The following is a 45,995-nucleotide window of genomic DNA, read 5'->3' as shown; positions in this document are numbered from 1 at the left end:
TCGGGCTAGGTCAGAGGACGGCGGGAGGCAGCTTGGGCTCCTACTCGTGCGACCAACACCGCGGACCTGCAGCTTGCCTCCCGTCGCTCTCACCTTCGAGCTTATCGAGCTTTGCAGACACAAGCGGACTCCGTCCGCGATGTGTCAGCCTCAAGCCTTGTTTCCCGCGTCGCTTCGGCGTGCGCGCGGGCTTCTTGTTTCGCCCCCTCGGGCGACCTTCTTTGGCAAACGCCCCAAAGAAGGCAAAGGTCTTGCCCCAATCATCCGGTTTTTCGCTTAGGCGAAAAATTCCCTCGTTGAACCGAAGTTTCAGGGGCACGCGTCGAAGGGCCATCCCTGGCCCATCGCCGCTCTCGCGACATCCATGTCGCTCAACCCCTGAAACTCCGCTTCAACGAGGCCTCCTGAACGGGGCATTCGGCGCGTGCGGATATTTCTCTGGAAGCCTTTTGGGAGTCAGAGCCGAAGCCGGGGTTGGAGCGATAGGGCTGTTCGTAGGAGCGAGCTTGCTCGCGAACCGTCCAGCGCTGGAACTGCCGGTGAATCCGTTCGCGAGCAAGCTCGCTCCTACAGATGAAACCGGTGCGCCTCAGGCGACTTCCATCAACCCCGCATAAACCTTCAGGTGATGATCATCGTCACCCAACTGGTGGCTGAGCATCACCAGGCGCTTGGCGTGGTGCGCCAGGACGTATTCCCAGGTCATGCCGATGCCGCCGTGCAGCTGGATCGCCTGCTCGGCCACGAAGCGCGCTGCGCGGGTGACGATGAACTTGGCCGCCGCCAGGGTACGGCTGCGCTCGGCGCTGTCGGGCTGGTCGGCGACGCAGGCGGCGAGGATCGCCATGCTGGTGGCCTGTTCCAGCTCGCTGCGCATGTCCACCATGCGGTGCTGCAGGACCTGGAACTTGCCGATCGGGATGCCGAACTGCTTGCGCGTCTTCAGGTAGTCCAGAGTCAGTGCGCTGGCTTCCTGCAGGCTGCCGAGGGCTTCGGCGCACTGGGCGGCGATGGCCCGGCCCTGTTGATAACGCAGCGCCGGCAGCGCCTCGCCGGGCGTGCCGATGGCTTCGCCAATGGCGTCGTCGAGGAATAGCTCGCAGGCGCGCTGGCCGTCCACCGTCGGATAGTCGCGGCGGCTCACGCCGGCCTGCTGCGGATCGACGAGGAACAGGCCGATGCCCGCTTCGTCCCGCGCAGTGCCGGAGACCCGTGCCGAGACCAGGATGGCCGCGGCGCTCTGCCCGCCGATGACCACCGCCTTGCGCCCGCTCAGCTTCCAGCCGTTGCCGACCTGCTCTGCACGGGTCTGCACGTCGTGCAACTGGTAGTGGCTCTGCGGCTCTTCCAGCGCGACCGCCAGCTGTGCTTCGCCGCTGGCGATGCGCGGCAGCCAATGGTCTTGCTGCGCGTCGCTGCCCAGCTGGGCGATCAGCCCGCCGCCATGTACCACCGATTGCAGGTACGGCTCCAGGCACAGGCCACGGCCCAGTTCGGTGAGTACCAGCATGCTTTCCACGCCGCCACCGAAGCCGCCATGGCTTTCCGGCAGCGACACCGAGGTCAGCCCCAGCTCGCCTAGCTTGCGCCAGAAGTCGGCGCTGTAGCCCAGCGAGCTTTTGCTGAAGCCTTCGCGCTTGTCGAACGGGTATGCGTCGCGGACCAGGCGGGCCGCGGTGTCCTGCAGCATCTGCTGCTCTTCGCTCAGTTTGAAGTCCATGGTCCTGGCCTCACAGCTCGAGAATCATCTTGGAGACGATGTTCTTCTGGATTTCGTTGGAGCCGCCGAAGATCGACAGCTTGCGCAGGTTGAAGTACTGGCTGGCCGGCGCGGCCGAGTAGTCCGCGTGCAATGCCTCGCTGCCCAGCTCGAACTCGTCCTCGATGAAGGGCAGCGCGTAGGGACCGATCACCTTGCGCAGCAGGTGGCTGATCGCCTGGCGGATCTCGGTGCCCTTCACTTTCAGGATCGAGCTTTCCGCGCCCGGCACGCCGCCTTCGCGGGCGGCGGCGAGGATGCGCAGGGTGCTCATCTCGATGGCCATCAGCTGCATCTCCACCTCCGCCACCTGGGCGCGGAACAGCGGGTCTTCGAGCATCGGCCTGCCGTCGCACAGCTCGCGGCTGGCGACCTGCTTCAGGTGCGCGAGCACCGCCTTCGACGCGCCGATGCCGGCCAGCCCGGTGCGCTCGTAGGTCAGCAGGTACTTGGCGCAGGTCCAGCCTTCATTCTCGCGGCCCACCAGGTTTTCCACCGGCACGCGCACGTTGTCGAAGAACACCTCGTTGACCTCGTGCTCGCCGTCCAGGGTAATGATCGGGCGCACGGTGATGCCGGGGGTCTGCATGTCGATCAGCAGGAAGCTGATGCCGCGCTGCTGCTGCGCCTCGGGGTCGGTGCGCACCAGGCAGAAGATCCAGTCGGCGTGCTGGCCGAGGGTGGTCCAGGTCTTCTGGCCGTTCACCACGTAATAGTCGCCGTCGCGCACGGCGCGGGTCTTCAGCGACGCGAGGTCGGAGCCGGCGCCCGGCTCGGAGTAGCCCTGGCACCACCAGTCGGTGCCGTCGAGGATGCGCGGCAGGTAGTGCGCCTGCTGCTCGGGCGTGCCGAACTTGATGATCACCGGGGCGACCATGTTGACGCCGAAGGGGATGGTGCGCGGCGCGCCGAAGGCGGCGCATTCCTCTTCGAAGATGTGCTTCTGCACGGCGTTCCAGCCGGTGCCGCCGAACTCCTGCGGCCAGTGCGTGGCGTACCAGCCCTGCTCGGCGAGCACGCGCTGCCAGCGCTGGTGGTCGCCCTTGTTCAGGTGTTTGCCCAGGCGCACCTTGGTGGCGATGTCCTGGGGCAGTTTGGTTTGCAGGAAGTGGCGGACTTCATCGCGGAACGCCAGTTCGTCGGGGGTGAAATGGATGTCCATGGCAGGTCCTCTACAGATCGGCGAAGCGGCGGCCTTCGGCCGCCAGGCGTTCGAGCAGCGGAGCGGGCTGCCACCAGGCGCCGAGGCGCTGGTGGAACTCGCGGATTCGTTCGAGCACTTGCGCAAGGCCCACGCTGTCGGCGTAGAACAGCGGGCCGCCGCGCCAGGCAGGGAAGCCGTAGCCGTTGAGGAAGATCACATCGACGTCGCTGGCGCGCTGGGCGATGCCTTCGTCGAGGATGTTGGCGGCCTCGTTGATCAGCGCGTAGAGGCAGCGCTCGACGATTTCTTCATCAGCGACCGGCGCGCGGGTGATGCCGCGCTCGGCGGCGGCCTGCTCCAGCATGGCCGGCAGTGCCGGGTTGTCTTGCGCGGCGCGACCGCCCTCGCTGTACTGGTAGAAGCCGGTGCCGGTCTTCTGCCCAAGCATGCCGGCGGCGATCAGGTGATCGAGCACCGTGGGCAGGGTCTGGCCGGGCTTGAGGTTCGGCCGCTGGCGCGAGCGAATCGCGTGGCTGATGTCGAGGCCGGAGAGGTCGCGCACCGCCAGCGGCCCCATGGCCATGCCGAAAGTGCGCAGCGCGCGGTCTACCTGCGCGGGTGCGGCGCCCTCCTCCAGGAGGAATTCGGCTTGGCGGCCGTATTGGAAAATCATGCGGTTGCCGACGAAACCGTCGCACGCGCCGACCACTACCGAGACCTTCTTCAGGCGCTTGCCCAGTTGCATGGCGGTGGCCAGCACGGCATCCGAGGTAGCCTTGCCGCGTACCACTTCGAGCAGGCGCATGACGTTGGCCGGGCTGAAGAAGTGCAGGCCGACGACGTCCTGCGGACGCTGGGTGAAGGCGGCGATTTCGTCGAGGTCCAGCGACGAGGTGTTGCTGGCGAGAATCGCGCCGGGTTTGCAGACCGCGTCCAATCGTCCGAAGACCTGGCGCTTCACCTCCAGGCTCTCGAACACGGCTTCGACGACCACGTCGGCATCGCCCAGCGCGGCGTAGTCGAGCACGCCGCTGATCATGCCCAGGCGCAGCTCCATCTCTTCAGCGCTCAGGCTGCCGCGCGCCACGCTGGCGGCGTACAGGCCGCGGGCGCGGTCGAGGCCGCGTTGCAGAGCTTCTTCATTCACTTCCAGCAGTTGCACCGGAATGCCGGCGTTGGCGAAGCACAGCACGATGCCGACACCCATGGTGCCGCCACCGATGACCGCGGCGCGGCGGATGTCCCGTGGCTGCACGTCGGCGGCCAGTCCGTCGACCCGCGCCGCTTCGCGCTCGGCGAAGAAGGCGTGGATCAGCGCGGCGCGCTGCGGCGATTCCATGCATTGCATGAACAGCTCGCGCTCGCGCAGCAGGCCTTCACGCAGCGGCAATTGCGTCGCCGCTTCCACCGCGTCGATGCAGCGCAGCGGGGAGAACTGGCCGGGCAGGCGCTTCTGCACTTCGCCGCGCTTGTGGGCGATCAGCTCGGCGAGGCCGCTTTCCTGCACGCGCTCGTTGCGCTCGCCGGTGCGGCGCGGGCCCTTGCCGTCCGCCAGCAGCCGTTGGGCGAAGGCGAGGCCGGCTTCGATCAGGTCGCCGTCGAACAGGTCGTCGACGATGTTGAATTCGAGGGCCTGCGGCGCGCGGACCGGCGCGCCGGAGACGATCATGTCCAGGGCTTTTTCCACACCCGCGAGACGCGGCAGGCGCTGGGTGCCGCCGGCGCCTGGCAGCAGCCCGAGCTTCACTTCCGGCAGGCCGACCTGGGCATCGCGGCGGGCGATGCGGTAGTGGCACGCCAGGGCGACTTCCAGCCCGCCGCCCAGGGCGGTGCCGTGGATCACGGCGACGCTGGGCTTGCTGGCGCCCTCTAGGATTTCGACCACTTCGGGCAGGGACGGCGCCTGCGGCGGCTTGCCGAACTCGCGGATATCAGCGCCGGCCATGAAGGTGCGCCCAGCGCAGACCAGTACCACCGCACGCACCTGCGGATCGGCCTCGGTCTGCTGGAAGGCGGCGAGCAGCCCGGTGCGGACGGAGTGTCCGAGGGCGTTCACAGGTGGGTTGTCGACCGTCACCAAGGCTATCTCGCCCCGGCGTTCGAGCTTTACCGCTTCTGACATGCTGAACTCCGTTCTTAGCGTTGTTTTAACGGAATGATGTTTCGCTGTGCAGAATACGATGTCGATTTTGTTCTGTCGAGTCGGTGCGGGATGGCGCTCTTTGTAGGGCGATTACCTGGCGGGTGGTTGCGTGCTGCCGGCGACCAGCAGGTCGCCGTGCAGCTCGCAGTAGCATTCGTCGTTCCAGCCGTAGTGCGGGTCGCGGCAGATTGTGTGGCGCACCGGGCCGGTGTCGCCCGGCTTGCGCGTTTTCAGGCTGTCGCGCAGGGCCGCGTAGATCGAGCCGGGCTGCGGCCAGTCGGTGCACACGGGGCCTTCGCCGAGCTGGTTGCCGGCGCGCAGTTCGGCCTGCAGGATGGCGTCGAGTTCCGGGCAGAGCCGGGCAGTGGGCGGGTGCTTCATGGGGTTCCTTCCTTGATGTTGCAGCGGATGCGCTGGGATTATCAATGCGTTTGCCTTCGACGCTTCACTCTGCGGACAGGTCGTTTCATTCGCCCGGTGAATAGCGTTCGGACTGCCCGCCGGGCTTGGCATAGTGGAGACCGTTACTTGCGAGGGCGCGCCCATGAACGAGTTCGGTCACCAGCTGCTGGCGGTCAACGACATCCAGCTCAGCCTCTACAGTGCCGGGCCGGCGGACGGCAGGCCGGTGTGGCTGCTGCACGGCTTCCCCGAGTGCTGGCATTCCTGGCAGCACCAGATGCGCGCCCTCGCCGCTTCCGGCTATCGCGTGTTCGTCCCGGAGATGCGCGGCTACGGCCAGACCAGCGCACCGCAGGCGGCGGACGCCTACGACGTATTGACGCTCTGCGGGGATATCCAGGGGGCCATGGATGCGCTGGGGCACGACCGCGTGGCGATGGTCGGGCATGACTGGGGCGCACCGGTGGCGTGGCACCTGGCGCTGCTGGAGCCTGAGCGCGTGGCGGTGTTGGCGACGCTCTCGGTGCCCTTTGCCGGCCGCGCGAAACGTCCGCCGGTGGAAATCATGCGCGAGGTGTTCGCCGGGAAGTTCTTCTACATCCTCTACTTCCAGCAGCCCGGTCGCGCCGAGGCGGAGCTGGATGCGGACATCGCGCTGAGCCTGCGCCACTTCCTCGGTGACAACGTGCGCCTGGCGCCGGATCAGTCTCCCGACGGCCGCCTGTTCGACGGCCTGCCACCGCCGCCGGCGCGCCCGGTCTGGTGCAGCGAAGAGGACTTCCAGTGGTATGTGCGCACCTTCGAAGGCCGTGGCTTCCACGGCGCGCTGAACTGGTACCGCAACTTCGAGCGTAGCTGGCAGCGTACCGAGCCGCTGGCCGGGCGTAAGGTCGAGCAGCCGACGCTGTTCCTGATCGGCGACCGCGATCCGGTCGGGCGCTTCGAGGCTTACACCGTGCAGCGCATGCCCGAGCACGTGCCCAACCTCGAACAGCATGTGCTGGAGAACTGCGGCCACTGGATCCAGAGCCAACAGTCGGAGCGGGTGAACGCGCTGCTCGGAGACTTCTTCGGCCGGCATTACCCGGCCTGAGTCAGGCCTCGCGGCGCATGCCGATGTGCGGGATGTCGTCCTCCAGGTAGACCTCGGTCACCGCCGAGAACCCATAACGACCGTAGTAGCCCTGCAGGTGCGCCTGGGCCGAGAGGTACACCGGCAGCCCCGGCCAGCGCTGGGCGATGGCCAGCAGTGCCTGCTCCATGAGCTGGTGGCCCAGGCCAGTGCCGCGGCCCTGCGGGGCGATCACTACGCGACCGATCACCACGTCGCCGTCGTGGTGTTGCGGGTCGAGCAGGCGCAGGTAGCCGAGCAGCTTGCCCTCCTCTTCCACCATCAGGTGGCAGGTGTCGCCAACCAGGTCCAGACCATCGACCTCCTGGTAGGGGCATTTCTGTTCCACCACGAAGACTTCGGTGCGCAGCTGCAGGATGGCGTAGAGCTTTTCCTTGGTGAGGTCGCGGTGGTGCTTGCAGGTCCAGTTCAGGGCCATGTGGTGTTCACTCCAATCATCGAGGCGGCGTCTTCAGAGCGGCATGGTAGCGCGCCTCAGACCGGCGCGTGGAAGCGCAGCGTGGTCGAGCCGCCCAGGTGTCGGCGCAACGCTTCGATGGCGACCTTCACCTTGGCCGGCTGGGCATCGCGACGCGGCGTCACGGCGTAGATGCCGAACGGCGGCAGCGACCACTCCGGCAGCAGCCGCACCAGCCTGCCCTCCTCCAGCGCCTCGCGGACTTCCGGCTCCGGCTGGGCGGAAACGCCGAGGCCGTCGAGGGTGAACTGGCGCAGGGCGATCATGCTGTTGGCTGCCACGCGCGCTTCGAGCCGCAACTTGCAGGACTCCCCGCCCGGCCCGCTGAAGTTCAGGTAGGCCTGGTGCGCCACAGTGTTCAGCGAGAGCCAGTCAATGCCCTGCAGTTGCTGCGGATGGTCGATGGCCGGCATGCGTCGCAGGTAGGCAGGAGCGGCGCAGATAACGTTGTTCCACTCCGCCAGGTGCCTTGCCACCAGGCTGGAATCGGAAAGGCTGCCCACGCGGATCGCGAGGTCGATGCGCTGCTCGATCAGGTCGATCTGCTCGTCGTGGAAGAACAGCTGCAGACGCAGTTGGCGATGATTCTCCAGCAGCGGGCGCAGCGCCTCGGTGATCAGCTTGCCGGAGAAGCCCACCGGCGCGGCCAGACGCAGTTCGCCCACCGGCGCCTCGCGCCATTCGCCCAGGCGCTGCTCGGCCTCCTCGGCGATGGCGAGCATCTGCGCGCAACTTCGGTAGAAGGCTTCGCCGGCCTCGGTCAGCGTCAGCTTGCGGGTGGTGCGGTGCAGCAGCGTGACCTGGGCGTGGGCTTCGAGCTTGCGGATCTGCTGGCTGACCGCCGAAGGCGTCATGCCCAGCGCTTCGGCCGCAGCCGCCATGGAGCCGCGGGCGACCACGGTGGCGAATACCGCCATGCCGCGAAGATTGTCCATTGTGAAGCTCCGCTAAAGAGTGAAAGGCAAAATAGCGGGTTTTTCCCTTGATTGCCGACGCCTAGGATGTCATCTCCCAAAATGGAGAAGAGAAAAGATGCCTTCGAGCCGTGCCACCGTCCCTACCCCCGATGCCGCGCGCTATCTCAAGCGCCTGTGCAACCACTTCGCCCACAAGCTGCCGGTCGAATTGACCGACGACCGTGGCGTGCTGCCCTTCGATTTCGGCACCTGCCGCCTGCACGCGACCCCGGAAGCGCTGCTGATGGACGCCGAGTCCGCTGATGCGGAAGGCCTCGAGCGCCTGCAGAACGTGGTGGTCAGCCACCTCGACCGTTTCGCCTGGAAAGAAGGCCAGCTGCCGGTGAACTGGCAAGCCGCCTGATAGCGCTGGCGAAAAAGCGAAAAAGCGCAAAAACGAAAAAACCCGGCCAAGGCCGGGTTTTTTGTTGCCTGGAAAAAGCCAGGCGTCGCTGAGATTCCGTGACCATTGTTGCGCCATCTGGTCACTGAAAATCCATGAATTTCAGAATGGTCGATAAAGAGACCAGCTTCCCGAGAAGTGTGCATTTGATTGCTTTTTAACCAGATTAAAAAGTCAATACTCTGAAATATCTTGTAACCGTGTGGCCACTTTTACCCCGAGTTATCCACACGGTCGATGCGCAAAATCTGCACAGAACGGCCCTTTACTCGGAAAGCGGCCTGGTACGGCCAGCGCTCGACCAACAATTCGCGCACGCCGGGCACCTCGCTGGGCACACCGCTGCTGCTTTGCTCCAGGTTCGCCAGCGGGCTGACCTGCTCGACGATGTCCTGGATGGCCCGCAGCGCCTTCTCCGGGCCGATCAGCACGACGTAATGGTCGTAGATGGCGTCCAGATCGGCGGCGGCCTTATGCGTCCACTGCAGGCTCATGCCAGGCCCCACTTGGCTTCGATGGTCGCGTGCTCCAACAGGTGGCCGGCATCGGCGTCCGCCACCCCTTCATCGATGGCCGCCACGTGCCAACTCTGGCGTTCCAGGTACTGCGCCAGCGCCTGGCGCAGGTGGTAGGGCCGGTCCCGGTGGGTGGCGCGGGCCAGTTGGTCCAGCGCCGCCACAAGGGCGTCATCGGCGCGGAACGAGACAACGGTGGTCACTTTTTGAACAGCTCCGTTTACGCTGTATACAGTGTTTACAACGATAACATACGTATACGAATCAAGCACTTGAGGAGGGAGAAGTTTTTTGCTTCGAGCGCCCGGGAGGGCGTCTGAAGGCCTGTGGATGCGGGCTGGAGCAGCACTTTCGTGGCGGCGAAAGTTGGCTTCCGGCTTCGGGGATTTGTTGGCGGGGCGAGGGGCATCAGGCTGGCGGGGCGAAGGCCTGATTCCCACACAACAACAACAGGAGCCCCCCGCCATGCTGCTCGATTACCTGATCATGCTGGTCTACGCCCTGGGCATGCTTGCCCTGGGCTGGTACGGAATGCGCAAGGCGCGCAACCAGAACGACTTCCTCGTCGCCGGGCGTCGCCTCGGCCCAGGGCTCTACCTGGGCACCATGGCTGCGGTGGTGCTCGGTGGCGCGTCCACCATCGGCACGGTGAAGCTGGGCTACCTCTACGGGCTGTCCGGCCTGTGGCTGGTGTTCATGCTCGGCCTGGGGATCATCGTCCTCAGCCTGGTGTTCTCGCGGCAGATCGCGAGGCTGAAGGTCTACACCGTCACGCAGATCCTCGAGCAGCGCTACCAGGCGTCCTCGCGGCTGATCGGCGGCATCGTGATGGTCGCCTACGACCTGATGGTGGCGGTTACCGCGACCATTGCCATCGGCTCGGTGACCGAGGTGGTCTTCGAGATCCCGCGCATCCCGGCGATCCTCTGCGGCGGTGGCATCGTCATCGTTTATTCGGTGATTGGCGGCATGTGGTCGCTGACCCTCACCGACATCATCCAGTTCGTGATCAAGACCCTCGGCATCTTCGCCGTGCTGCTGCCGCTGTCAATTCACGAGGCGGGCGGCCTGTCGCGCATGCAGGAAGTGCTGCCGGCGGGCTTCTTCGATCTCGGCCACATCGGCCTGGACACCATCCTCACCTACTTCCTGCTGTACTTCTTCGGCGCGCTCATTGGCCAGGACATCTGGCAGCGCGTGTTCACCGCGCGCAGCGAGAAAGTGGTGCGCTACGCCGGCCTCGGCGCGGGCGTCTACTGCATGCTCTATGGCCTGGCCTGTGCACTGATCGGCGCCGCCGCCCACGTTCTGCTGCCCAACCTGGCAGTGCCGGAAAACGCTTACGCCGAAGTCACCCGCCAGGTGCTCCAGCCAGGCCTGCGCGGGCTGGTGGTCGCGGCGGCGCTGTCGGCCATCATGTCCACCGCCTCGGGCTGCCTGCTGGCGGCCGCCACGGTGTTCCAGGAGGACATCTATGCACGCTTCCTGCGCCCTGGCGCGCCCAACGGCCTGCGTGAGAGCCGCCTGTTCACCTTGATGATGGGCGTGGTGATGCTGGCCCTGGCATGCCTGGTGAACGACGTCATCGGTGCCCTGAGCATCGCCTACAACCTGCTGGTCGGCGGCCTGCTCGTGCCCATCCTCGGCGCCCTGCTGTGGCGTCGTGCCTCCGCACGCGGAGCCATGGCCAGCATCGTGGTCGGCTGCCTGGTGGTGGTCGCCTTCATGGCCATCGATGGCGTGCTCGCCAATACCCCCATCGCCTACGGCCTGCTCGCCAGCCTAATCACCTTCGTGGTGGTCAGCCTCGCCGGCGCACCCGCCGCCAGCCTGCAGGCGCAGGCCGACTGAACCTCAATCCGACAGGAGACGCCCCATGCCCCATGATTTCCCGCAGCCCCTGGACGCCGCCCAGATTCCGCGTTTCGCCGGCATCCCCAGCTTCATGCGCCTGCCGATCTTCGAGGACCCGGCGCAGGTGGATATCGCCCTGCTCGGCGTGCCCTGGGACGGCGGCACCACCAACCGCGCCGGCGCCCGTCACGGGCCGCGCGAGGTGCGCAACCAGTCGAGCCTGATGCGCAAGGTGCACCACGTCAGCCATATCGCACCCTATGACCTGCTGCGCATCGGCGACATCGGCGACGCTCCGGTGAACCCCATCGACCTGCTCGATTCGCTCAAGCAGATCGAGGGCTTCTACCGGCGCATCCACGCCGCCGGCACCGTTCCGCTGTCGGTCGGCGGCGACCACCTGGTGACCCTGCCGATCTTCCGCGCGCTGGCCGCCGAGCGACCCATTGGCATGGTGCATTTCGACGCCCACTCCGACACCAACGACCGCTACTTCGGCGACAACCCCTATACCCACGGCACGCCGTTCCGTCGCGCCATCGAGGAAGGGCTGCTGGACCCGAAACGCACGGTGCAGATCGGCATTCGCGGCTCGATCTACGACGCCGACGACGAAGCCTTCGCCCTTGAGCAAGGCATCCGGGTGATCCACATGGAAGAGTTCGCCGACCTGGGCGTCGCCGCCACGCTGGCCGAAGTGCGTCGGGTGGTGGGGCAGGGCCCGACCTACGTGACCTTCGATGTCGACGTGCTCGACCCGGCCTACGCGCCCGGCACCGGAACGCCGGAGATCGGTGGCATGACGACCCTGGAGGCGCAGCACATGATCCGCGGACTGCAGGGGTTGAACCTGATCGGCGCCGATGTGGTGGAGGTTTCGCCGCCGTTCGACCAGGGCGGGGCGACCGCGCTGGTGGGCGCCACCATGATGTTCGAGCTGCTCTGCGTGCTCGCTGATTCGGTCGCCGCACGCCGTTGACCACCCTGGGGGTTCACGGGGCGGCGCGCTCGGCGCTATAACGAAAGGCCTGCGCCCGCCGCCACGAGAACTCCCATGCTGGGCAATCTTTCCGATATCGACCTGCGCCTGCTGCGCACCTTCTGCACCATCGTCGAGGCGGGCGGCTTCACCGCCGCCCAGGTACGCCTGAACACCAGCCTGTCGCGGCTGAGCGTGCTGGTGCGCGATCTCGAACTGCGCCTGGGCTATTCGCTATGCCGGCGCGGCAGCAGCGGTTTCCAGCTCACCGAGGAAGGGCAGCAGCTTTACGAGGCGGCGCTCGGGTTGTTCGTCGACATCGAGCGCTTCCGCGAGCAGGTGACCGGCCTCGGCGGCCGCGATCGGGAAGTGCTGCACCTGGGCTGCGTCGACGGTGTGCTCGGCCAGCACTGCTGGCCGCTGCCGCTGGCGCTCCGGCTGTTCCGCGCGGGTAACCCGAGGGTGCGCCTGAACCTGCACACCCAGCGCCCGGACGAGCTGGAAAACGCCGTGCTGGAGGAACGCCTGCAACTGGCCATCGGCGCCTTCCATCATCGCTTGTCGGGGCTGCGCTACCAACTGCTGTTCCGCGAAGAGCAGAACCTCTACTGCGCCCAGGGGCACCCGTTCTTCGAGCGTGCGCAGGACGAGCCTTCCCTGGAGCAGATCTGCGCGGCCGAATACGTCGGCCGCGGCTACATGACCGAAAGCCGCCGGCCCCACGGGCTGGTCTTCAGTCGCGCCACCAATGCCTACAGCATGGAGGCCATCGCCAACCTGGTGTTCAGCGGCACCTTCATCGGCTACCTGCCCACGCACTACGCGACGGAATGGGTCGCACAGGATCGCTTGCGGGCGATCCGCCCTGCGCAGCTGGCCTATGTTTCGGAGTTCCATTGCGTAACGCGCCAGGGTGCCGAGCCGGGCGAGGTGCTGGGCGCCTTCCTCGACGCCCTTGAGCGCGCCCAGGCTGAACTGGGTAGCGGGGAGCCGGCATGAGCGACGGCCTGCAGGCATTGCGCGAGGAAGGCTTCGTCCTGCTGCGCGGCCTGCTGGACGCCAAGCAGGTGGCCCAGGTGCGTACGCTGATCGACGACCTGCGCCCGCTGCACTGGGACTACGAAGGGCTGGTGGATCACTACAAGTGCGTGTTCAACCGCTCGCCGAGCTGGCTGCCCTTTCTCGATCCACCGGGGTTGATCGAGCTTGCGGAAGCCGCGCTGGGCGCGGACTGCCATGTGATCGGCCAGACCGCCTGGCGCTGCCATCCCGGCTTCATCGGCGCGGACATGCACCAGGACTACCTGCCCGTTGCGCTTCCGGGAGCGGACCTGGAACTGCCAATGTTCATCTGCACCGCGCAGGTCTATCTCGATGACATCAATGAGCAGCTGTGTCCGACTTGGGTGATTCCCGGCAGCCATCGCGCAGGCCGCGCGCCGGCACCGGACGAGCGCGAATGGGCGGGCAGGACGGCCGAGCCGGTGCTCTGCCGCGCGGGCGATTGCCTGCTGTTTCGCAGCGACCTGTGGCACGCCGGCAGTCGTAACCTGAGCGAGCGCACGCGCTACCTGCTGCAGGTGCACTATGGACGCCGGATGGTCGCGCAGAAGTTCTCGCCCTATCTGAACTGGACCTTCAACCCCGAGGTGCTCGCTGCCTGTACGGCGCGCCAACGCCGCTTGCTGGGCGACCACGAGGCGGCTGAATACGACTGAACGGAGGTTCTGATGAGCGATGTACATGCCGGCGGCTGCCATTGCGGCCAGCTGCGTTACGAATGCGATGCACCGTTGACCGACGTCGCCCATTGCCATTGCTCCGTCTGCCGGCGCACCACTGGCGGCATTGTCACTACCTGGGTGACGGTGCCCATCGGCAGCTTCCGCTGGACCCAGGGCAAGCCGGCCGAGTATCGCTCCTCGGCCACCTGCCTGCGCTACTTCTGCGGCAGCTGCGGCGCGCAACTGGCGCTGTTCACCGACCATGCGCCCGAGACGCTGGACCTGACCACGGCGACGCTGGACGAAGTGGCGACCGTAGTGCCGGACCGGCATATCTGGGTGAAGAGCCGGCTGCCCTGGATTCACCTGGATGAGCAGCTTGAGGAGGAGTGGGAGGAGAAGCTCTAGCGTCCGCTGTTGCGCTTTGGTTCGCGAGCAAGCTCGCTCCTACGAAGAGCTGCACCGTAGCGCTCTTGTAGGAGCGAGCTTGCTCGCGAACAGGGCTGTCCGGAGGCTGTCAGGGCAGCTCCAGCCCGCCTGACGCCTTGTGCAGCTCGCGCAGGTGCGCGCCGATCTGCTTGGTGTTGGCTTCCAGCGCGGCCAACTCGTCACGGCGCTCCGGAGTGAGCAGGGCGCGTACTTCGCGGTCGAGGTTGTCGCTGAGCTGGCGCAGACGCTGCTGGCGTTGCTGCGTCTGCTTCTCCAGGGTCGCTGTGTCCGACACCTGGGGCAGGCCGTAACCGCCGTCGAGCAGCTCGGCCGGGCGGCTGAGGAAGCCGCTGTCGTCGAGGATCTGCTGCAGTGTCTTGCCGGCCGCTGCAAGGTCCGGCTTGCTGTTCATGGCGTCCGGGTTGCTCAGGTACAGGCGCTTGAGTTCGTCCTGGGCCAACAGCAGTTGGCGGCGCAGCGAGGCCTGTTCGAGCAGCAGCAGGGCGGCGCTGGAGCGCAGGTCGGCTTTGTCGAACCAGGGGCGGCGGTCGACGGCGGGGAGGGCGAGCCAGTCCTCGACCTTGTCCTGCGGGACGTTCATGCGCTGCTTCAGCACGTCGAACATGGCCTGGTAGCGGTCGCGGAAGGAGTCGAAGCGGTAGCCCAGGCGCAGGGCTTCCTTGGGGTTGTCCAGCACGCTGGCGTCGGCGATGCCCTTGTTCTCCAGCAGGCCGAGTACGCCGTAGGGCGTGATGCTGTCCATGGTCTGCAGGCTTTGGCGCTGGATGCCGCTGCGCAGCAGCTTGAGCGTCTCCACCGCGCAGTTGTTGGACAGGAAGTAGTAATTGCCGTCGTAGCTCCAGTGGCTCTGTGCGGCGCGCTCCACCAGGCTGGCGACTTCGTCACGGCTGAGCTTGAGCGGAATGGACGCGAGGCTGCGCAGCTCGACCTTGGTGTATTCCTCGATCACCTGGGACAGCGGCAGCACGAACAGGCGCGAGGGGTAGGCGCCGGTCAGGCCGTCCCAGCTGGAGAGCTGCAGGTCGCCGACGAAGGCGCGGTAGGACAGCACCAGATGCTGGTCCAGGTCCAGGCGGCAGGCGGGGCCGCGCGGTCGACCCGGCGCGCAGACCACCAGGCGGAGCATGGTGTGGCCCCAGCGACTGGCGATCTCGGTGTTGGCCTCGGCGATCAGATAGTCGACCTCGTAGACGCGCTCCGGGTCGAGGTAGCCCAGTGGCTGGCGGCCGAAGTCGCGGCCGGCGTTGAGGTAGGCGTACCGGGTCGAGCATTCGTCGTGCGGGCGCTCGCCGAAGCGTTCCGCGTAGTAGCGGTACAGAGCCGGGCGGCGGCAGGCGAAGCTGCGGTCGAGGAGGAAGTACTCCATGTTCACCGCGACGTACTCGCGCGGGTTGGTCAGCTCGTAGCGGTCCGGGCTGCGCAGCAGGAAACGGTTGTGCTGTTCGCGCTCGCCATGTTTGCCGGCGTATTGCGGCCAGCCGGCAAGGTCGAGCAGGCGAGGGTCGTCCGAGAGACTGAAGCGGCGGCCGGTCTGGCCGTGGCAATCGTCCGGTGCGCCGACGCGACCCAGGCTCTTGTCGCGCATCGTGCAGCGACGGATCACCCGGCCTTCGTCGGTATCCCAGAGGCGCGCGCGGTCGTAGAGGTGGGTCAGCTCATGGAGCAGGGTGGCCAGCAGTTCGCGGCGCAGGGTGCCGTGGGTGCGGCCGGTCTGCTCGGTGGCGGCGCTGCCGTCGGTGAGCGGGCCGAGATAGCGGGTATTCAGGGCGATGGCGCCGGGGCGCAGGGTGCGGCCCATGCCATTGCTGGGCAGGTCGTCGCGCCACTGCACCTGGACGCTGCGGTCCAGGTGCTGCACGAAGCTGTCCGGCAGGGTGTGGAGGGCTTCGTCCAGCAGTTGCTGGCTGGCCTGGCGCTGGGCGGCGTTCAGGCCGTCGGCTTCCAGTTCCAGGCGGAGCGCGGCGTGGCTGCTGGCGGCGACAAGCAGTGCCAGGGCCGCCAGCCAGCGGCCAGCCCGGAGTCTCACAGAGCGAGGATGGCTTCGGCCAGGTCCTGGTCGGAGGCTTCGCGAGCCTGCGGCACCTGCTCGCGCAGTACCTTGAACGCGGCTTCCAGTTGCGCACCACGGATCGCGCCGTCGCTGCCAACGTAGCTGGCGGCATCGTCACGGGCTTCGCGGACGACTTTCATGTCACGCACGGAGGTGGTGGTGTCCGAGGTGAAGTCGATGCTGCGGGCGAAGGCGTTGGTGGTGATGTTGAACACGCGGATCACCGATTGGGCCTGGGCGGTGGAGGCGCAGGCGGCAAGGAGGAGGCCGAGGATCAGGGGGCTCTTGGAAAGCGAGCTGAGGCGCATGGATGTCTCCGAAAGGGCAGCGGGAGCTGCTCACGACTTATTTGGCAAGAATTGCTTCGGCCAGTTCCCGATCGTTCGCCGCCAGCTCCGGATGCCGCTGGCGCAGCCAGTGCAGCGCTGCCTCCAGGCGGGCACCGCGCAGGGCTCCATCGGTGGCAACGAACTGCGCCGCGTCGTCGCGGGCGCCGCGCAGCAGTTTGTTGTCGAAGGGCGCGCTGGTGACCTGGCTGGTGGCGTAGCTGGTCGCGACCGGAAACTGGGTGGTCTGGTCGAATGCCCAGGCGGGCAGCGAACAGGTCAGCAGCGGCAGCAGGAACAGCAGGGTACGCATGGGCTTGGACAATCGAGAAAGCACGGCCGCCAAGGCTAACGGAATGCGCGGGCGAGAGCCAGCGCAGAGCGCCGGGCGGAGCGCCCGGCGCGGAGGGTTCAGCCGATCAGATGGTCAGGATGGCCTGGGCCAGCTGCTGGTCATTGGCGGCCAGGGTCGGCAGCTTGCTGCGGATGTGGGCGAGGGCGGCTTCCAGGTGCGCGCCGCGGATCTGGCCCTGGCTGGCAACGAAGGTGGCCGCGTCGTCACGGGCTTCGAGAACGATCTTGTCGTCCTTGAAGGAGTTGCTCAGGTCCGAGGTGCCGTCGGAAGTGGCGCCGGTGGCGCGCACCGACAGGTCGGTGGTGTAGACGAAGCTGGTGGCATAGGCGCCAGTGGCGCAGCCGATCAAGGCGGCGGCAGCGATCAGGCGAAGGCTGTTCTTCATGGAGTGGCTCCGGATAAGACCAAGCAAAGGTGGCCGGGGCGGCCACTCTAACTGTGCTCAGACTAGCCAAGACTGACCGGCGTCACCAGCATTCAGCGCCAGAATGGTTTCGAGATTTCCCGTATACGTTCGCTGGGGCTGATGCCGATGTCGGCCAGTTGCTGGCTGGTGAGTTCGGCGAGCTGACGGCGGGTGCGGGCATTGCGCAGCCATTCGCCAAGCAAGGCTGGTAGACGACGTAGCAGGGCGGGGGCCGGAGTGGGCAGATCGGATGACAGTGCGCGTTCCATGACGGGCCTCCTCGTGACCGTGGTGGACTGTCGGTACAGGCTCGCATTCGTCGAGCCGGCGCATTAGAGGCAGCGAAGGGTAATTGCGGGAGTACAGCGAAGCGAAATTCAGAACTGTACCGCCGTGGTTGCAGCTGGCTGTTCTGTGATCAGCGAGGGAGACGGTACAAAAAAGCGGGTTTCCAGAATGCCAAGGGCCGCTCCAGGTGAGCGGCCTCAGGCAATCTACCAGTACAGTTAGGGCGAGCCTGGAAGGTGCGGCTCAGTTGTACTGTTGGATCAGCGCCAGAACGGCTTGTTCAGTTCGGCGTAACGCTGGGCTTCGCTGATGCCGGCGTCGGCCAGCAGGCGGGAGTCCAGGCGAGCCAGCTGACGGCGGCTTTCCATGCGGCGCTGCCACAGGCGAACAGTGCCGACGAGGCCACGGTGGGCGCTGGAGGTGCTACGGGTGGTGCTGAGGGCTGCGGAACCGAGGGTACGTTCCATGGTGGTCATCCTTCTCGCTTGTGGCGAGTAGTCAGTTGCTGAATGGATTGAGCATATGATCTGACTTTTTGGTCAAGGATGACAGGTACAGTTGCACTGTATTGCGGCTGGTCAGGCGATTGTAATTTTGAACTGTAATGGTCTTTTTCGGGGCGAACTGTACCGTTGCGCTCCATTCTGGTGCGCAATTGGTAGGTGTCTGAGGTTTTTCGAGGCTGCCGGCCAAGATGGCCGCGGGGGAAGCTGAACAGTTGGAGCGGGATAAAAATCTGTTCAGGAGTGTTTTTACGTGGTTTTTTTCCGGCTGTAAACCCTTGCGGGCCATTCATTGCTGAATGACCCGCAAAGCGTCTGGAATCAGCTCGCCGCCAGCATGTGGCCGCGTTCTTCCAGGTTGATATGCCACTCCAGGGCCTCGCGCAGGATGTGCGGGGTATGGCCGCCGCGCTCGCAGGCGGCATCGAAGTAACTGTTCAGGGCGTCGCGGTAGGACGGGTGCACACAGTTGTCGATGATCACCCGGGCGCGCTCGCGCGGTGCCAGGCCACGCAGGTCCGCCAGGCCGACTTCGGTGACGAGGATGTCCACGTCGTGCTCGGTGTGGTCGACGTGGCTGACCATCGGCACCACGCTGGAGATGTTGCCGCCCTTGGCGATGGACTTGGTGACGAAGATGGCCAGGTGCGCGTTGCGGGCGAAGTCGCCCGAGCCGCCGATGCCGTTCATCATCTTGGTGCCGCCCACGTGGGTGGAGTTCACGTTGCCGTAGATGTCAAATTCCAGAGCGGTGTTGATGCCGATGATGCCTAAGCGACGGACCACTTCGGGGTGGTTGGAGATTTCCTGCGGGCGCAGTACCAGCTTGTCCTTGTAGCGCTCCAGGTTGCCGAACACGTCGGCGTTGCGGCGCGTCGACAGAGTGATGGAGCTGCCAGAGGCGAAGCGCAGCTTGCCGGCGTCGATCAGGTCGAAGGTCGAGTCCTGCAGTACTTCGGAGTACATGGTCAGGTTCTCGAAGGGCGACTCGATCAGGCCGCACATCACCGCGTTGGCGATGCTGCCGATGCCGGCCTGCAGCGGGCCGAGGCTGTTGCTCATGCGGCCGGCGTCCACTTCACGCTTGAAGAAGTCGATCAGGTGGTTGGCGATGCCCTGGGTTTCGTCGTCCGGCGGCAGCACGGTGGACGGGGAGTCCGCCTGGTCGTTGACGACGATGGCGACGATCTTTTCCGCCGGGATCGGGATGGCGGTACTGCCGATGCGGTCGTCGACCTTGGTCAGCGGGATCGGCGTGCGGGTCGGGCGGTAGGTCGGGATGTAGATGTCGTGCAGGCCTTCCAGGTTGGTGTTGTGCGCGACGTTGATCTCGACGATCACCTGCTTGGCGAAGATCGCGAAGCTGGCCGAGTTGCCCACCGAAGTGGTCGGCACGATGTGGCCTTCTTCGGTGATGGCGACGGCTTCGATGACGGCGATGTCCGGCAGCTTGAGCTGGTGGTTGCGCAGTTGCTCGACGGTCTCGGAGAGGTGCTGGTCGATGAACATCACTTCGCCGGCGTTGATCGCCTTGCGCAGGGTGCTGTCGACCTGGAAGGGCATGCGACGGGCCAGGACGCCGGCTTCGGTGAGCTGCTTGTCGAGGTCGTTGCCCAGGCTGGCGCCGGTCATCAGGCTGATGCGCAGCGGCTCCTGCTTGGCGCGCTCGGCGAGGGCCTTGGGTACGGCTTTGGCTTCGCCGGCACGGGTGAAACCGCTCATGCCGACGGTCATGCCGTCCTTGATAAGGGCCGCGGCCTGGTCGGCAGTCATCACCTTGTCCAACAGGGAGGACATACGCACGCGATCACGGAACATGGGAAAACCTCGGGCAGTAGGAAGTGCGAGGCGGCCAGTCTAGGGATTCGGCGATTTTTGGCTCTTATACCAAGGTCGCAAAATCACCCGGCTGGTTGCCTTCTTACTACCAAAGTTCATGCGGGTTGCCTGAAGTCAATGGCCGCTCCGTCAGCGGCCAGGGGCCGATGAGCGGAGTTCTGGAGAGATTCGAACTCCAGTACCGGCGGGAAGCTGACGGCCTTCAGCGGGTATTGACGATCTTTGCGTTCGTAGACAGTTACCCAGTGTGCCAGTCGATAGCGCGGCACGTAGTTGTCGAGTAGCCACTGGCTGTTGGACAGGTGGTAGGTGAGCGTCAGCGGGTTGCGCGTGACGAAGCCGTGGATCAGCACCACGTCCGGGTTCTTGTCGTAGACATATTGCATTGCGCCCTCCAGGCCTATGTCGTGATCAGCGTTGGAACGCAGGCCGATCAGCGGGTCGGCCACGAGCTTGTAAAGCTGCTTGGCGCTGTTGTTGGCGGCGTTGAGGTTGAAGTAGTACAGCGACACCGGGGGCGAGGCGAGGCCGAGCAGGTCGACGAACTGCTGCTGAATGCCGGCCAGGTAGGCGGTTTGTCCCATCTGGTCGTAGACGATGCACAGGCCGTCGGGGTAGTTCTCCCGCAGGAAGTGGCCGATGGCGGCCTGGTAGTTGCCGTCGAGGCTCTGTGCAGCCAGCATCGGCGAGCGCTGTGCCAGCGCGTCGTCGAGCGGTACGTGGCTTTGCGGGTCGCGCAGCTTGTCGCGGTACGACGCCAACGCGCCAGCCGGATCCTCCACCACTAGGCGACCCATCAGCAGCAGCGCGTTGGGTCTGCGGCCAGCAAACAACTCGATGCGCGGAATCCAAATAACGGCGATCACCGCGCAGAAGGCGTACAGCGCGACTACGGCGCGAGCCGGGCGCCAGGAAAGCTGGCTGAGCGCGTAGCCCGCGCAGGCAAACAGCAGATAAAACTGGGGTAGGGCGAGCGTGTAGAAGCGGAAGTAGGGTTGAAGTCGAAGTTCGAGCCGGCGAAGAAGATTCCCATTAGCGACAACGCCACTAGCAGGGAGAAGTGCGCCTGCTGCTGCATGTGGCGCAGCAGCAGGGCCGCCGGAATCGCCAGGGCGATCGGGTAGACGATGCGCAGCTCCTGGAGGACGAACCAGACGTAGGGCCAGTGGGTGCCTTCCGCTGTGATCTTGGCGTAGAACGCGCTGATCTGGACTTCGCCGAAGTAGAAGAAGCGAAACAAGAGGTACGCCGAATAGCTCGCCGCGCAGAGCGCGAAGATACGCAGGGCGAATGCGCGCTGTCGGGTGAAGGCGAAGAAATGAAGAACGGTACCACCAGGAAAGCTTCCGGGCGCGCGAACAGTAGCAGGGCGAAGGGCAGAGCGGGCAGCCAGCCGATCTTTACCGGACGCGAGCTGATTAGCAGGCAACCCGAAAGCAGCAGGGTGTAGGCCGCCAGTTCCAGGCCGCTGTTGGCTCACCACACGAATGGGGTGCTGCCGGCGATCATTAGTGCCGCGGCTCCGCCCCAGGCCGGGTTGGCGAAGTTTCGGCCGGCCAGGTACACCAGGTACACCGTGCCCAGGCCACAGGCCAGGCCTAGTAGCTTGACCATCAGGATCGGCGTGGCACCAAGGTAGATGCCCAGGGCCAGCAGGTACTGCCAGAGTGGCCCGCTGCCGGTCTCGACCGGCATGTCGCCGATGTTGAAGACGTATCCGTAGCCATTTGCGATGTTTCCGCGGCGCGGAAATAGATGTAGCTGTCTTCCTCGATATAGAAGTAGGCGAGCGCCGTGAGGACGAAGTAGAGGAATAGCGCCAGCAGGGCGAGCATGCGGCCCGTCAGGTTTTCTCGGGTGGACATCGTGGGGGCGGACATGGCGTAGATTCTTGTCATCTTTGCTGTTGGGGCGCGGCGCCCACCGTGTACCGGCTCGGACGCTACGCGGGGAAGGCTCGGCGCGAGCGGTTAGTGGAGCCGCAATTAGCCGTTGTCCGGCATCTCGCGGAACTGCAGGGCTGCCGGCAGGTTCTTCGCCTTGAGCGGGAACGACAGGTCCTTGCGCTCGTAGACCAGCAGCCAGGTGGCCAGGCTGTAGCGCAGCACGTAGTTCTGCTTGAACCAGTCGCTGTTGCGCACGTGGTAGGTGAGCGTCTTGTCGGAACTGGCGACCAGCGTGTGAATGATGATGACGTCGGGATTGGATTGCTCCACCGATGCGAGCGCGCCTTGCTGGTCGATATCGCGGTCTTCCGGGCGCTGGTGTTGCAGCAGCGGGTCGACCACCTGCTTGTAGAGGGTCTTGCTCTTGCTGTCGCGGGCGTTCTGGTTGAAGTAATACAGCGAGATCGGGCGCGTCGCCAGGCCGAGGAAGTCGACGAAGTTTTGCTGCGCGCCGGCGAAGTACGGAGTCTGTCCCATCTGGTCGTAGCCGATGGTCAGTCCTTGCGGGTAGTTGTCATGCAGGAAGTGGCCGACCAGTGCCTGGTAGTTCGCGTTGATGACGTAGGGTACGCGGGCCTGCAGCGTGTCATCGAGGACGGTGGTGGCATGCGGGGCGGCCAGCTTCGAGCCGAGTGCCGACAGGGTCGTGGCCGGCTGCTCGCGCAGCAGGTCCAGCACGGTATAGAACGGGTTGCGGGTGTGTTCGAACAGCCCCGGCACACGCGGCATCCACGCCACGGCGATGCAGGCGACGGCGACGTAGCCGACCAGAACTGGCTTGAGCGTCTTCGGCGCGAATGCCAGCAGACGCGCTATCGCGACGGCGACCAGCAGCAGCAACACCGGCAGGCTGTGGGCGAAGAAGCGATGGTAGATCTTGAAGTCGTAATTGGCGGCGGCGAAGTAGAGCCCGCCGCAACTCAAGAGCAGCAGCAGGACGAAGGGGCCATTGGCGGCGTCGCGACGCCACAGCAGGGCGGCTGGCAACACAAGCGCCAGCAGGTACACCAGGCGGTACTGGCGCAGGGCTGTCCAGAGGTAGTCCCAGAGCACACCATCGACCGAGATCTTTGCGTAGAAGGCACTGATCTGCACTTCATCGAAATAGAAGTAGCGGAACACCAGGTACCCGCCGTAGCTCAGTGCGGCCAGCAGCAGCGTTCGGAACGCTAAGGCGCGCCGGTCGCTCGCGAGCAGATACAGGACAAATACGCCCACGCTGATGAAGGCTTCGGGGCGGGCGAAGAGCAGCAGGGCAAACGGCAGCACGCTCAGCCAGCCGTCACGGTACGGTTCGGGCGCGCAGGCCACTGCCACGCAGACGCTGAGCAGGAGGGTATAGAGCGATACTTCCAGGCCGCTGCCGGTCCACCAGATGAAGGGGACGCTGGCTGCCAGCGCGAGGGTCAGCCAGCCCGCCACAACGGGCGTTGAGAGCCGGCCGGCGGTGTGATGGAAGACATACAGGGTAGCCAGACCGAAGAGCATCCCCATGAGCTTCGCCAGCACCACCACGTTGCAGCCGAGCAGCACGCCGAGCGCCAGCAGGAATTGCCACAGTGGTCCGCTGCCCGACTCGATCGGGATATCGCCAATATTGAACACGTAGCCATAGCCGTGAGCGATGTTCTCGGCGACTCGGAAATAGATGTAGCTGTCTTCCTCGATGAAGAAGTAGCCCAAAAGGTAGAACGCGATATAGACCAGGGCGGCGAACACGCTGAGGGCGTTGCCCAGCGAGTACTGTCGCTGCGAAATGCTGGTAGTTGTCATCGTGACTTCTTTGGCTTTCTTGTTGTAGTTTGGCGCACGCGCCATGACGGTCATAGGTGCCTGACACTTCCCCTCTCCGGAGGAGCCGGCGGCGTTATCTAACCACGTTGCATGGCTACAGGCTAATGCGTCGGCAAAAACAAGGACACCGGCGCTAGGCCGGTGTCTTGTAGGGCGACGATCGAGGTTATTCGACTGCCTTGACCATGTCTTCGATGACTTTCTTGGCGTCGCCGAAGACCATCATGGTCTTGTCCAGGTAGAACAGTTCGTTGTCCAGGCCGGCATAGCCGCTGGCCATCGAGCGCTTGTTGACGATCACGGTCTTGGCTTTGTAGGCCTCGAGGATCGGCATGCCGGCGATCGGCGACTTCGGATCGTTCTTCGCGGCCGGGTTCACCACGTCGTTGGCGCCCAGTACCAGCACCACGTCGGTCTGGCCGAACTCGGAGTTGATGTCTTCCATCTCGAACACCTGCTCGTAAGGCACTTCGGCCTCGGCCAGCAGGACGTTCATGTGGCCCGGCATACGGCCGGCAACCGGGTGGATGGCGAACTTCACGTTGACGCCGCGATGGGTCAGCTTCTCGGCCAGTTCCATCAGCGCGTGCTGAGCACGGGCCACCGCCAGGCCGTAGCCGGGAACGATGATCACGCTGTCGGCGTTGGTCAGCAGGAAGGAGGCGTCGTCGGCCGAACCGGATTTCACCGGGCGGGCTTCTTTCGCACCCGCCGCGCCGCCAGCGTCCGCTTCGGCGCCGAAGCCACCGAGGATGACGTTGAAGAACGAGCGGTTCATCGCCTTGCACATGATGTAGGAGAGGATCGCGCCCGAGGAGCCCACAAGGGAACCGGCGATGATCAGCATCGAGTTGTTCAGCGAGAAGCCGATACCTGCCGCGGCCCAGCCGGAGTAGGAGTTCAGCATCGACACCACGACCGGCATGTCCGCGCCGCCGATCGGGATGATGATCAGCACGCCGAGGATGAAGGCCAGGGCCAGCATCACGACGAAGGCGGTCAGGTTGCCGGTGAACATGAACAGCAGGCCCAGGCCCAGGGTGGTCAGGCCGAGCACCAGGTTGAGCATGTGCTGGCCGGTGAACTGCACCGGGGCGCCCTGGAACAGGCGGAACTTGTACTTGCCCGACAGCTTGCCGAAGGCGATCACCGAACCGGAGAAGGTGATGGCGCCGATGGCCGCGCCGAGGAACAGCTCCAGGCGGTTGCCAGTCGGGATGGTGTCGCCCAGGTTCTGCACGATGCCCAGCGACTGCGGCTCGACCACGGCGGCGATGGCGATGAACACGGCGGCCAGGCCGATCATGCTGTGCATGAAGGCGACCAGTTCCGGCATCTTGGTCATCTCGACGCGCTTGGCCATGATCGAACCGGCGGTGCCGCCGACCAGCAGGCCGATGATCACGTAGACGATGCCGGTGGTGGCGATCTCGCTGCTGATCTTGAACACCAGGGCGACGGTGGTCAGCGCGGCGATGGCCATGCCGATCATGCCGAACAGGTTGCCGCGGCGCGACGTGGTCGGGTGCGACAGGCCTTTCAGGGCCTGGATGAAGCAGACCGAGGCAATGAGGTAGAGGAGGGTGACGAGGTTCATGCTCATGTCAGTGCTTCTCCGCCTTCGGCGCTTTCTTTTTGAACATTTCCAGCATGCGGCGGGTGACCAGGAAGCCACCGAACACATTCACCGCAGCCAGGGCCACGGCCAGTGTGCCCATGGCCTTGCCCAGCGGGGTGACGGTCAGGGCGGCGGCCAGCATGGCGCCGACGATCACGATGGCCGAGATGGCGTTGGTCACTGCCATCAGCGGGGTGTGCAGGGCAGGGGTGACGTTCCAGACCACGTGGTAGCCGACGTAGATCGCCAGCACGAAGATGATCAGGTTGTAGATGCCGTGGGAGATCAGCATGTCTTCCATAGTTTCTCACCGGTCTTCAGGGCCGGACGCGGGGTCCGGCGCGTTCTTATATAAGAAGGGCTTCAGCCGTTCTTGCGCACGATCTGGCCGTCACGGCACATCAGGCACGCGGCGACGATGTCGTCTTCCAGGTTCACCGTGAAGCCTTCGGCGGTCAGAGTGAGCTTGAGGAAGTCGAGCAGGTTGCGTGCGTAGAGTGCGGAGGCATCCGCCGGCACCAGCGCGGCCAGGTTGCTCAGGCCGACGATGGTCACGCCGTGCTTGACCACGACCTGGTCGGCCTCGGTCAGCGGGCAGTTGCCGCCTTGCGATGCCGCGAGGTCGATGACTACCGAGCCCGGCTTCATTTCGGCGACGGTCGCCTCATGCAGCAGGGTCGGCGCCTTGCGGCCCGGAATCAGCGCGGTGGTGATGACGATGTCCGACTGCTTGGCGCGCTCGTGCACGGCCTTGGCCTGGCGCTCCATCCACGAAGCCGGCATCGGGCGGGCGTAGCCGCCAACGCCTTCGGCGCACTCGCGCTCTTCATCGGTCTCGTAGGGCACGTCGACGAACTTGGCGCCCAGGGACTCGATCTGCTCCTTCACCGCCGGACGTACGTCCGACGCTTCGATCACCGCACCCAGGCGTTTGGCCGTGGCAATGGCCTGCAGGCCGGCAACTCCGGCGCCGAGGATCAGCACGCGCGCGGCCTTAACGGTGCCGGCGGCGGTCATCAGCATGGGCATGAAGCGCGGGTAGTGGTGGGCAGCGAGCAACACGGCCTTGTAGCCGGCAATGTTGGCCTGGGATGAGAGCACGTCCAGGCTCTGCGCGCGGGAAGTACGCGGCGCGGCCTCGAGGGCGAAGGCGGTAACGCCGCGTTCGGCCATGCGGGCGATGTTCTCGTTGTTGAACGGGTTGAGCATGCCGATCAGCACGGTACCCGGCTTCATCTGCGCCAGCTCGCTTTCGTTGGGCGCGACAACCTTCAGCACAAGCTCCGAACCGTAGGCATCGGCGGCAGTGCCGATCTTCGCGCCAACGGCTTCATAGGCGGCATCCGGCTGGCTGGCGCTGACGCCCGCACCGCTCTGAATGACGACCTGATGGCCCTGCCCGATCAGTTTCTTGACCGTCTCCGGCGTTGCTGCGACCCGCGTCTCACCGGCTTGGGTCTCGAGGGGTACACCGATCTGCACTTGCAAATCTCCTGCGTGATCCTGGGATTGTCCGGGTTACTACGTCGGCGACCCGGGTTATCTAACTGGCAACGGTCTAGTTCTTATTTTGTGACCGGGCTGTGACCCGGTGGCCGCGGCATTGTGCAATCGAACCTGGAGGGCATCAAGAAGTTCTGGAGTGGTACGAAGCGATAACTACAAGTCACGTTTGGACTCGTGGTTTTCCGGTCGCCGCCGAGGCCGCGTGAGCCCTGGCGTTTAGCCTAATTGCCTATTGTGACCGGACGGAAATGTCATCCTCGCCGTGAATGACCACCCATCAGAGGCTCCCCATGCCCACCGAAAGGCCCGGTAATCCTGCAACAGGCTCAGGCATAGGTGTTAATTAATGTTTCTAATATGGAGTATGAGTCATTCCTGATGCCTGATTTCCTGTAGCAGATTTTTTACATTGACTACGGGGTCAGGAATTTCGGTGGGAAGCTTCAAGGCCGCGTGTTACACCGCGCCAGAGCCCTGAGAAGAGGTTTAGCAGAAAGTTCGGATTTGTCCGGGGAAAGCGGGAGTGACACGGAAAAAACAACGGCCACCTTTATCGGGTGGCCGTTGGGGGTGGGACACGGTGTCGCGGGTCAGTTGCTGGCGTTGACCACGCCAGGCAGCTGGGCGACCAGCTTGTCGTTGTGCAGCGGGGCGCGGATGAAGCCGTGCTGGGTGTTGTCCGGGCCGATGATGACCAGGTTGCCGCTGTGGTCGACGGTGTAGTTGGGCTTGCTGGTGTCGGCCGGGATGTAGGGGATGCTCATGGCGTTGGCCAGCTTCTGCACGTTCTCTTCCGAGCCGGTGATGCCCTTGAAGCCGGCATTGAAGAAACCGAGGTATTCCTTGATGCGCGGCGCTGTATCGCGGTGCGGGTCGACGCTGACGAACACCACCTGCAGGTTTTTCGCCACTTCTGGCGGCAGCTTGCTCTGCAGCTCGCGCAGTTGCGCTAGGGTGGTGGGACAGACGTCCGGGCAGAAGGTGTAACCGAAGAACAGTAGCGACCACTTGTCCTTCAGGCTGGCGGTCTGGAACGGCTGGCCGTCCTGGTCGGTGAGGGCGAGGTCAGGGACGCTGCGGGTTTGCGGCAGGATCACGATGCCGGCGTCGAGTAGCACGGTCGGATCGAGCTGGTGGCGCTGGTTGAGCACCTTCTGAACGGTAAGGCCGAGGATCAGGGCGACGATGGCGACGAGGATGAAGACGGTCTTGTTGACTCGGGACATGGGGTTCTCGTGGGTCGGGACGTCTGGGCGAGCGCCGGATTCGCGGGGCCGCTCCTTTGGAGCGAACCCGCGAACCGGCCTCAGTAGTTCAGGTGCAGCGGCAGGTAGTGGTCCACCAGCAGCGCGATGAACAGCAGGAACAGGTAGGCGATAGAGTACTTGAAGGTCTTGATCGCCGCATGGGGTCGGCTGCCGCAGTAGAGCGCCCAGGCCCAGTCGAGGAAGCGCGCGCCCAGGGCCAGCGCGGCGAGCAGGTAGACCAGCCCGGCCATGTGGATGGCGAAGGGCATCAGCGTCACGGCGAACAGCACCAGGGTGTAGAGCAGGATGTGCAGCTTGGTGTAGTGCTCGCCGTGGGTCACCGGCAGCATCGGGATGTCGGCCTTGGCGTACTCGTCCTTGCGGTGCAGGCACAGAGCCCAGAAGTGCGGCGGGGTCCAGGCGAAGATGATCAGCACCAGCAGCAGCGGTTCGGCGGAGATCTGCCCGGTCACCGCAACCCAGCCCAGCAGCGGCGGGGCGGCCCCGGCGAGGCCGCCGATGACGATGTTCTGCGGCGTGGCGCGCTTGAGGAAGCCGGTGTAGAGCGCAGCGTAGCCGAGCAGCGAAGCCAGCGTCAGCCAGGCCGTCAACTCATTCGTGAACACCAGCAGCACCGCCATCCCGGCCACCGACAGCAGCATGGCAAAGCCCAGCGCGATGGGCGGCGAGACGCGTCCTTCGGCCAGCGGGCGCTTGTGGGTGCGCGCCATGATCGAGTCGATGCGCCGGTCCACAACGTGGTTCACTGCTGCCGCGCCGCCGGCGCACAGGCCGATGCCGAGGTTGCCGAAGACCAGCACCTGCCAAGGCACGCCGGCCTTGGTGGCGAGCAGCATGCCGATCAGCGAGGTGATCAGCATGAGCAGGACCACCTTGGGTTTGGTCAGTTCGAGCAGGTCGCGCCAGCTGGCTTGGCTGGAAGTGCTGATGACGCTGGCCATGGGCATTTCTCCTGACTTCTTGATGGGGACCGGCGCGTTGCCGGCCATCGTGCTCAACCGTGCAATGTCATCCCTGCCATTTCATCCCTGAGACGGATAGGCCACCGGGCGCTCCAGGGCGTCCAGGGTGATCGGGCTGCTGGCAGGCAGCTCGACGTGTTTTGCTGCGGGGGCGCGCACCCGGTAATTCACCAGTACCAGCATCAGCAGCAGGAACGCGCCGCCGCCGTTGTGCGCCACCGCTACCGACAGCGGCAGGTGCAGCAGCACGTTGCTGATGCCTAGGCCAATCTGCAGGGACAGCCCCAGCAGCATCAGTGCGGTAATGCCGATCAGGCCGTGGCGCTGGAGGTTCCAGGCCAGCAGCAGGATCACCGCGGTCACGCACAGCGCGCCCATGCGGTGGGTCATGTGGATGGCCGTGCGGGCGTCGCTGTCGAGCTGGCCGCCCAGGTAGTTCGGGCCGATGTGCTGGGTGAGGTGGAAGCCGTTGGCGAAGTCCATGTTCGGCCACCACTCGCCGTGGCACATCGGCAGGTCGATGCAGGCCACTGCCGCGTAGTTGCTGCTGACCCAGCCGCCGAGGGTGATCTGCCCGATCACCATCAGCAGCGCCAGGGCCGCCAGCGCGCGCAGCTTCGAAGGCAGCTGCAGTGGGGCGAAAGCGCCGGACAGGCGCAGGCTGAGCAGGAATAGCAGCGACAGCGTGGTGAAGCCGCCGAGAAGATGCGCGGTAACCACCTGCGGCCAGAGCTTGAGGGTGACCGTCCACATGCCGAACGCGGCCTGGGCGATCACCACTGCGAGCAGCACCAGCGGCAGGCGCATCGGTTGGCCGTCGCGGCCGCGGCGTACCAGTGCGTGCACCGCCAGTCCGAGGATCAGCAGGCCGAGGCTCCCGGCGAAATAGCGATGGATCATCTCGTTCCAGCCCTTCTGCGCCTCCACCGGCGAGTCGGGGAAGTGCATTTCGGCGTGGGCCAGTTGCGCCTCGTTCAGCGGCACGTGGACGAAGCCGTAGCAGCCGGGCCAGTCCGGGCAGCCGAGGCCGGCGTGGGTCAGGCGGGTATAGGCGCCCAGCAGGATCACCACGAAGGCCAGCGCCGTGGCCAGAACGGCGAGGTAGAAGGCGGGTTTGCGTCTTGCCTGGATCATGCATCGCTCCCGATCTTGTTGTTGTCGTGGGGCTCGACCGGCTTAACCGATGTTCGAAAGCTTCAGCAGCAGCTGCAGGTCCTTGAGGATCGACTTGCCGTTGGCCTTGGCGTCGTAGCGCAGCACCAGGTTGCCGTGGGGATCGACTATCCACAGTTGCGGCTGGGCGCCGGTGTGCTGGTTGGGCGTCAGGCCCAGGCGCTGCAGGCGCGGGTAGTCCTTGTCGAGCAGGCCGGTGAACTCCGCCGGCAAAGGCTTGGCGAAGGCGAGGGCGTGTTCGGCGCGGCTGGCTTCGCGACCCAGGCCGATGTTGATCTGGCGCGCCAGGTAGACGAGTTGCTGGCAATCAGTGGTGCAGGTTTCCGGCGCGGTCACCAGCAGTTGCCACTGGTCGCCGGCCTTGTCGTCCTGCACGCCGAGGTCCGCTGGGGTCTGCCCGGTGGCGATCAGGTCGCCGTGGTAGCTGCGGCCTTCCGGCACCCAGAACTGCAACTTGTACATGGCGGTGGCGAGCAGCATCGGCCCCAGCACAAAGCCGAGGATCAGCAGCAGTTGCACGCGCCCGCGGCGGCGGGCGGAGGCGTCAGGCAGAGTCATGGCGGTCATGGTCGAAGGTCTCCCGTGCGCGACGGATGCCGAGGTAGAGGTAAAGGGCGGAAAGCGCGATGGCCAGGGCGAACCACTGCACGGCATAGCCGACGTGGCGTTCCGGGGGCATGGCGACGATCGGCCAGTCGGTGTCGAAGGCGGCGTCGCCCGGCTCCAGGCGGATTTCCAGGGGGCTGCCTTCGCGGCCGAGCTGGTCCCACAGGAACGGGGCGTCCACCTGGGTAATCAGGCGCGGCCAGCTGGCGAGCGGAGCGCTCGGGCCAGCGGCTGCGGGGATGTAGGTCCAGGCGTCCAGCAGCAGGTCGTGGCTGGGCGTATCGATCTTCGGCGGCACGCGGCGGTCGGGCCAGGGCACCCAGCCGCGATTGACCAGCAGCCACTGGTGGCCGACGCGGTCGAAGAAGGGCTGCAGCACCTCGACGCCGGCCTGGCCGTTGCGGGTGCGGTTGTCGAGCAGGGCAGTGTGCTCAGCGTCGAGCTGGCCTTGCAGACGCACGCGGACATAGCTGCGCGGCGGCTGGCGTTCGAGCTCGGCGATGCTGATCGGGTCCTGCTGGCGCTGCACTTCGGCGGCGGCGAGCAGGGTGCGTTTTTCGGCGGCGCGCGACAGTTGCCAGAAGCCCAGGCCGATCAGTACCGGCAGCAGTGCGAGGACCACCAGGGTCGGCGCGATGCCGGGCCGGAAGGCGCGTGCGGCGCGGCCTTGCCGATCTGGATCGGAGCCGTGCTCAGATGCGTGCTGGCTATACTGCAAGACATCCCCCTCAACCCCAGTCCCCTGCGGACAGGAGGCCGGTAGTGCTCAAAGCTGCGATCGTTCTGTTGTTGCTGGCGACCGTCGTCAGTCTGTTCAGTGGCCTGTTCTTTCTGGTCAAGGACGAGGGCCACGGTTCGCGGGTGGTCAACGCGCTGACCGTGCGTGTCACCCTTACCGCCCTGACCGTCGCTCTCATCGCCTGGGGTTTCTTCAGCGGCCAACTCGGCAGCTCCGCCCCCTGGCACTTCTGATCTCGAAAAAGGCGCGGGCCAAGGCCCGCGCCACCGCGCTTCACAGCACGTAAACGAAGATGAACAGCCCGATCCACACCACGTCGACGAAGTGCCAGTACCAGCTGGCCGCCTCGAAGCCGAAGTGTTTGTCGGCGTCGAAGTGCCCCCGAATGATGCGAATCAGCATGATGCTCAGCATGATCGCGCCGATGGTCACGTGGGCGCCGTGGAAGCCGGTGAGCATGAAGAAGGTCGCGCCGTAGATACCCGAGCCCAGGGTCAGCCCCAGTTCGCTATAGGCCTCGTGGTACTCGTAGGCCTGCAGCACGATGAAACAGGCACCCAGCGCCACGGTCGCCGCCAGCCACATCTTCAGCGGGCCGCGATGGTTCTTCTTAAGCGCGTGGTGGGCGAAGGTCACGGTGAAGCTGGAGGTGACCAGTAGCAGGGTGTTGATCAGTGGCAGCTTCCACGGATCGATCACTTCCTTGGGCGGCGGGAACAGCTTGTTGTCCGGGTTGTTGAGCTGCGGCCAGCCGGTTTCGAACTGCGGCCAGAGCATGTGCGAGATGCCATGGTGACCTTCGCCGCCCAGCCATGGGTTGACGAAGTGGCGTACGTAGAACAGCGCGCCGAAGAAGGCGGCGAAGAACATCACCTCCGAGAAGATGAACCAGCTCATGCCCCAGCGGAACGAGCGGTCCATCTGCGGGCTGTAGAGCCCGCCACGGCTTTCCTTGATGACGTTGCCGAACCAGCCGAACAGCATGTACGCCAGGATCAGTCCGCCGGCGAAGAAGATCCACGGGCCGTGGGAGTGTTCCTTGCCGGCGCTCATGTCGTTCATCCAGGTGCCGACGCCAAACATCGTCACCAGCATGCCGATGGTGGCGATGATCGGCCACTTGCTCTGCGCGGGGACATAATAGGGATCGTGGGTTGCCATCTCTCTTGTTCTCCTTTGCCCTTCAGCGCTCGTTACTGGCCACGGGTGGCTTGCGGGCAGTGATGTCGAACAGCGTGTAAGCAAGCGTCAGGTGACGCACATCCTTGGGCAGGTCGCGGTCGACGATGAAGCGCACCGGCATTTCGATGCGCTCGCCCGGCTGCAGGACCTGCTGGGTGAAGCAGAAGCATTCGGTCTTGTGGAAGTAGGTGGCTGCCACCGACGGCGCGATGCTCGGGATCGCCTGGGCGGTCATCGGCTTGTCAGTGGGGTTGTAGGCGACGAACAGCATCTGGTTCACCGCGCCGGGATGCACCACCAGCTGCTCGGCCTCGGGATGAAACTCCCAGACCATGTCGATGTTGTTGTTGGCGACGAACTGGATCTTCACCTCGCGCGACTGATCGACCACCTGGCCGTCGCCCTGGTAGGCGCTGCCGGAGGTCTTGCCGTTGATGCCCAGTGCCTTGCACATCACGTCGTACAGCGGCACGAGGGCGAAGCCGAAGGCGAACATGGCAACCACGGCTATGACCAGCCGGGTCACCAGCTTGCGCGTTTCGATGTTGCCGTCGCTCATGGATCGAATCCTCACTTGTAGGAGCGAGCTTGCTCGCGAACTGCCTGACGCCGGGGCTTCAGGAAAAAACGTTCGCGAGCAAGCTCGCCCCTAGAGGTAAGCCCTTACTTCACCTCGGGCGGCGTGCTGAAGGTGTGGTACGGCGCCGGTGACGGAATGGTCCACTCCAGGCCTTCCGCGCCATCCCACGGCTTCGCCGGTGCCGGCTTGCCGCCCTTGATGCACTTGATGACGATGAACAGGAACAGCAGCTGCGTGGTGCCGAACATGAAGGCGCCGACGGACGAAACCATGTTGAAGTCGGCGAACTGCAGGTTGTAGTCCGGGATCCGCCGCGGCATGCCGGCCAGCCCGACGAAGTGCATCGGGAAGAACGCCAGGTTCATGCCGATGAAGCTCATCCAGAAGTGCAGCTTGCCCAGCGTCTCGTCGTACATGTGGCCGGTCCACTTCGGCAGCCAGTAGTAGGCCGAGGCGAAGATGCCGAAGATCGCGCCGGGCACTAGCACGTAGTGGAAGTGCGCCACCACGAAGTAGGTGTCCTGGTACTGGAAGTCCGCCGGGGCGATGGCCAGCATCAGCCCGGAGAAGCCACCGATGGTGAACAGGATGACGAAGGCCACGGCGAACAGCATCGGCGTCTCGAAGGTCAGCGAGCCTTGCCACATGGTCGACGCCCAGTTGAACACCTTCACCCCGGTGGGCACGGCGATCAGCATGGTCGCGTACATGAAGAACAGCTCGCCCACCAGCGGGATGCCCACCACGAACATGTGGTGCGCCCACACGACGAAGGACAGGAAGGCGATCGAGGCGGTGGCGTAGACCATCGAGGTGTAGCCGAACAGCGGTTTGCGGCTGAAGGCCGGGATGATCGAGCTGACGGCGCCGAATGCCGGCAGGATCATGATGTACACCTCGGGGTGGCCGAAGAACCAGAACACGTGCTGGAACAGCACCGGGTCGCCCCCGCCGGCCGCGCTGAAGAAGCTGGTGCCGAAGTGGATGTCCATCAGCATCATCGTCACGCAACCCGCCAGTACCGGCATCACCGCAATCAGCAGGAAGGCGGTGATCAGCCAGGTCCAGACGAACAGCGGCATCTTCATCAGCGTCATGCCCGGGGCGCGCAGGTTGAGGATGGTGGCGATCACGTTGATCGCGCCCATGATCGAACTCATGCCCATCAGGTGGATGGCGAAGATGAAGAAGGTCACGCTGTGCGGCGCGAAAGTCGTCGACAACGGCGCGTAGAAGGTCCAGCCGAAGTTCGGGCCGCCGCCGGGCATGAACAGGGTGCTCACCAGCAGGCCGAAGGCCGCCGGCAGCAGCCAGAAGCTGAAGTTGTTCATGCGTGGCAGGGCCATGTCCGGCGCGCCGATCATCAGCGGCACCATCCAGTTGGCCAGGCCGACGAAGGCCGGCATCACTGCACCGAAGACCATCACCAGGCCGTGCATGGTGGTCATCTGGTTGAAGAACGCCGGCTCGACGATCTGCAGGCCCGGCTGGAACAGTTCGGCGCGGATCACCATGGCGAAGGAGCCGCCCAGCAGGAAGGCGCAGAAGCTGAACCACAGGTACAGCGTGCCGATGTCCTTGTGGTTGGTGGTCAGTACCCAGCGCATCAGGCCCTTGGCGGGGCCGTGGTGGTGGTCGCCGGCGTGAGAATGGTCGGGGTGATCGATCACTGTACTCATCGCGGCCTCCTTATTGTTGTTTCTGCTTGTAGGCGACCACTTCTTGCGGGGTCACCATGTCGCCGTCGTTGTTGCCCCAGGCGTTGCGCTCGAAAGTGATCACCGCGGCGATGTCGACTTCCGAGAGTTGCTTGCCGAAGGCCGCCATGGCCGTGCCCGGCACGCCGTTGAACACGGTCTCCAGGTGGTGCTCCTTGGGCCCGGTGACGATCTTCGAACCCTTGAGCGCCGGGAACATCGGCGGCATGCCTTGGCCCTCAGGCTGGTGACAGGCGGCGCAGATGGTGTGGTAGACCTTGTCCCCGCGGGCGACCAGCTCTTCCTTCGTCCATTCCTTGCTGGTCAGCTCCTTGAGCTTGACCGCCTCTTCCTTGCGCTCGGCCAGCCACTTGTCGAAGTCGGGCTTGGACTTCACGTCCACCACGATGGGCATGAAGCCGTGGTCCTTGCCGCACAGCTCGGCGCACTGGCCGCGGTAAACGCCGGGCTGGTCGACCTTGGTCCAGGCCTCGTTGACGAAGCCAGGAATGGCGTCGCGCTTGACCGCGAAGGCCGGCACCCACCAGGAGTGGATCACGTCGCTGGAGGTGACCAGGAAGCGCACCTTGACCCCGGCTGGCAGCACCAGCGGGTTGTCCACCTCGAGCAGGTAGTGCTCGTCCTTGTCGGCCTTGTTGTGGATCTGGTCCTGGGGCGTGGCGAGGTTGGAGAAGAACTCCACGTCCTGGCCCAGGTATTTGTACTGCCACTTCCACTGGTAGCCGGTGACCTGCACGTCCAGCTCGGGCTCCGAGGTGTCGTACATGTGGATCAGCGTCTTGGTGGCCGGAACGGCCATCACCACCAGGATCAGGAAGGGAATGACGGTCCAGAGGATTTCCACCGTGGTGCTCTCGTGGAAATGCGCGGGCTGCTGCCCGGTGGACCGGCGGTGGACGATCATCGACCAGAACATCGCGCCAAAGACGACGATGCCGATGACCACGCAGATCCAGAAGATCGTCATGTGAAGATCGAAAACGTTACGGCTGACTTCTGTCGCACCGGGGGTCATGTTGACCGTCCAGGCGGCGTTTGCCTGACTGAAAGCCAAGAGCAAAAGGAAGCCCATCCAGACTCGTGGATGTCGCAGCATTCGGGTTCCCCTTATCGTTGTTTTTATCCCGCCGGCATAGCGCCCTGGCTGCGATCCCCATTCCAGAGGGATCGAGCCTGAACAAGCCAACGGCCAAGGGAGTGACCGCCAAGACAACTTACTTTGACGTCGTACCTCGGCAGCACGCAGGGCAGGCCGGGTCCATCAGGTTTTCGGTGTGTCGAAGCGGAGTATAGCCACGGGTTGCGACATAACAACGCAGAGTAAAAACTCTGTTTGAAAGACCGAACTGCGATCTGAAAGCCACGGATGGCGCGGCTTTGGAGTAAGATGGTGGCCGTCTGATATGCCACGTCGGCATAAACAGTCCGTGAATATGACAATCGCGTCTTAGCTACGCCCGGGGTGCGGCTAAGGTGTTTCTTCACTTTCCAAACCCGCTGTCTTGGAGCTGTCATGAACACCGCTGCACTGCGTGAGCTGATCCGGAATGCCCACCTGCTCGAATCCCGCCATGGCCATCTCGCCCGCCTGATCCAGAGCCAACTGCAAAGCCTGCACAAGAGCATCGCCCTGACGGGAGAAGACCCCAGCGGCACGCTGACGCGCTTCGTCCACGCCTACATCGAACAGGTGCCGGATTTCCTCGACGCCGCCAACGCGGTGGCCCGCGCCGCCGGCATCGAAGACCGCATCAAGCCGGTGCTCAAGCTCGCCGAGCAGTTCTTCCTCACTCCGCCTGCGCTGCTCGACGGCCACGACGGCCTCGATGCGCTGCTCGACGAGGCCTACCTAGCCCACCGCCTGGTGGAAGAGGTGAACGATCGCTACATCGCCCACTTCAACCAGCCGCTGATCCCGCTCGACACCACGGTGGCCAACCTGGTGGCGCACCAGCTGATCGGCGAACCCTTCGCCAACCAGCTGGATGAGGCGGTGCACCACGCGGTCGACGGCATGCTCGACGACAGCACCTTCAGTTCCGAGTCCGCCGTCAGCTACCGCGCCAGCCTCAACGATCCGCAGGTGGTCATGGCCTGGCAACAGTGGCCGTGCCTGTCGCGGCAGTTTGGGGTCGAGCTGGAGCTGGGCCGCGACTGAGGCTCAGCCCGCACTCTGCTGCGCACGCACTCGGCCTTCCACGCGGCGACGCAGGCCATTGCCTTCGATGGACAGCCGGCAGCCGCTGGCCGCGGCACTGCGGCCCCAATCCTCCAGCAGTTCCATGCAGGCGTGGTCGATATAGCTCAGGTGCTGCAGCGGCACGCGCAGGTGCGTGCCGGGTTTCACCGACTGCAGGGCCCGGGACAGCGCCGGCACCTTGAGGAAGGTCGCCGCGCCGACCAGACGCAGTTCGGCGCCGTTGCCCTCGTCGTCGTAGCGCAGGTTGATCTTCAGCCGCGCGGCCTTGAGCACCAGCTTCAGTACCGTCAGCGCAAAGCCCAGCAGCACGCCGGTCAGCAGGTCGGTGGCGACAATGGCCAGCGCGGTCGCTGCATGAACCAGCACTGGCATACGCCCATAGCGGCCCAGCGAACGCAGCGCTTTCAAGTCCACCAATTTGATCCCGGTGTAGACCAGCACGCCGGCCAGGCTGGCGATGGGGATCTGCCGCAGCAGCCCGCCCAGCAGCACGACGAACCCCAGCAGCCACAGCCCATGGAATATCGCCGAGGCGCGGCTGCGCGCACCGGCCTGCACGTTGGCCGAGCTGCGCACGATCACCCCGGTCATCGGCAGCGCCCCGACCAACCCGCAGAGCATGTTGCCCACGCCCTGGGCGCTCAGCTCGCGGTCCATGTCCGAGCGCGGGCCGGTGTGCATGCGGTCCACGGCGGCGGCCGAGAGAAGCGTCTCTGCGCTGGCGATGAAGGCCACCACCACGGCGGCCAGCAATAGCGTCGGGTCTAGCAGCGCGGCGAGGTCGCTCGGGCGGACCCAATCGATGGCTTCGCCGAGGTTCTCCGGCACGCTGACTCGCAGCACGTCGAGTTGCAGGGCAATGCTCACCAGCGTTGCCAGGCTCACGCCGATCAGTGCGCCGGGCAGCATGCGCAGCCGGCCGGGTTTGAAGCGGTCCCATAGCGCCATACAGGCCATGGTGCCCAGCCCGAGCAGCGCCGCGTCGAAGCCGCTGGTCTCGGACAGCAGTGCCGCAGGGAAGGCGAGCAGGTTATCCAGCCCGGACGCCTGCGGCTTGAGGTCGAGCATCACGTGGACCTGCGACAGCACGATGAGAATGCCGATGCCCGCGAGCATGCCGTAGACCACGGCCGGTGAAGTGACGCGGAACCAGCAGCCCAGGCGCAACCTGCCCGCCAGCAATTGCAGCGCGCCGGCCAGCAGCAGGATCGGCCCGAGCATGGCCATGCCGTGGGTGCGCACCAGCTCAAAGACCAGCACCGCGAGGCCCGCCGCAGGGCCGCTGACCTGCAGCGGTGAGCCGGCGAGGAAACCGACCACCAGGCCGCCGATGATGCCGGTCAACAGGCCCTTGGCCGGTGGCATGCCCGAAGCGATGGCGATACCCATGCACAGCGGCAGGGCGACGAGAAAGACCACTACCGAAGCGAGCAGGTCGCGCGGCAGTACCTGGCGCAGTTGGGAAAACCCGGATGGAACAGAGTGGGAGGCCGACATGGCGCTGTTCTCCTTCAAGCATTTTTCGGGCGCGCGAAAGCCCACGACGCCGGTCTCGACCGCATCGACACGCGCAATTCAAGGAATGGCGAACGCGGTGGGGGCGTTCGCCTCAGGCAGGGAGCAAGTGAGGAACGGGCGCGGCGTTTGTTCTGCTGGGCCGCCGCGCCTCGGGGATTACTGCCGCTGGCAGCTTACTGGGGAGAGTAGCGCGCGCGCGGAGTAGCGCTGGGCGTCGGGCCTTCGCCATCTAGCGGGCGGAAGCGGCCTTCCTGGGCGTCGTAGGCCTTGATGGCGCTTGTCTCGATGTCATACACCCAGCCATGGATGAACAGCTGGCCGGAAGCCAGGCGCGCGGCCACGGACGGGTGGGTCTTCAGGTGGTCCAGCTGGGCCACGACGTTCTCTTCGGTGAGCACGCCCAGGTGTTCCTGGGTGGCGCAACCGCAGGTCTGCGCGACCACGGTGCGGGCCACTTCGGCATGGCGCAGCCAGGCTTTCACCGTCGGCATGCCTTCCAGAGTCTGCGGAGCCAGCACCGCTTTCATCGCGCCGCAATCGGAGTGGCCGCAGACGATGATGTGCTGCACGCCCAGGGCCATCACCGCGAACTCGATGGCGGTGGACACGCCGCCGTTCATCTGGCCGTACGGCGGCACCACGTTGCCGACGTTGCGGGTAACGAACAGGTCGCCGGGCGAGCTCTGGGTGATCAGCTCGGGGACGATGCGCGAGTCGGCACAGGTGATGAACATGGCGCGTGGGTTCTGCGCGTGGGCCAGCTTCTTGAACAGTTCTTCCTGTTGCGGGAAGACCTCATGGCGGAACTGGCGGAAGCCCTCGACGATATGGCGCAGCGCCTCGTCGGCAGATTCGTGGGCGTGTTCCTCACCGTGCGTTTTGTCGTTCATGTATCAGCCTCGAAGAATGACGAAGAATTTTCCCACGTCAGCCGACGCTCTCCCTGGGGAGAAAAGACACAGCCGAGAGGAAAAATACGTCGTGACCGGTTAGTCACTTTGTGTTCAAATCCTAGACAACGAAGATTAAACCAAAATTAAAAAACCGCTCTGGAATGAGCTTTTGCATGATGTTTCGCCGACATTCCAAGATGATATCGGCAAGCTATCATGGCAAGACAATATTGCGGTGATTCTACTGCGCTTACCGAAACTTCCGACCGATAACCGTCAGAACAGGCTCATCTGGCTGCGCGGCGGGGCGAACGCTGTGCAATCCAGGCCGAAACTGCCGCGCCGGTTCAGGCCCAGGCGGCGCAGGGCGACCTCGAAACGCTTGGCCAGCAGGTCGGCGAACGGGCCCTCGCCACGGAAGCGGTGTCCGAAACGGCTGTCGTAGATCTCCCCGCCGCGCAGCTGGCGGATCAGGCTCATCACATGGTTGGCGCGCTGCGGGTAGTGCGCCGCCAGCCATTCCTCGAACAACGGGCCGACCTCGCGCGGCAGGCGCAGCATCATGTAGCTGGCGCTCTGCGCGCCGGCGTCGTGGGCGGCTTCGAGCAGCGCTTCCAGCTCGCGGTCGTTGACCATCGGGATCATCGGCGAACACAGCACGCCCACCGGAATACCCTGTTCGCGCAGCACGCGGATTGCCCGCAGGCGCGCGGAAGGCGCGGCGGCGCGGGGTTCGAGGATGCGCTTGAGCTCATCATCCAGGGTGGTCAGGCTGATCATCACGGCGACCAGGTTCTGTTTCGCCAACTCCGCCAGCAGGTCGAGGTCGCGCAGGATCAGCGAACCCTTGGTGACGATGGTCACTGGATGGCGGAAGCGCAGCAGCACTTCGAGGATCTGCCGGGTCAGGCGCTGCTGGCGCTCGATGGGCTGGTACGGGTCGGTATTGGCGCCCAGGTTGATCGGCGCGCAGACGTAGCCCTTGAGGCTCAGTTCCTCTTCCAGCACCTGCGTGGCGTTGGTCTTGGCGATCAGTTTCGTTTCGAAATCCAGCCCCGGCGACAGGTCCCAGTAGGCGTGGCTGGGCCGGGCATAGCAGTAGATGCAGCCGTGCTCGCAGCCGCGATAGGGGTTGATCGAGCGGTCGAAGGGCAGGTCCGGCGACTGGTTGCGCGAGATCACCGACTTCGCCCGCTCAGTGCGGATTTCGGTCACCTGGGGCTTGGGCACCTCGTCGTACCAGTCGTTATCCACAGGCACCGAGGTGGTCGGCGCGAAGCGGTTGTGCGGATTGCTGGCGGTGCCCCGGCCGCGGGGTGGAAGGGAAGTAGTCATGTGGGAAAGCTCTGAAGAAACACTGTATATGAATACAGTAATCCACGGAGTTTTCCACAGCCAGCATTAACTGCTCGGCGGCGTGATTCGCCACCGTCTGTAGGAGCGAGCTTGCTCGCGAACAGTGCTAACCGGCAGCTCCCGCGCTGGGCGGTTCGCGAGCAAGCTCGCTCCTACAACAGTTCGACGTAGGGCGCATAACGCGCCAGCGTTATCCGTCGAAGGATTCTCGGTGAATAACCTGTTCCAGGTCATTCGCCCTACTACCCCTCAGAGCAGCCGGGTGAACAGCCAGTACAGCCCCGCCGCGAGCCCGATGGCCGCCGGCAGGGTCAGCACCCAGGCCAGCAGCATGTTGCGGATGGTCGGCCACTGCAGTCCGCTGCCGTTGGCCGCCATGGTGCCGGCCACGCCGGAGGAGAGCACCTGGGTCGTCGACACCGGCAGGCCGAAGCCGTCCGCCGCGCCGATGGTGAGCATGGCCACCAGCTGCGCCGAGGCGCCCTGTGCATAAGTCAGCGGTGTCTTGCCGATACCCTCGCCGACCGTGGTGACGATGCGCCGCCAGCCCACCAGCGTGCCCAGGCCTAGTGCAAGGGCCACCGCGACCTTCACCCACACCGGGATGAAGCGGATCGCCTGCTCGCCGCCCTGGCGCAACGCCTGCAGGCTGCTCCAGGTTTCCAGTTCGAAGTGCTGGTCGCTGCGGTCCAGCAGGCGGATGGTTTCCAGGCTCAGGTAGAGGTCGTTGCGCAGGTCCAGCACTTCCTCGGCCGGCACCTTGTCCAGCTGTCCATAGCGCTCCAGGCGCGCACTGACATCGCCGATCACGCTGCCCAGCGAAGGCAGAAGATCCGGCCTTACTACTTCGTCGTCCTGATAGCTGAGCAGCGCCTGGCGTGGGTCCGCCGCGGGGCTGCCTCCGGAGCGGTGCAGCTGTTCCTGGCTGGCCTGCGTGAGGACGAGCAATTGGCGGGTCTGCTCGGGCGAATGGGCGCGATCCACGGCGAACGCAAGGGGAACGGTAGCGATCAGGATAAGCATGATCAGACCGATGCCCTTTTGCCCGTCGTTGGAACCGTGGGCGAAGGACACGCCGGTACAGGTCAGGATGAGGATTGCGCGAATCCACCGGGGCGGCGGCGTGCGGCCTTCCGGCGCGTGAAACAGCGCGCGGTTGCGGATGGTCGAACTGGCCACCCGCAGCAGCACGAAGGCGGCGAAGAAACCCACCACCGGCGAGAGGAATAGCGCATAGCCGACCGTCAGCAATTGCGACCAGGCGTTGCCGGATAGGCCGAGGTGCCCGGCCATGGCGCCATGGGCCAGGCCGATGCCGACGATGGAGCCGATCAGTGTGTGCGACGAGGACACCGGCAGCCCCAGCCACCAAGTGCCGAGGTTCCACAGGATTGAGGCGATCAGCAGGGCGAAGATCATCGCCAGCCCAGCACTGCTGTCTACCTTGAGCAGCAGGTCCAGCGGCAGCAGCGAGACGATGGCGAAGGCCACCGCACCGCTGGAAAAGAGCACGCCGAGGAAATTCCACACGCCCGACCAGGCCACGGCAAAGCGCGGCGGCAGGGCGTTGGTGTAGATCACCGTGGCCACCGCATTGGCGGTGTCGTGGAAGCCGTTGATGAATTCAAAGCCCAGGGCGATCAGCAGCGCGACCACCAGCATCGGCCAGCCCGGCTCCAAGTGAGTGCCGCTGGCGCGGATGTCATGCCCGAGCGCTGTAAAAGTGAACACCAGCGCGCCGGCCAGCAGCAGGAAGAAGGTCAGGCGACCCTTGAATCCGTGGGTCTCGCGCAGCACCGGGCTGATCGGGAACTGCGTCAGGCGCGAGGCGCGCATCACCTCGAGCATGCCAAAGCGGTCAAGCACAGGGGCGCTTCCTTCGGGTCGGTGGCGGCATCTGGCGGATTCCTTGCGGCGATGCTCTACAGACTAGCCGGCCGTGGCGATCATGGGCTGGTCGGGCGAGCGGGGCGGAGGGGCATGCTAAGTCAGCGGGCCGAGGCCTTCCTTGATATCGATTCCGGGATACGCACTTGATGCTCCAATGTCCTCGAAATCTCAGCGACGCTCCTGCGCTGCGCTGTACGCCTCGCCGCGCTCGTGCTTGCCGATGGCAACCACGGAAACCACCACGCGTTCCTCTTCGATGCGGTAGACCAGTCGGTAGCCTGCCGAGCGCAGCTTGATCTTGTAGTGGTCCGCCAGCCCGTGCAGGGCGTCAGCCTGGACGCGAGGATTTTCCAGGCGTTCGACGAGTTTGCGTTTGAACTGCCCACACACCGTATGCCCCAGCTTGTGCCATTCCTTCAAGGCGGCAGGGAGGAATTCGAGTTCATAGGTCATCGAGCGATACCGGGACGCCTTTGTCTCCCAGTTGCGAGCGGGCAATTTCCGCCAGCTCCAGGTCTTCCAGACGCTCCAGGATCGACTCGAAAAGCTCCGCCGGCACCATGTAGCCCATCACCTTGTTGTGATTGAGCACCGCCACCGGCTCACCGCCGGATTCGGCCAGCACCGCAGAGGGATTCTTCTTGAGTTCCGAAACGCTGACGGCGGTGTTGGCCAGCAAATTCTGCATGAAATGGCTCCAAATAATGTCCTGAATTTAGGTCATTATAGAGGGCGTCGGCAAGACCGGAACGGCGGAAAAAGAAATGCCCCGGCAAGCCGGGGCATTCTCTGAGCGTCACGCGGGTGCTATTCCTGCGGCTTTTTCAGCTTCGGATTGGGGAAGAACTGCACCCCCTGCACCTTCGGGTCCTTGGGCTTTTCCAGCGCGCTGGTGTTGACGCGGGTGGACAGCTCTTTCGGCACCGACTGGCCCTGGGCGTTGAGCGTGTCGGAGTAGCCGCAGGCCACGCATTCGCGGTGTGGTACGCCGTCGACGTCCCACATGACGATCTTGTCCTGTTCGCTGCAGGCCGGGCACACGGCCCCGGCGATGAAGCGTTTCTTCACCTCGCTCATCACGCGGCCTCCTCGGACAGGCCCGAGTGGCGCAGCAGGGCGTCGATGGACGGCTCGCGGCCACGGAAGGCCACGAACAGCGCCATCGGCTCCTGGGAGCCGCCCTTGGCCAGGATCGCCTCGCGGAAGGCCGCGCCAGTCGCCGGGTTGAGCACGCCTTCTTCCTCGAAGCGGGAGAATGCGTCGGCGGACAGCACTTCGGCCCACTTGTAGCTGTAGTAACCGGCCGCGTAACCGCCGGCGAAGATATGCGCGAAGCTGTTGGCGAAGCGGTTGTAGGCCGGCGGGCGCATCACCGCGACTTCATCGCGAATCGCCTCGATCACCTCGAGCACGCTGCGGCCATCGCCGTGAGTGGCGTGCAGCTCGAAGTCGAACAGCGAGAACTCCAGCTGGCGGACCATCATCAGGCCAGACTGGAAGTTCTTCGCGGCAAGCATCTTCTCCAGCAGGTCCTGGGGCAGCGGCGCGCCGGTTTCATAGTGACCCGAGATCAGCGCCAGGCCCTCGGGCTCCCAGCACCAGTTCTCCATGAACTGGCTCGGCAGCTCGACGGCGTCCCAGGCCACGCCGTTGATGCCCGAGGCACCGGCGTGCTCGACGCGGGTCAGCAGGTGGTGCAGGCCGTGGCCGAATTCGTGGAACAGGGTGGTGACTTCATCGTGGGTCAGCAGCGCCGGCTTGCCGCCGACCGCCGGGGTGAAGTTGCACACCAGATAGGCCACCGGCGATTGCAGCTCGCCACCGGCGGTGCGGCGACGGTCGCGGGCACCATCCATCCAGGCGCCGCCACGCTTGTTGGCGCGGGCGTAGAGGTCGAAGTAGAAGCGGCCGACGTGCTGGCCGTTTTCCTCAATCTCGAACAGCCGCACGTCCGGGTGCCAGCGCTCGAAGTCGTTCAGCTCGCGAATCTGGATGCCGTAGAGCTTCTGCACGATGGCGAACAGGCCGGAGAGCACCTTGTCCACCGGGAAGTAGGCGCGCAGGGCTTCCTGGGACACGCTGTAGCGCGCTTCACGCAGCTTCTCGCCGAAGTAGCTGGCGTCCCAGCTGGAGAGGTTCGGGCAGCCCTGTTCGGCAGCGTAGGCCTTGAGCTGTTCCAGGTCCTGGGCGGCGAAGGGCTTGCTGCGCACGGCGAGGTCGCGCAGGAAGTGCAGGACCTGCTCGGGGGTCTCGGCCATCTTGGTGGCCAGGGACAGCTCGGCGAAGTTCTTGAAGCCCAGCAGGCGCGATAGCTCCTGGCGCAGGTCGAGGATTTCCTGCATCACCGGGCCGTTGTCGTTCTGCCCGGCATTCGGGCCTTGATCGGAGGCGCGGGTGCAGTACGCGGCGTAGACCTCTTCGCGCAGAGCGCGGTCTTGCGCGTAGGTCATCACCGCGTAGTAGCTGGGGAACTCCAGGCTGATCAGCCAGCCGTCCAGCTCCTTGGCCTGGGCGGCCTGCTGCATCTGCGCCTTGGCTGAGTCGGTCAGGCCGGCCAGCGCGGCTTCGTCGGTGATGTGCTTGGTCCAGGCCTGGGTGGCGTCCAGCAGCTGGTTGGAGAAGCGGCTGCCCAACTCGGACAGGCGCGTCTGGATTTCGGCGTAGCGCTGCTGCTGGTCGGCCGGCAGGTCGATACCCGACAGGCGGAAGTCGCGCAGGGCGTGTTCGAGGATGGTCTTCTGGGCGACGTCGAAGGTCTTCGACTCGGTGCTGGTGGCCAGCGATTCGTAGGCCTTGAACAGCTCGCGGTTCTGGCCCAGTTCGGTCCAGTAGGCGGACAGCAGCGGCAGGCAGCCCTCGTAGGCCTCGCGCAGCTCGGCGCTGTTGCACACCGCGTTGAGGTGGCTGACCGGGCTCCAGGCCTTGCCCAGGCGGTCATGCAGTTCGTCCATGCTCAGCACCAGGCCGGCCCAGGTCGGGGTGCCGTTCTGCTGGGCGAGGATGCGCGCGATGGCGGCGCGGTTGTCGGCGAGGATCTGCTCGATGGCCGGCTTCACGTGCTCGGGGCGAATGGAGGAGAAGGGCGGCAGGTCGTAGCTCTGCAGAAGGGGATTCGCGCTCACGGTGGCACCTTGGCTGAAGAAACACCCGGCCATCTTAAATACAATCGGCGTCAACCGCAGCTTGAGGACGACTATCGTGACGATTCGAACCTATCAGGGCAAAACGCCATCCCTCGGCGAGCGCGTCTTCGTCGACGCCAGCGCCGTGGTCATCGGCGACGTGGAGATCGGCGCGGACAGCTCGGTCTGGCCGCTGGTCACCATTCGCGGCGACATGCACCGCATCCGCATCGGCGCGC

General features: G+C 65.0%; 50 protein-coding genes (1 of these 50 only partly in view). 10 read left to right on the top strand and 40 right to left on the bottom strand.

Features of this window, described 5'->3' with window-relative positions; genetic code table 11:
- Nucleotides 1-589: 589 nt before the first annotated feature.
- The 4 genes from IB274_RS13790 to IB274_RS13775 all read right to left on the bottom strand — a co-directional run bounded on the left by IB274_RS13790 (nt 590) and on the right by IB274_RS13775 (nt 5,427).
- Nucleotides 590-1,720, bottom strand: a complete 1,131-nt coding sequence (locus tag IB274_RS13790) for an acyl-CoA dehydrogenase family protein (protein WP_192432485.1) — start codon at nt 1,718-1,720, stop codon at nt 590-592.
- A gap of 10 nt (nt 1,721-1,730) precedes the next feature.
- The gene (locus tag IB274_RS13785; RefSeq protein ID WP_192432484.1) at nt 1,731-2,921 is read right to left on the bottom strand and encodes an acyl-CoA dehydrogenase family protein; all 1,191 of its coding nucleotides are present in this window, start codon (nt 2,919-2,921) and stop codon (nt 1,731-1,733) included.
- Between the two features lie 10 nt (nt 2,922-2,931).
- Entirely contained in the window at nt 2,932-5,025 is a 2,094-nt protein-coding gene (locus IB274_RS13780) for a 3-hydroxyacyl-CoA dehydrogenase NAD-binding domain-containing protein (protein ID WP_192432483.1), read from the bottom strand.
- 111 nt (nt 5,026-5,136) lie between these two features.
- Complete coding sequence (locus IB274_RS13775; RefSeq protein ID WP_192432482.1) at nt 5,137-5,427, bottom strand: hypothetical protein; 291 nt, start codon at nt 5,425-5,427, stop codon at nt 5,137-5,139.
- Between the two features lie 163 nt (nt 5,428-5,590).
- On the opposite strand from IB274_RS13775, the gene IB274_RS13770 reads away from it, so the two are divergent.
- On the top strand, nt 5,591-6,541 hold the full coding sequence (locus tag IB274_RS13770) for an alpha/beta fold hydrolase (protein WP_192432481.1): 951 nt from the start codon (nt 5,591-5,593) through the stop codon (nt 6,539-6,541).
- Between the two features lies 1 nt (nt 6,542).
- On the opposite strand, the gene IB274_RS13765 is transcribed toward IB274_RS13770, so the two are convergent.
- Nucleotides 6,543-6,998, bottom strand: a complete 456-nt coding sequence (locus IB274_RS13765) for a GNAT family N-acetyltransferase (protein WP_192432480.1) — start codon at nt 6,996-6,998, stop codon at nt 6,543-6,545.
- Between the two features lie 56 nt (nt 6,999-7,054).
- The gene (locus IB274_RS13760; RefSeq protein WP_192432479.1) at nt 7,055-7,972 is read right to left on the bottom strand and encodes a LysR family transcriptional regulator; all 918 of its coding nucleotides are present in this window, start codon (nt 7,970-7,972) and stop codon (nt 7,055-7,057) included.
- A 97-nt stretch (nt 7,973-8,069) separates the two neighbouring features.
- On the opposite strand from IB274_RS13760, the gene IB274_RS13755 reads away from it, so the two are divergent.
- Entirely contained in the window at nt 8,070-8,357 is a 288-nt protein-coding gene (locus IB274_RS13755; RefSeq protein WP_138213394.1) for a DUF2218 domain-containing protein, read from the top strand.
- A gap of 251 nt (nt 8,358-8,608) precedes the next feature.
- Here IB274_RS13755 and IB274_RS13750 read toward each other — a convergent pair whose 3' ends face one another.
- Together IB274_RS13750 and IB274_RS13745 are read right to left on the bottom strand one after the other, a co-directional pair.
- On the bottom strand, nt 8,609-8,890 hold the full coding sequence (locus tag IB274_RS13750) for a type II toxin-antitoxin system RelE/ParE family toxin (protein ID WP_081518921.1): 282 nt from the start codon (nt 8,888-8,890) through the stop codon (nt 8,609-8,611).
- A complete protein-coding gene (locus tag IB274_RS13745) occupies nt 8,887-9,114 on the bottom strand; it encodes a CopG family ribbon-helix-helix protein (RefSeq protein ID WP_192432478.1) in 228 nt (75 codons plus the stop codon). The genes IB274_RS13750 and IB274_RS13745 overlap by 4 nt, the downstream gene beginning before the upstream one ends.
- Before the next feature lie 262 nt (nt 9,115-9,376).
- Between IB274_RS13745 and IB274_RS13740 the strand changes: the two genes are divergently transcribed.
- The 5 genes from IB274_RS13740 (at nt 9,377) to IB274_RS13720 (ending at nt 13,876) form a co-directional block, all read left to right on the top strand.
- Entirely contained in the window at nt 9,377-10,762 is a 1,386-nt protein-coding gene (locus tag IB274_RS13740) for a sodium:solute symporter (RefSeq protein WP_192432477.1), read from the top strand.
- Between the two features lie 25 nt (nt 10,763-10,787).
- Nucleotides 10,788-11,744 carry an agmatinase gene (gene speB, locus IB274_RS13735; protein ID WP_081518919.1) on the top strand — a complete coding sequence of 319 codons (957 nt, stop codon included), beginning with the start codon at nt 10,788-10,790 and terminating at the stop codon, nt 11,742-11,744.
- Between the two features lie 75 nt (nt 11,745-11,819).
- Nucleotides 11,820-12,743 carry a LysR family transcriptional regulator gene (locus IB274_RS13730; RefSeq protein ID WP_192432476.1) on the top strand — a complete coding sequence of 308 codons (924 nt, stop codon included), beginning with the start codon at nt 11,820-11,822 and terminating at the stop codon, nt 12,741-12,743.
- Nucleotides 12,740-13,462, top strand: a complete 723-nt coding sequence (locus IB274_RS13725) for a phytanoyl-CoA dioxygenase family protein (RefSeq protein WP_192432475.1) — start codon at nt 12,740-12,742, stop codon at nt 13,460-13,462. Before IB274_RS13730 ends, IB274_RS13725 begins: the two co-directional genes overlap by 4 nt.
- A 12-nt stretch (nt 13,463-13,474) precedes the next feature.
- Entirely contained in the window at nt 13,475-13,876 is a 402-nt protein-coding gene (locus IB274_RS13720) for a GFA family protein (protein ID WP_192432474.1), read from the top strand.
- A gap of 109 nt (nt 13,877-13,985) precedes the next feature.
- Here the strand turns inward: IB274_RS13720 and IB274_RS13715 are convergent, their stop codons facing one another.
- The 20 genes from IB274_RS13715 to IB274_RS13620 form a co-directional block, all read right to left on the bottom strand.
- Complete coding sequence (locus IB274_RS13715; RefSeq protein ID WP_192432473.1) at nt 13,986-15,944, bottom strand: DUF4105 domain-containing protein; 1,959 nt, start codon at nt 15,942-15,944, stop codon at nt 13,986-13,988.
- Nucleotides 15,941-16,276 (bottom strand): DUF2388 domain-containing protein, encoded by a 336-nt coding sequence (locus IB274_RS13710; RefSeq protein ID WP_192294266.1) that lies wholly within the window; start codon nt 16,274-16,276, stop codon nt 15,941-15,943. The genes IB274_RS13715 and IB274_RS13710 overlap by 4 nt, the downstream gene beginning before the upstream one ends.
- A 37-nt stretch (nt 16,277-16,313) precedes the next feature.
- A complete protein-coding gene (locus IB274_RS13705) occupies nt 16,314-16,607 on the bottom strand; it encodes a DUF2388 domain-containing protein (protein ID WP_081518915.1) in 294 nt (97 codons plus the stop codon).
- Between the two features lie 106 nt (nt 16,608-16,713).
- Nucleotides 16,714-17,034: a DUF2388 domain-containing protein gene (locus IB274_RS13700; RefSeq protein ID WP_081518914.1), complete on the bottom strand. Its 321-nt coding sequence runs from the start codon at nt 17,032-17,034 to the stop codon at nt 16,714-16,716.
- Nucleotides 17,035-17,126: 92 nt separating this feature from the next.
- Nucleotides 17,127-17,324, bottom strand: a complete 198-nt coding sequence (locus tag IB274_RS13695) for a DUF1127 domain-containing protein (RefSeq protein ID WP_192432472.1) — start codon at nt 17,322-17,324, stop codon at nt 17,127-17,129.
- A 279-nt stretch (nt 17,325-17,603) separates the two neighbouring features.
- Nucleotides 17,604-17,810 (bottom strand): DUF1127 domain-containing protein, encoded by a 207-nt coding sequence (locus tag IB274_RS13690; RefSeq protein ID WP_015474893.1) that lies wholly within the window; start codon nt 17,808-17,810, stop codon nt 17,604-17,606.
- 5 nt (nt 17,811-17,815) lie between these two features.
- Nucleotides 17,816-18,139: a hypothetical protein gene (locus tag IB274_RS13685; protein WP_192432471.1), complete on the bottom strand. Its 324-nt coding sequence runs from the start codon at nt 18,137-18,139 to the stop codon at nt 17,816-17,818.
- A gap of 28 nt (nt 18,140-18,167) precedes the next feature.
- Nucleotides 18,168-19,664: an acetyl-CoA hydrolase/transferase family protein gene (locus tag IB274_RS13680; protein WP_192432470.1), complete on the bottom strand. Its 1,497-nt coding sequence runs from the start codon at nt 19,662-19,664 to the stop codon at nt 18,168-18,170.
- Nucleotides 19,665-19,780: 116 nt separating this feature from the next.
- Nucleotides 19,781-20,482 carry a hypothetical protein gene (locus IB274_RS13675; protein ID WP_192432469.1) on the bottom strand — a complete coding sequence of 234 codons (702 nt, stop codon included), beginning with the start codon at nt 20,480-20,482 and terminating at the stop codon, nt 19,781-19,783.
- A 92-nt stretch (nt 20,483-20,574) separates the two neighbouring features.
- Nucleotides 20,575-21,114 (bottom strand): hypothetical protein, encoded by a 540-nt coding sequence (locus IB274_RS13670; RefSeq protein ID WP_192432468.1) that lies wholly within the window; start codon nt 21,112-21,114, stop codon nt 20,575-20,577.
- A 47-nt stretch (nt 21,115-21,161) separates the two neighbouring features.
- Nucleotides 21,162-21,380 carry a hypothetical protein gene (locus IB274_RS13665; RefSeq protein WP_192432467.1) on the bottom strand — a complete coding sequence of 73 codons (219 nt, stop codon included), beginning with the start codon at nt 21,378-21,380 and terminating at the stop codon, nt 21,162-21,164.
- Nucleotides 21,381-21,670: 290 nt separating this feature from the next.
- A complete protein-coding gene (locus tag IB274_RS13660) occupies nt 21,671-23,404 on the bottom strand; it encodes a hypothetical protein (RefSeq protein ID WP_192432466.1) in 1,734 nt (577 codons plus the stop codon).
- Nucleotides 23,405-23,591: 187 nt separating this feature from the next.
- Nucleotides 23,592-25,028 (bottom strand): NAD(P)(+) transhydrogenase (Re/Si-specific) subunit beta, encoded by a 1,437-nt coding sequence (locus IB274_RS13655; RefSeq protein WP_192432465.1) that lies wholly within the window; start codon nt 25,026-25,028, stop codon nt 23,592-23,594.
- Nucleotide 25,029: 1 nt separating this feature from the next.
- Complete coding sequence (locus IB274_RS13650) at nt 25,030-25,344, bottom strand: NAD(P) transhydrogenase subunit alpha (RefSeq protein ID WP_015474896.1); 315 nt, start codon at nt 25,342-25,344, stop codon at nt 25,030-25,032.
- A gap of 62 nt (nt 25,345-25,406) precedes the next feature.
- The gene (locus IB274_RS13645; protein ID WP_192432464.1) at nt 25,407-26,525 is read right to left on the bottom strand and encodes a Re/Si-specific NAD(P)(+) transhydrogenase subunit alpha; all 1,119 of its coding nucleotides are present in this window, start codon (nt 26,523-26,525) and stop codon (nt 25,407-25,409) included.
- A gap of 614 nt (nt 26,526-27,139) precedes the next feature.
- The gene (locus IB274_RS13640) at nt 27,140-27,775 is read right to left on the bottom strand and encodes an SCO family protein (RefSeq protein ID WP_192432463.1); all 636 of its coding nucleotides are present in this window, start codon (nt 27,773-27,775) and stop codon (nt 27,140-27,142) included.
- Nucleotides 27,776-27,855: 80 nt separating this feature from the next.
- Entirely contained in the window at nt 27,856-28,758 is a 903-nt protein-coding gene (gene cyoE, locus IB274_RS13635) for a heme o synthase (protein WP_081518896.1), read from the bottom strand.
- An 81-nt stretch (nt 28,759-28,839) separates the two neighbouring features.
- On the bottom strand, nt 28,840-29,913 hold the full coding sequence (locus IB274_RS13630; RefSeq protein WP_192432462.1) for a COX15/CtaA family protein: 1,074 nt from the start codon (nt 29,911-29,913) through the stop codon (nt 28,840-28,842).
- A 42-nt stretch (nt 29,914-29,955) separates the two neighbouring features.
- Nucleotides 29,956-30,519, bottom strand: a complete 564-nt coding sequence (locus IB274_RS13625; protein WP_192432461.1) for a hypothetical protein — start codon at nt 30,517-30,519, stop codon at nt 29,956-29,958.
- Nucleotides 30,497-31,276, bottom strand: a complete 780-nt coding sequence (locus tag IB274_RS13620) for an SURF1 family protein (protein WP_192432460.1) — start codon at nt 31,274-31,276, stop codon at nt 30,497-30,499. The genes IB274_RS13625 and IB274_RS13620 overlap by 23 nt, the downstream gene beginning before the upstream one ends.
- Nucleotides 31,277-31,320: 44 nt before the next feature.
- Between IB274_RS13620 and IB274_RS13615 the strand changes: the two genes are divergently transcribed.
- Nucleotides 31,321-31,530: a twin transmembrane helix small protein gene (locus IB274_RS13615; protein WP_015474903.1), complete on the top strand. Its 210-nt coding sequence runs from the start codon at nt 31,321-31,323 to the stop codon at nt 31,528-31,530.
- Between the two features lie 40 nt (nt 31,531-31,570).
- Here IB274_RS13615 and IB274_RS13610 read toward each other — a convergent pair whose 3' ends face one another.
- The 4 genes from IB274_RS13610 to coxB form a co-directional block, all read right to left on the bottom strand.
- Complete coding sequence (locus tag IB274_RS13610) at nt 31,571-32,458, bottom strand: cytochrome c oxidase subunit 3 (protein ID WP_138213360.1); 888 nt, start codon at nt 32,456-32,458, stop codon at nt 31,571-31,573.
- A 22-nt stretch (nt 32,459-32,480) separates the two neighbouring features.
- The gene (locus tag IB274_RS13605) at nt 32,481-33,038 is read right to left on the bottom strand and encodes a cytochrome c oxidase assembly protein (protein WP_081518891.1); all 558 of its coding nucleotides are present in this window, start codon (nt 33,036-33,038) and stop codon (nt 32,481-32,483) included.
- A 104-nt stretch (nt 33,039-33,142) separates the two neighbouring features.
- Nucleotides 33,143-34,738, bottom strand: coding sequence for a cytochrome c oxidase subunit I (gene ctaD, locus IB274_RS13600; RefSeq protein ID WP_192432459.1), 1,596 nt, complete (start codon nt 34,736-34,738; stop codon nt 33,143-33,145).
- A 10-nt stretch (nt 34,739-34,748) separates the two neighbouring features.
- Nucleotides 34,749-35,873: a cytochrome c oxidase subunit II gene (gene coxB / locus IB274_RS13595; RefSeq protein WP_192432458.1), complete on the bottom strand. Its 1,125-nt coding sequence runs from the start codon at nt 35,871-35,873 to the stop codon at nt 34,749-34,751.
- A 417-nt stretch (nt 35,874-36,290) separates the two neighbouring features.
- Here coxB and IB274_RS13590 point away from each other — a divergent pair, with 417 nt between their 5' ends.
- Nucleotides 36,291-36,935, top strand: a complete 645-nt coding sequence (locus IB274_RS13590) for a hypothetical protein (protein ID WP_192432457.1) — start codon at nt 36,291-36,293, stop codon at nt 36,933-36,935.
- A gap of 3 nt (nt 36,936-36,938) precedes the next feature.
- On the opposite strand, the gene IB274_RS13585 is transcribed toward IB274_RS13590, so the two are convergent.
- From IB274_RS13585 to prlC, 8 genes are all read right to left on the bottom strand, one after another.
- Nucleotides 36,939-38,474: a SulP family inorganic anion transporter gene (locus tag IB274_RS13585; RefSeq protein WP_192432456.1), complete on the bottom strand. Its 1,536-nt coding sequence runs from the start codon at nt 38,472-38,474 to the stop codon at nt 36,939-36,941.
- A gap of 194 nt (nt 38,475-38,668) precedes the next feature.
- Nucleotides 38,669-39,385 carry a carbonic anhydrase gene (locus IB274_RS13580; RefSeq protein ID WP_088420494.1) on the bottom strand — a complete coding sequence of 239 codons (717 nt, stop codon included), beginning with the start codon at nt 39,383-39,385 and terminating at the stop codon, nt 38,669-38,671.
- A gap of 279 nt (nt 39,386-39,664) precedes the next feature.
- Nucleotides 39,665-40,723 carry a PA0069 family radical SAM protein gene (locus IB274_RS13575; protein ID WP_192432455.1) on the bottom strand — a complete coding sequence of 353 codons (1,059 nt, stop codon included), beginning with the start codon at nt 40,721-40,723 and terminating at the stop codon, nt 39,665-39,667.
- A gap of 270 nt (nt 40,724-40,993) precedes the next feature.
- Nucleotides 40,994-42,580, bottom strand: coding sequence for an inorganic phosphate transporter (locus tag IB274_RS13570; protein WP_412548426.1), 1,587 nt, complete (start codon nt 42,578-42,580; stop codon nt 40,994-40,996).
- 222 nt (nt 42,581-42,802) lie between these two features.
- Nucleotides 42,803-43,087, bottom strand: a complete 285-nt coding sequence (locus IB274_RS13565; protein WP_192432454.1) for a type II toxin-antitoxin system RelE family toxin — start codon at nt 43,085-43,087, stop codon at nt 42,803-42,805.
- Nucleotides 43,077-43,322 carry a type II toxin-antitoxin system Phd/YefM family antitoxin gene (locus tag IB274_RS13560; protein WP_192432453.1) on the bottom strand — a complete coding sequence of 82 codons (246 nt, stop codon included), beginning with the start codon at nt 43,320-43,322 and terminating at the stop codon, nt 43,077-43,079. Before IB274_RS13560 ends, IB274_RS13565 begins: the two co-directional genes overlap by 11 nt.
- 119 nt (nt 43,323-43,441) lie before the next feature.
- Nucleotides 43,442-43,711 (bottom strand): YheV family putative zinc ribbon protein, encoded by a 270-nt coding sequence (locus IB274_RS13555; protein WP_088420490.1) that lies wholly within the window; start codon nt 43,709-43,711, stop codon nt 43,442-43,444.
- The gene (gene prlC / locus IB274_RS13550; protein ID WP_192432452.1) at nt 43,711-45,756 is read right to left on the bottom strand and encodes an oligopeptidase A; all 2,046 of its coding nucleotides are present in this window, start codon (nt 45,754-45,756) and stop codon (nt 43,711-43,713) included. Before prlC ends, IB274_RS13555 begins: the two co-directional genes overlap by 1 nt.
- A gap of 76 nt (nt 45,757-45,832) precedes the next feature.
- Here prlC and IB274_RS13545 point away from each other — a divergent pair, with 76 nt between their 5' ends.
- On the top strand, nt 45,833-45,995 hold the 5' end (the start) of the coding sequence (locus tag IB274_RS13545; protein ID WP_151188917.1) for a gamma carbonic anhydrase family protein. The gene runs 380 nt beyond the window's last position; the window shows 163 of its 543 coding nt (coding positions 1-163); it begins with the start codon at nt 45,833-45,835; the stop codon falls past the right edge of the window.

This window comes from Pseudomonas sp. PDM18, assembly GCF_014852585.1.
Lineage (GTDB): Bacteria > Pseudomonadota > Gammaproteobacteria > Pseudomonadales > Pseudomonadaceae > Pseudomonas.
The sequence above is the reverse complement of the archived record's forward strand: the minus strand, read 5'-3'. Positions and strand labels throughout refer to the sequence as shown.

What these genes read in the sequence shown, in the direction of transcription:
- IB274_RS13675 (WP_192432469.1), bottom strand. Translation starts at nt 20,482, where the DNA reads ATGGGTCGCCTAGTGGTGGAGGATCCGGCTGGCGCGTTGGCGTCGTAC.
- IB274_RS13590 (WP_192432457.1), top strand. Translation starts at nt 36,291, where the DNA reads ATGAACACCGCTGCACTGCGTGAGCTGATCCGGAATGCCCACCTGCTC.
- IB274_RS13755 (WP_138213394.1), top strand. Translation starts at nt 8,070, where the DNA reads ATGCCTTCGAGCCGTGCCACCGTCCCTACCCCCGATGCCGCGCGCTAT.
- IB274_RS13640 (WP_192432463.1), bottom strand. Translation starts at nt 27,775, where the DNA reads ATGTCCCGAGTCAACAAGACCGTCTTCATCCTCGTCGCCATCGTCGCC.
- IB274_RS13740 (WP_192432477.1), top strand. Translation starts at nt 9,377, where the DNA reads ATGCTGCTCGATTACCTGATCATGCTGGTCTACGCCCTGGGCATGCTT.
- cyoE (WP_081518896.1), bottom strand. Translation starts at nt 28,758, where the DNA reads ATGGCCAGCGTCATCAGCACTTCCAGCCAAGCCAGCTGGCGCGACCTG.
- IB274_RS13650 (WP_015474896.1), bottom strand. Translation starts at nt 25,344, where the DNA reads ATGGAAGACATGCTGATCTCCCACGGCATCTACAACCTGATCATCTTC.
- ctaD (WP_192432459.1), bottom strand. Translation starts at nt 34,738, where the DNA reads ATGAGTACAGTGATCGATCACCCCGACCATTCTCACGCCGGCGACCAC.
- IB274_RS13705 (WP_081518915.1), bottom strand. Translation starts at nt 16,607, where the DNA reads ATGCGTACCCTGCTGTTCCTGCTGCCGCTGCTGACCTGTTCGCTGCCC.
- IB274_RS13580 (WP_088420494.1), bottom strand. Translation starts at nt 39,385, where the DNA reads ATGAACGACAAAACGCACGGTGAGGAACACGCCCACGAATCTGCCGAC.
- IB274_RS13560 (WP_192432453.1), bottom strand. Translation starts at nt 43,322, where the DNA reads ATGCAGAATTTGCTGGCCAACACCGCCGTCAGCGTTTCGGAACTCAAG.
- IB274_RS13790 (WP_192432485.1), bottom strand. Translation starts at nt 1,720, where the DNA reads ATGGACTTCAAACTGAGCGAAGAGCAGCAGATGCTGCAGGACACCGCG.
- IB274_RS13765 (WP_192432480.1), bottom strand. Translation starts at nt 6,998, where the DNA reads ATGGCCCTGAACTGGACCTGCAAGCACCACCGCGACCTCACCAAGGAA.
- IB274_RS13625 (WP_192432461.1), bottom strand. Translation starts at nt 30,519, where the DNA reads ATGACCGCCATGACTCTGCCTGACGCCTCCGCCCGCCGCCGCGGGCGC.
- IB274_RS13555 (WP_088420490.1), bottom strand. Translation starts at nt 43,711, where the DNA reads ATGAGCGAGGTGAAGAAACGCTTCATCGCCGGGGCCGTGTGCCCGGCC.
- speB (WP_081518919.1), top strand. Translation starts at nt 10,788, where the DNA reads ATGCCCCATGATTTCCCGCAGCCCCTGGACGCCGCCCAGATTCCGCGT.
- IB274_RS13775 (WP_192432482.1), bottom strand. Translation starts at nt 5,427, where the DNA reads ATGAAGCACCCGCCCACTGCCCGGCTCTGCCCGGAACTCGACGCCATC.
- IB274_RS13685 (WP_192432471.1), bottom strand. Translation starts at nt 18,139, where the DNA reads ATGAATGGCCCGCAAGGGTTTACAGCCGGAAAAAAACCACGTAAAAAC.
- IB274_RS13725 (WP_192432475.1), top strand. Translation starts at nt 12,740, where the DNA reads ATGAGCGACGGCCTGCAGGCATTGCGCGAGGAAGGCTTCGTCCTGCTG.
- IB274_RS13660 (WP_192432466.1), bottom strand. Translation starts at nt 23,404, where the DNA reads ATGACAACTACCAGCATTTCGCAGCGACAGTACTCGCTGGGCAACGCC.
- IB274_RS13750 (WP_081518921.1), bottom strand. Translation starts at nt 8,890, where the DNA reads ATGAGCCTGCAGTGGACGCATAAGGCCGCCGCCGATCTGGACGCCATC.
- IB274_RS13785 (WP_192432484.1), bottom strand. Translation starts at nt 2,921, where the DNA reads ATGGACATCCATTTCACCCCCGACGAACTGGCGTTCCGCGATGAAGTC.
- IB274_RS13680 (WP_192432470.1), bottom strand. Translation starts at nt 19,664, where the DNA reads ATGTTCCGTGATCGCGTGCGTATGTCCTCCCTGTTGGACAAGGTGATG.
- IB274_RS13695 (WP_192432472.1), bottom strand. Translation starts at nt 17,324, where the DNA reads ATGGAACGCGCACTGTCATCCGATCTGCCCACTCCGGCCCCCGCCCTG.
- IB274_RS13665 (WP_192432467.1), bottom strand. Translation starts at nt 21,380, where the DNA reads ATGCCGGTCGAGACCGGCAGCGGGCCACTCTGGCAGTACCTGCTGGCC.
- IB274_RS13655 (WP_192432465.1), bottom strand. Translation starts at nt 25,028, where the DNA reads ATGAGCATGAACCTCGTCACCCTCCTCTACCTCATTGCCTCGGTCTGC.
- IB274_RS13710 (WP_192294266.1), bottom strand. Translation starts at nt 16,276, where the DNA reads ATGCGCCTCAGCTCGCTTTCCAAGAGCCCCCTGATCCTCGGCCTCCTC.
- IB274_RS13630 (WP_192432462.1), bottom strand. Translation starts at nt 29,913, where the DNA reads ATGATCCAGGCAAGACGCAAACCCGCCTTCTACCTCGCCGTTCTGGCC.
- IB274_RS13610 (WP_138213360.1), bottom strand. Translation starts at nt 32,458, where the DNA reads ATGGCAACCCACGATCCCTATTATGTCCCCGCGCAGAGCAAGTGGCCG.
- IB274_RS13565 (WP_192432454.1), bottom strand. Translation starts at nt 43,087, where the DNA reads ATGACCTATGAACTCGAATTCCTCCCTGCCGCCTTGAAGGAATGGCAC.
- IB274_RS13770 (WP_192432481.1), top strand. Translation starts at nt 5,591, where the DNA reads ATGAACGAGTTCGGTCACCAGCTGCTGGCGGTCAACGACATCCAGCTC.
- coxB (WP_192432458.1), bottom strand. Translation starts at nt 35,873, where the DNA reads ATGCTGCGACATCCACGAGTCTGGATGGGCTTCCTTTTGCTCTTGGCT.
- IB274_RS13760 (WP_192432479.1), bottom strand. Translation starts at nt 7,972, where the DNA reads ATGGACAATCTTCGCGGCATGGCGGTATTCGCCACCGTGGTCGCCCGC.
- IB274_RS13605 (WP_081518891.1), bottom strand. Translation starts at nt 33,038, where the DNA reads ATGAGCGACGGCAACATCGAAACGCGCAAGCTGGTGACCCGGCTGGTC.
- IB274_RS13585 (WP_192432456.1), bottom strand. Translation starts at nt 38,474, where the DNA reads ATGTCGGCCTCCCACTCTGTTCCATCCGGGTTTTCCCAACTGCGCCAG.
- IB274_RS13690 (WP_015474893.1), bottom strand. Translation starts at nt 17,810, where the DNA reads ATGGAACGTACCCTCGGTTCCGCAGCCCTCAGCACCACCCGTAGCACC.
- IB274_RS13780 (WP_192432483.1), bottom strand. Translation starts at nt 5,025, where the DNA reads ATGTCAGAAGCGGTAAAGCTCGAACGCCGGGGCGAGATAGCCTTGGTG.
- IB274_RS13575 (WP_192432455.1), bottom strand. Translation starts at nt 40,723, where the DNA reads ATGACTACTTCCCTTCCACCCCGCGGCCGGGGCACCGCCAGCAATCCG.
- IB274_RS13700 (WP_081518914.1), bottom strand. Translation starts at nt 17,034, where the DNA reads ATGAAGAACAGCCTTCGCCTGATCGCTGCCGCCGCCTTGATCGGCTGC.
- IB274_RS13570 (WP_412548426.1), bottom strand. Translation starts at nt 42,580, where the DNA reads ATGCGCGCCTCGCGCCTGACGCAGTTCCCGATCAGCCCGGTGCTGCGC.
- IB274_RS13720 (WP_192432474.1), top strand. Translation starts at nt 13,475, where the DNA reads ATGAGCGATGTACATGCCGGCGGCTGCCATTGCGGCCAGCTGCGTTAC.
- IB274_RS13730 (WP_192432476.1), top strand. Translation starts at nt 11,820, where the DNA reads ATGCTGGGCAATCTTTCCGATATCGACCTGCGCCTGCTGCGCACCTTC.